This is a genomic window from Deinococcus detaillensis (assembly GCF_007280555.1).
GTDB classification, from domain to species: domain Bacteria; phylum Deinococcota; class Deinococci; order Deinococcales; family Deinococcaceae; genus Deinococcus; species Deinococcus detaillensis.
This window is the reverse complement of the sequence record NZ_VKDB01000001.1, coordinates 109329-166294: the sequence shown is the minus strand read 5'-3', so window position 1 is coordinate 166294 and position 56966 is coordinate 109329. Positions and strand designations below refer to the sequence as shown.

At 62.8% G+C, this 56966-nt stretch carries 51 protein-coding genes, 1 tRNA gene and 1 other RNA gene (2 of these 53 cut by a window edge); 21 read left to right on the top strand and 32 right to left on the bottom strand.

Annotation, left to right across the window (positions count from 1 at the left end; all coding sequences use genetic code 11):
• The 7 genes in view from FNU79_RS00850 to FNU79_RS00820 are tightly spaced (at most 50 nt apart) and all read left to right on the top strand, a layout consistent with a single transcriptional unit that may run on beyond the window.
• Positions 1-158: the 3' portion of a carbohydrate ABC transporter permease gene (locus FNU79_RS00850; RefSeq protein WP_143719041.1), read on the top strand. Its footprint begins 760 nt before the window's first position; only the last 158 of its 918 coding nucleotides appear in the window; the start codon falls outside the window, past its left edge; it ends in the stop codon at positions 156-158.
• Between the two features lie 4 nt (positions 159-162).
• Entirely contained in the window at positions 163-555 is a 393-nt protein-coding gene (locus tag FNU79_RS00845; RefSeq protein ID WP_143719040.1) for a hypothetical protein, read from the top strand.
• 19 nt (positions 556-574) lie between these two features.
• Positions 575-961, top strand: coding sequence for a hypothetical protein (locus FNU79_RS00840; protein WP_185974568.1), 387 nt, complete (start codon positions 575-577; stop codon positions 959-961).
• Positions 958-2373 carry an FAD-dependent oxidoreductase gene (locus tag FNU79_RS00835; protein WP_143719038.1) on the top strand — a complete coding sequence of 472 codons (1416 nt, stop codon included), beginning with the start codon at positions 958-960 and terminating at the stop codon, positions 2371-2373. The genes FNU79_RS00840 and FNU79_RS00835 overlap by 4 nt, the downstream gene beginning before the upstream one ends.
• A 50-nt stretch (positions 2374-2423) precedes the next feature.
• Positions 2424-3200 carry an alpha/beta hydrolase gene (locus FNU79_RS00830; protein ID WP_143719037.1) on the top strand — a complete coding sequence of 259 codons (777 nt, stop codon included), beginning with the start codon at positions 2424-2426 and terminating at the stop codon, positions 3198-3200.
• Positions 3197-4690 carry a DUF4127 family protein gene (locus FNU79_RS00825; protein WP_143719036.1) on the top strand — a complete coding sequence of 498 codons (1494 nt, stop codon included), beginning with the start codon at positions 3197-3199 and terminating at the stop codon, positions 4688-4690. Before FNU79_RS00830 ends, FNU79_RS00825 begins: the two co-directional genes overlap by 4 nt.
• Positions 4687-5241, top strand: a complete 555-nt coding sequence (locus FNU79_RS00820; protein ID WP_143719035.1) for a GNAT family N-acetyltransferase — start codon at positions 4687-4689, stop codon at positions 5239-5241. Before FNU79_RS00825 ends, FNU79_RS00820 begins: the two co-directional genes overlap by 4 nt.
• A gap of 91 nt (positions 5242-5332) precedes the next feature.
• Here the strand turns inward: FNU79_RS00820 and FNU79_RS00815 are convergent.
• The 4 genes from FNU79_RS00815 to FNU79_RS00800 form a co-directional block, all read right to left on the bottom strand.
• Positions 5333-5417, bottom strand: a tRNA-Leu gene (locus FNU79_RS00815).
• Positions 5418-5476: 59 nt separating this feature from the next.
• On the bottom strand, positions 5477-6778 hold the full coding sequence (locus tag FNU79_RS00810; protein ID WP_143719034.1) for a polysaccharide deacetylase family protein: 1302 nt from the start codon (positions 6776-6778) through the stop codon (positions 5477-5479).
• Complete coding sequence (locus FNU79_RS00805; protein ID WP_143719033.1) at positions 6779-7807, bottom strand: hypothetical protein; 1029 nt, start codon at positions 7805-7807, stop codon at positions 6779-6781.
• A gap of 233 nt (positions 7808-8040) precedes the next feature.
• Positions 8041-9240, bottom strand: a complete 1200-nt coding sequence (locus tag FNU79_RS00800) for a heparan-alpha-glucosaminide N-acetyltransferase domain-containing protein (protein ID WP_143719032.1) — start codon at positions 9238-9240, stop codon at positions 8041-8043.
• A 373-nt stretch (positions 9241-9613) separates the two neighbouring features.
• Between FNU79_RS00800 and FNU79_RS00795 the strand changes: the two genes are divergently transcribed.
• Entirely contained in the window at positions 9614-10504 is an 891-nt protein-coding gene (locus FNU79_RS00795; protein ID WP_143719031.1) for a DUF4394 domain-containing protein, read from the top strand.
• Positions 10505-10586: 82 nt separating this feature from the next.
• Here the strand turns inward: FNU79_RS00795 and FNU79_RS00790 are convergent, their stop codons facing one another.
• The gene (locus FNU79_RS00790) at positions 10587-11051 is read right to left on the bottom strand and encodes a CAP domain-containing protein (protein ID WP_143719030.1); all 465 of its coding nucleotides are present in this window, start codon (positions 11049-11051) and stop codon (positions 10587-10589) included.
• Between the two features lie 47 nt (positions 11052-11098).
• Here FNU79_RS00790 and FNU79_RS00785 point away from each other — a divergent pair, with 47 nt between their 5' ends.
• Positions 11099-12346, top strand: a complete 1248-nt coding sequence (locus FNU79_RS00785; RefSeq protein ID WP_225429792.1) for an MFS transporter — start codon at positions 11099-11101, stop codon at positions 12344-12346.
• A gap of 194 nt (positions 12347-12540) precedes the next feature.
• On the top strand, positions 12541-13941 hold the full coding sequence (locus tag FNU79_RS00780) for an RtcB family protein (protein ID WP_143719029.1): 1401 nt from the start codon (positions 12541-12543) through the stop codon (positions 13939-13941).
• A 51-nt stretch (positions 13942-13992) separates the two neighbouring features.
• Here FNU79_RS00780 and FNU79_RS00775 read toward each other — a convergent pair whose 3' ends face one another.
• The 6 genes from FNU79_RS00775 to FNU79_RS00750 all read right to left on the bottom strand — a co-directional run bounded on the left by FNU79_RS00775 (position 13993) and on the right by FNU79_RS00750 (position 20063).
• Complete coding sequence (locus tag FNU79_RS00775) at positions 13993-15639, bottom strand: HRDC domain-containing protein (protein ID WP_143719028.1); 1647 nt, start codon at positions 15637-15639, stop codon at positions 13993-13995.
• A 93-nt stretch (positions 15640-15732) separates the two neighbouring features.
• The gene (locus FNU79_RS00770; RefSeq protein ID WP_143719027.1) at positions 15733-16692 is read right to left on the bottom strand and encodes an acetyl-CoA carboxylase carboxyltransferase subunit alpha; all 960 of its coding nucleotides are present in this window, start codon (positions 16690-16692) and stop codon (positions 15733-15735) included.
• On the bottom strand, positions 16689-17564 hold the full coding sequence (gene accD / locus FNU79_RS00765) for an acetyl-CoA carboxylase, carboxyltransferase subunit beta (RefSeq protein WP_143719026.1): 876 nt from the start codon (positions 17562-17564) through the stop codon (positions 16689-16691). Before accD ends, FNU79_RS00770 begins: the two co-directional genes overlap by 4 nt.
• Positions 17565-17676: 112 nt before the next feature.
• A complete protein-coding gene (locus tag FNU79_RS00760; RefSeq protein ID WP_143719025.1) occupies positions 17677-18135 on the bottom strand; it encodes a LapA family protein in 459 nt (152 codons plus the stop codon).
• A 79-nt stretch (positions 18136-18214) separates the two neighbouring features.
• Positions 18215-18559 (bottom strand): hypothetical protein, encoded by a 345-nt coding sequence (locus tag FNU79_RS00755; protein ID WP_143719024.1) that lies wholly within the window; start codon positions 18557-18559, stop codon positions 18215-18217.
• Positions 18560-18761: 202 nt separating this feature from the next.
• Positions 18762-20063 carry a thymidine phosphorylase gene (locus tag FNU79_RS00750; RefSeq protein ID WP_143719023.1) on the bottom strand — a complete coding sequence of 434 codons (1302 nt, stop codon included), beginning with the start codon at positions 20061-20063 and terminating at the stop codon, positions 18762-18764.
• A gap of 117 nt (positions 20064-20180) precedes the next feature.
• Here FNU79_RS00750 and FNU79_RS00745 point away from each other — a divergent pair, with 117 nt between their 5' ends.
• The 3 genes from FNU79_RS00745 (at position 20181) to FNU79_RS00735 (ending at position 22523) form a co-directional block, all read left to right on the top strand.
• Positions 20181-20609: a low affinity iron permease family protein gene (locus FNU79_RS00745; protein WP_143719022.1), complete on the top strand. Its 429-nt coding sequence runs from the start codon at positions 20181-20183 to the stop codon at positions 20607-20609.
• 118 nt (positions 20610-20727) lie between these two features.
• A complete protein-coding gene (gene rimO, locus FNU79_RS00740) occupies positions 20728-22233 on the top strand; it encodes a 30S ribosomal protein S12 methylthiotransferase RimO (protein ID WP_143719021.1) in 1506 nt (501 codons plus the stop codon).
• Between the two features lie 74 nt (positions 22234-22307).
• Positions 22308-22523 carry a hypothetical protein gene (locus FNU79_RS00735; protein WP_143719020.1) on the top strand — a complete coding sequence of 72 codons (216 nt, stop codon included), beginning with the start codon at positions 22308-22310 and terminating at the stop codon, positions 22521-22523.
• A gap of 549 nt (positions 22524-23072) precedes the next feature.
• Here the strand turns inward: FNU79_RS00735 and FNU79_RS00730 are convergent.
• The 3 genes from FNU79_RS00730 to FNU79_RS00720 all read right to left on the bottom strand — a co-directional run bounded on the left by FNU79_RS00730 (position 23073) and on the right by FNU79_RS00720 (position 27237).
• Positions 23073-23873: a class I SAM-dependent methyltransferase gene (locus FNU79_RS00730; RefSeq protein ID WP_143719019.1), complete on the bottom strand. Its 801-nt coding sequence runs from the start codon at positions 23871-23873 to the stop codon at positions 23073-23075.
• Between the two features lie 209 nt (positions 23874-24082).
• Positions 24083-24433: a cupin domain-containing protein gene (locus FNU79_RS00725; RefSeq protein ID WP_143719018.1), complete on the bottom strand. Its 351-nt coding sequence runs from the start codon at positions 24431-24433 to the stop codon at positions 24083-24085.
• 512 nt (positions 24434-24945) lie between these two features.
• A complete protein-coding gene (locus FNU79_RS00720; RefSeq protein ID WP_143719017.1) occupies positions 24946-27237 on the bottom strand; it encodes an ATP-binding protein in 2292 nt (763 codons plus the stop codon).
• 385 nt (positions 27238-27622) lie between these two features.
• On the opposite strand from FNU79_RS00720, the gene FNU79_RS00715 reads away from it, so the two are divergent.
• Positions 27623-28381: an endonuclease III domain-containing protein gene (locus FNU79_RS00715; protein ID WP_143719016.1), complete on the top strand. Its 759-nt coding sequence runs from the start codon at positions 27623-27625 to the stop codon at positions 28379-28381.
• Between the two features lie 58 nt (positions 28382-28439).
• Positions 28440-29801, top strand: a complete 1362-nt coding sequence (locus FNU79_RS00710; RefSeq protein ID WP_225429791.1) for a D-alanyl-D-alanine carboxypeptidase/D-alanyl-D-alanine-endopeptidase — start codon at positions 28440-28442, stop codon at positions 29799-29801.
• 7 nt (positions 29802-29808) lie between these two features.
• On the opposite strand, the gene FNU79_RS00705 is transcribed toward FNU79_RS00710, so the two are convergent.
• From FNU79_RS00705 to FNU79_RS19005, 3 genes are all read right to left on the bottom strand, one after another.
• Positions 29809-33003, bottom strand: a complete 3195-nt coding sequence (locus FNU79_RS00705) for an AAA family ATPase (RefSeq protein ID WP_143719015.1) — start codon at positions 33001-33003, stop codon at positions 29809-29811.
• Positions 33000-34184, bottom strand: a complete 1185-nt coding sequence (locus FNU79_RS00700) for a metallophosphoesterase family protein (RefSeq protein WP_143719014.1) — start codon at positions 34182-34184, stop codon at positions 33000-33002. Before FNU79_RS00700 ends, FNU79_RS00705 begins: the two co-directional genes overlap by 4 nt.
• A 232-nt stretch (positions 34185-34416) precedes the next feature.
• The gene (locus tag FNU79_RS19005) at positions 34417-34587 is read right to left on the bottom strand and encodes a hypothetical protein (protein ID WP_185974567.1); all 171 of its coding nucleotides are present in this window, start codon (positions 34585-34587) and stop codon (positions 34417-34419) included.
• A gap of 111 nt (positions 34588-34698) precedes the next feature.
• Here FNU79_RS19005 and FNU79_RS00695 point away from each other — a divergent pair, with 111 nt between their 5' ends.
• The gene (locus tag FNU79_RS00695; protein ID WP_143719306.1) at positions 34699-35844 is read left to right on the top strand and encodes a glycosyltransferase family 1 protein; all 1146 of its coding nucleotides are present in this window, start codon (positions 34699-34701) and stop codon (positions 35842-35844) included.
• Positions 35837-36976, top strand: a complete 1140-nt coding sequence (gene glf, locus FNU79_RS00690) for a UDP-galactopyranose mutase (protein ID WP_185974566.1) — start codon at positions 35837-35839, stop codon at positions 36974-36976. Before FNU79_RS00695 ends, glf begins: the two co-directional genes overlap by 8 nt.
• A gap of 64 nt (positions 36977-37040) precedes the next feature.
• On the opposite strand, the gene cpdB is transcribed toward glf, so the two are convergent.
• The 7 genes from cpdB to FNU79_RS00655 form a co-directional block, all read right to left on the bottom strand.
• Positions 37041-38963 carry a 2',3'-cyclic-nucleotide 2'-phosphodiesterase gene (gene cpdB / locus FNU79_RS00685; protein ID WP_143719012.1) on the bottom strand — a complete coding sequence of 641 codons (1923 nt, stop codon included), beginning with the start codon at positions 38961-38963 and terminating at the stop codon, positions 37041-37043.
• A 119-nt stretch (positions 38964-39082) separates the two neighbouring features.
• Complete coding sequence (locus tag FNU79_RS00680) at positions 39083-40303, bottom strand: thiolase family protein (RefSeq protein WP_143719011.1); 1221 nt, start codon at positions 40301-40303, stop codon at positions 39083-39085.
• A complete protein-coding gene (locus FNU79_RS00675) occupies positions 40296-41519 on the bottom strand; it encodes an alpha/beta hydrolase (RefSeq protein WP_143719010.1) in 1224 nt (407 codons plus the stop codon). Before FNU79_RS00675 ends, FNU79_RS00680 begins: the two co-directional genes overlap by 8 nt.
• Before the next feature lie 46 nt (positions 41520-41565).
• Positions 41566-43860, bottom strand: a complete 2295-nt coding sequence (locus tag FNU79_RS00670; protein ID WP_143719305.1) for a 3-hydroxyacyl-CoA dehydrogenase/enoyl-CoA hydratase family protein — start codon at positions 43858-43860, stop codon at positions 41566-41568.
• Positions 43861-44007: 147 nt separating this feature from the next.
• Positions 44008-44349, bottom strand: a complete 342-nt coding sequence (locus FNU79_RS00665; protein ID WP_143719009.1) for a hypothetical protein — start codon at positions 44347-44349, stop codon at positions 44008-44010.
• A complete protein-coding gene (locus FNU79_RS00660; protein WP_225429789.1) occupies positions 44342-45748 on the bottom strand; it encodes an MFS transporter in 1407 nt (468 codons plus the stop codon). The genes FNU79_RS00665 and FNU79_RS00660 overlap by 8 nt, the downstream gene beginning before the upstream one ends.
• Positions 45745-46089: a hypothetical protein gene (locus FNU79_RS00655; protein ID WP_143719008.1), complete on the bottom strand. Its 345-nt coding sequence runs from the start codon at positions 46087-46089 to the stop codon at positions 45745-45747. Before FNU79_RS00655 ends, FNU79_RS00660 begins: the two co-directional genes overlap by 4 nt.
• A gap of 146 nt (positions 46090-46235) precedes the next feature.
• On the opposite strand from FNU79_RS00655, the gene FNU79_RS00650 reads away from it, so the two are divergent.
• On the top strand, positions 46236-46487 hold the full coding sequence (locus FNU79_RS00650) for a hypothetical protein (RefSeq protein ID WP_143719007.1): 252 nt from the start codon (positions 46236-46238) through the stop codon (positions 46485-46487).
• A complete protein-coding gene (locus FNU79_RS00645) occupies positions 46484-47281 on the top strand; it encodes a CDP-alcohol phosphatidyltransferase family protein (protein ID WP_143719006.1) in 798 nt (265 codons plus the stop codon). Before FNU79_RS00650 ends, FNU79_RS00645 begins: the two co-directional genes overlap by 4 nt.
• A 23-nt stretch (positions 47282-47304) precedes the next feature.
• On the opposite strand, the gene FNU79_RS00640 is transcribed toward FNU79_RS00645, so the two are convergent.
• On the bottom strand, positions 47305-47982 hold the full coding sequence (locus tag FNU79_RS00640) for an SDR family NAD(P)-dependent oxidoreductase (protein WP_143719005.1): 678 nt from the start codon (positions 47980-47982) through the stop codon (positions 47305-47307).
• 77 nt (positions 47983-48059) lie between these two features.
• On the bottom strand, positions 48060-48596 hold the full coding sequence (locus FNU79_RS00635) for a hypothetical protein (RefSeq protein WP_143719004.1): 537 nt from the start codon (positions 48594-48596) through the stop codon (positions 48060-48062).
• Positions 48597-48770: 174 nt separating this feature from the next.
• Here FNU79_RS00635 and FNU79_RS00630 point away from each other — a divergent pair, with 174 nt between their 5' ends.
• Positions 48771-49172, top strand: a complete 402-nt coding sequence (locus FNU79_RS00630) for a hypothetical protein (RefSeq protein WP_143719003.1) — start codon at positions 48771-48773, stop codon at positions 49170-49172.
• Between the two features lie 24 nt (positions 49173-49196).
• On the opposite strand, the gene tsaE is transcribed toward FNU79_RS00630, so the two are convergent.
• The 5 genes from tsaE to ssrA form a co-directional block, all read right to left on the bottom strand.
• Positions 49197-49616: a tRNA (adenosine(37)-N6)-threonylcarbamoyltransferase complex ATPase subunit type 1 TsaE gene (gene tsaE / locus FNU79_RS00625; RefSeq protein WP_143719303.1), complete on the bottom strand. Its 420-nt coding sequence runs from the start codon at positions 49614-49616 to the stop codon at positions 49197-49199.
• Between the two features lie 78 nt (positions 49617-49694).
• A complete protein-coding gene (locus FNU79_RS00620) occupies positions 49695-51671 on the bottom strand; it encodes a hypothetical protein (protein WP_143719002.1) in 1977 nt (658 codons plus the stop codon).
• A 50-nt stretch (positions 51672-51721) separates the two neighbouring features.
• A complete protein-coding gene (locus FNU79_RS00615) occupies positions 51722-53347 on the bottom strand; it encodes a hypothetical protein (protein WP_143719001.1) in 1626 nt (541 codons plus the stop codon).
• An 11-nt stretch (positions 53348-53358) separates the two neighbouring features.
• A complete protein-coding gene (locus FNU79_RS00610) occupies positions 53359-54378 on the bottom strand; it encodes a roadblock/LC7 domain-containing protein (protein WP_143719000.1) in 1020 nt (339 codons plus the stop codon).
• A 327-nt stretch (positions 54379-54705) separates the two neighbouring features.
• Positions 54706-55061: a transfer-messenger RNA gene (gene ssrA / locus FNU79_RS00605) on the bottom strand.
• 145 nt (positions 55062-55206) lie between these two features.
• Between ssrA and dprA the strand changes: the two genes are divergently transcribed.
• Positions 55207-56310, top strand: a complete 1104-nt coding sequence (dprA, locus tag FNU79_RS00600) for a DNA-processing protein DprA (RefSeq protein ID WP_143719302.1) — start codon at positions 55207-55209, stop codon at positions 56308-56310.
• Between the two features lie 28 nt (positions 56311-56338).
• Here dprA and FNU79_RS00595 read toward each other — a convergent pair whose 3' ends face one another.
• Positions 56339-56966 carry the 3' portion of an SDR family oxidoreductase gene (locus FNU79_RS00595; protein ID WP_143718999.1) on the bottom strand. The gene runs 119 nt beyond the window's last position, so the window shows 628 of its 747 coding nt (coding positions 120-747); its start codon lies off the right edge, out of view; it ends in the stop codon at positions 56339-56341.

Below are 56966 nucleotides of genomic sequence, written 5' to 3'. Positions count from 1 at the left end.
CACTCTCAGCAGGACTGCTGGAACTCTCCGGCACTTTTGCGACCAATAGCCGAGCGACGATGGCGGGCGCGGTGCTGGTCATCATCCCCATTCTGATCGTGTTCGCCTCACTGCAACGCTACTTTATGAAGGGGATTGAAGGCGCGGTGAAGGGGTAAACGTGTGAAAATTTGGCCTTCATTGGGATTAGTGGCGCTGGTATTGACGGGTTGTCAGAATAATGAAACTGAAGTTAAAACGTTCAATATGGATGTGAGCGGAGTTGTTTTTCCTGTTAGTGTCGGCAGCACAGAATCCCTTACCTTGAAAGTTAAGCTGGGCTCCAACTGCTCCGAACCTGTCTTGAAAGAATTCAAAGTAGAGCGCACAGCTAATACTCTGTCCCTTTTAGCCCAAAGAACAGTGATTGTGAGTAAAGAGCTACCACTCATTTGTCCACCCGTCTATTTCTACGCTATAAAAACCTATATCGATCCCGGCACACCCGCCCGCTCCAATCCTTTTGAAGTCTTCGTCAACGGCAAATCGTATGGCATGATCACAGTCAACCCGTAAGCCAGCAGGGAGGTCAACGGTGAATCTCAAGAGGATGTTTCTATTCATGACGCTCGGCCTGAGCGCCTGTCAAACCAAACCAAGCGAGGCGAGTAGTCCGCCGGTTGCGCTGGAAGTGCTTGACGTGAAGCTGCCCGACAGCGTGGGAGCCAGTGAAGCGCTCACGGTCACGGTCAGTGTGGCTGATGGCGGCTGCTATCACTTCACCAACTTTGAAGCCAAGCAGCGCAGCGCCAGCCGATTGGCCTTCTCGGTGCAGGGACGTCCACTGGCCGGAAGCGTCGGCTGCCCGCCCGTCACGGGCCGTGTGGCGGAGGTCTACACCGATCCCGGCACGCCCGCCCGAACCAATCCGTTTGAGGTCTTCGTCAACGGCAAGTCTTACGGTACGGTCAGCGTCAAGTGACCTTCCCGCTCAGCTTGCCCTACACCCACCTCCCCCGGCGCTGGGATGTGCTGATTGCGGGCGGCGGCACGGCGGGAGCCATTGCGGGTATCGCGGCAGCTCGTGAGGGCGCGAAAGTCTTGGTGCTGGAAGCGCAAGGCAGTCTGGGCGGCACCGGAACCAACGCTTGGGTCACGCCGCTGATGAAAAATGTCTCGGCGGGCGTCAACCTCAACCGGGGCCTGACCGATCAGCTCAAAGCCCGCCTGCTCTCACGCGGCGACGGCGCACACGACAAAGGCGGCAACGACAACTGGTTCAACCCCGAGGGCCTCAAGTACGTGCTGGAGCGGATGCTTATAGAGGCGGGCGGCGAAGTGCTGTATCACACCAACGTGGTCGCGCCTATTCTTGATGAACCTAGTCTTGATGAACACCGTCTGGACGCAGGGCGCATCACGTCGCTGGTCATTCATAACAAGGGCGGCTTGCAGGCCATCAGCGCGGACACCTTTATCGACGCCACCGGAGACGCGGACGTGGCGGCGGCGGCAGGTGTGCCCTTTCACGCCGGAGACGAAGACGGCCTGCACCAAGCCATGAGCCTGCGCTTTTCGCTGGCAGGGGTGGACTTAGAAAAGCTGTGCGCCTTCCTGACCCAACATGGCCAGTGGCAAGAATCGCCGCGCTTCATGCACTTCTGGATGGTCTGGAATAAGAAGAGCAGCTTGGAACCGCTGTTCCAGCAAGCCATTTCAGACGGCGTGCTGGAAGAACGCGACGGCGATTATTTTCAAGCCTTCAGCGTGCCGGGCCGGGCGGGTGAGCTGAGTTTCAATTGTCCGCGCATTCGGGCCGACCTCAACGACGGCGCGAATCCCTGGCATTTGTCAGCGGCGCAAACAGACGGACGGGAAAGCATTGAGCGGCTCATCAACTTTTGCCGTCTGTACTTGGCAGGCTGCGAGAACGCTTATCTAGGAACCTACGCCCCGATGGTCGGCGTGCGCGAAACGCGGCGCATCGTGGGCGACTACACGCTGACCCTCACCGACATTCTGGAATGCCGCAAATTTGAAGACAGCATCTGCAAAAACCACTACCCGGTGGACATTCACAGCGTCAAAGGCGGGGCCAAACTCCTCCACGAACGCGAAGGCACCGCGCCGTACTTTGCCGCCGACGCTTATCACGAGATTCCTTACCGCGCCATTGTGCCGCAGGGGATTTCAAATTTACTCGTGCCGGGCCGCTCGGCCAGCAGCAGCTTCGAGGCGCAGAGTTCGATTCGGGTGCAGCAAAACTGTCACAGCATGGGCGAAGCGGCGGGCGTGGCGGCGGCGTGGGCCGCGCGGGACTACGGCGGCGAAGTGCGGCGAGTTGGGGGCGCAGCTTTGCGGGAGCGGCTGCGCGAGTGGGGAGCCAACGTTTAAGCCAGATGCCCAGCTTTATGAGAGAATGCGGGTCAAATGGGGGAGAACCGATGACCGATGACCGCACTTTTTCAGTGGACGACCCGCACGCCGCGCCCAACATCGGCGGCGTGCCGTACAGCATCGAGCGGCGCACCTTTGCCCGTATTCCGTGTTTGGTGGAGCGGCCCAGCCTGCCGATCCGTGCCCTGCTGGTGGTCTATCACGGCGCGGGCGCGGCCAAGGAAGGCAAGCTCGGCGTCTACTCGCCGCTGACCGCTCAGGGCGTGGCCGTCATCATCCCCGACGCGCCGCTGCACGGTGAGCGGGCGCTCAACCAGACGGGCCTCAACCACCGCGAGTTCGTCTGGGAAAGTGCCCGCCGCAGCGTGGCCGAGGCCGAGGCGTTTTTCACGGTGCTGCAAGACGAATTCGGCAAACTGCCTTTACTCGTGGCGGGCAGCAGCATGGGCGGCTACGTGGCGCTGACCCTCGCCCGCAAAGAAAAACGCATCGGCGGCGCGGCGGCGCTAATCACTTCCGGCGTCTGGGAAGAACCCAGCGTCAACGCTCCCGGCGTCCGCGTTTTTCTGGAAGCCCAGCGCCCCAATACCCACACCGAGGGCTTTGCGCCCACGCCTCTGCTGCTGCTCAGCGGCGACAGTGACCCGACTTTTCCTTTCGAGCAGCACCACGCCCCCACCGCCGCTGCCCTCGCGCGGGCTTACGAAACGGCGGGCTGCCCCGAGAAATTCAGCGCCCGCGTGTATTCGGGGGTGGGCCATTACACCAGCCGCAAGATGCGCGACGACGTGGTGGCGTGGGTGACGGAGCTGCTCGGGGCGTGACGCGCCTACTGCTGATTCCGCCCGATACCCGCCCCGTGACCCTCAGCTTGCCGACTCTGCTGGCCCAGATGGTGGGCGCTGAAGTCGGCGTGCCGCCCCAAAAAGCCCTGCCATTTTTCTTCACGCCCGGCGATACCGGCAAATTGCGCCAGTGGCTGCTCAAGATGGCTCCCAGTTCGGACGTGCTGGTGGTCTGCTTGGAAACCCTGACCCTCGGTGGGATGATTCCGGCGCGGCGGGTCACGGACTCGCTAACGGAAGTGCTGGCACGATTAGAAGTACTGAACGAAATCAAGACGCTCAATCCGGTTCTCAAGATTTACGCTTTCGGGGTGGTGGTGCGCGTCGCCCACGACAATGATCCACACGAAGAAAAACCCTATTACGGCGAGTGGGGCCACTGGCTGCGGGCTTACGGCGTGGCCGCTGACCGCCTCGCCCGGCACGGCGAAGGTGAGCGTCCGGCGCTGGAGCAGGCCCGCGCCGCCCTGCCGCCCGACATTCTCAGCGATTGGCTGGGCACCCGGCAGCGCAACCACGCCCTGCACCTCGCCGCGCTGGACTTGGTGGAGGCGGGCGTCATCGAACACCTCTGCCTGACGCTGGACGACACCGCCGAGTACGGACTGGCCGCACTGGACCGCCGCGCCTTGGAGGGGCAAACTGACGCGTTGGACCTCTGGAGCCAGGTGGACATCTACCCCGGAGCCGACGAAGTGCCCTGCGCCCTGATCGCCCGCGCCCTGAGTCCTGAACCGCAACGCGCTTACGTGATTTACAGCGGCCTTAATGGTCAAAACGCCGAGATGATTTACGAAGACCGGCCCGCTGGCGAGCTGGTTCGCGCCCACCTGCGGGCGGCAGGCTGCCGGATGGCTGACACGCCCGCTGAGGCCGACTTCGTGCTGATGGTCAACACTCCCGGCAAGCGGCAAGCCAACCGTCAGCCGGATTTTGCCAGCGTGGACACTGCTGAGCGCCACCTCCCCGCCTTCGTTGACCGCCTGGCCGAGGAGCTGGCCGCCGGACGCCGCACCGTACTGGCTGACATCGCCTATCCCAACGGTGCCGAGCGGCGGCTGTGGGCCATGCTGCAAGGCTTGCCCCTTGCCAAGCTCGCCAGCTACTCGGCCTGGAATACAGCGGGCAACACACTGGGCAGCGCCGTGGCGTTCGGCAAACTTTCCGGCAACATCGTCAGCCGCGCCGCGCAAGTTCAGGCCCTCTTTTCGCAGATGGTGGACGACGCGCTGTATCAGGCGTTCGTGCGCTCCGAGGTGCGGAGCAAGCTGGACGCGCCGAGTCCTTACGATTTAGGGGGGCAGCGTGCGGAGGCCGAAGCGGAGTTGCAGTCAATTATCACGTCGCAGATTTGGGCGCTGTGGGAGCGGCATTTCGCAGGCAGCGGCCTGAAGCTGGACGTGGGAGCGGCGCATCTGGCGTGGCCGCGACTGTTTACCGGCGTGTTTCCGCTGACGGTGAGCGAGTGAGTCTCTTGTCTGGCCTGACTGTCCGCCCCCGCTTGCCCCAAGATTTGCCGACGCTCTACCGCTGGCTGTACGCCGAACCAAACCCCGAGTGGCAGCGCTGGGACGGGCCTTACTTTTCCAAACAGCGTTCCAAACTCAGCTTTGAAGCTTACGCCGAACGGGCCGACGTAAATCCTTGGAATGAAGATCAGCAGATCGTGGCGCTCGGCAGCGAGTGCATCGGCTTTCTCAGCCGCTTCGAGGAGGCTCCCTCAGGCGGCGGCTGGTACGAACTCGGCGTGGTGATTTTTGATCCGCAGCACTGGAGCAGCGGCCTCGGCACGCGGGCGCTGAGCCTCTGGACAGCCGCCACCTTTGCCGAGAAGCCCGCCCATCTCATCACCCTGAGCACCTGGAGCGGTAATGCCCGAATGATCCGCGCCGCCGAGCGGGTCGGCTACCGCGAGTGCGCCCGCATTCCCGAAGCCCGAAACTGGGACGGTCAGCGCTGGGACAGCGTCAAGCTGGGCATGCTGCGGCGGGAGTTTGAGAGCGCCCACTTGGCTCCTTAGCGCTCTATCCCAAGCCAAAAAAACGCCCGCCGAGTGAGGATTCTCGGCGGTTCAGGATTCAAAACAGAGTTAAGAGACCTAGCGTTTTGTTTGGTGCTGAGGATGGGACTTGAACCCACACAAGTTACCTTACACGCACCTCAAGCGTGCGCGTCTACCAATTCCGCCACCCCAGCAAAGCCAAGTACGGGAGATAAACTCCACAAACACTTGTACAGGACAAGCGAAATAGAGTTTAGTGGGCCTGCACCAGCTTGTCAATGTTTGGCACCTTCTTAGCGCCTTTTATTGGGCTCGCCGGCTTGATCAGCCCGGCGCTCTTGCCAGCGAGCATCTCGCTCACGGTGGTCAGGCTGACGCCGCGCCGCTTGGCATACTTGAGAAAATCACCGAAGACGTTCATGGTCTCTGCCGCATTGTCGTGGAGCAGCACGATGCCGCCGGGATGGAGCTTGCGGTCAAAGCGGCTTTTCAGCACCGCGTCGCCGGGGTTTTGAAAGTCGGCGGGGTCGTCTGTCCAGAACACGGTGGTCAGGCCCAGCGCCCGCGCCGCGTCCAGTGTTTGAGGAGTGTAATCGCCGCCGGGGGGCCGGAAGTACTTGATGGGCTGCCCGGTGAGGCGGCGCAGCGTTTGGTTGGTCAGGCTCATCTCGGTGATGGCGGTATTGAGGCTCAGCGGCGGCAACCGGACGTGGTGGTAGGTGTGGTTGCCGACTTCGTGGCCCTGCTGCACCATGTCGCGCACGAAATACGGGTAAGCGCGGGCGTTGCGGCCAATCACGAAGAAGGTGGCCTTGACCTGGCCGCGCCTCAGCAAATCCAGCAGCAGCGGCTCGTACATCGGGTGGGGAGCGTCGTCAAAGGTCAGGGCGGCAAGGGGCTTAAGGATATTGCCGCCGTAGAGCAGGCCATCTTGGATGCCGCCCTTGATCTGGCTGGCGCTGCGGGTACGGGCGTCGGCCAGCTTTTGATCCACGCTGCCGTAAAAGTTGATGGTCTGCTCGCGCACCTTGTCGGCGATTTTACCGGCGTCGCCACTTCCGGGCGTGACACTGCCCAGCGCTTCCCAGGCCCGGTCATAAGTGGCGCTGCCCGCCGCCCAGGCCGCGACCTCACTGATGCGGCCGCGCGGAGCGCTGAGCGTCAAGATCGGCAGCGGGCCGCCGAAGCCGCCGTACCCCACTTTGTTGTACACACTCACGTCCACTTCACTGAGGCTGGGCCGCGCCGCGAGAGTACGGGCCGCGACGCGAGCAGCCAATTGGCGGGCCTGCTCCACTTCGTTCGGTTGCAAAAGCAGCACCGCGCCCGCCGCTTCGATGTGACCGTTGCTGAGGTACTGGATTTTCAGAACCTGAGCCATCGGCGGGGTCAGGGTGATTTCGGGAATGGGCGCGGCGCGGCGGGTGCCGGGCGCAATCGGCTGCGTTTCACCGGGCAATTTGAGGGGCCTGGCCGGAATGGAAATGGGACTCTGGGCGTAAGCCAGCGTGAGCAGGGCCAGTGGCAGAGCGGCTAGAACATTGACCTTGCGCATTTAGTTGCTCTGCGCCCATTTGAGCGCGTCGGCGGGGCCAGCCGGAAGGTGACCCTGGGCCTGATACAGCTTGACGCCCGCCAAGATATTGGCCTTGGCCTGCGCGTTTTGGCCGAGTTTGCGCTGCACCAAACCCAGCACGTAGGTCGCCAGCGCGTTTTGGGAATCGTCGCTGATGGCCTGCTGCAAAAACTTGGCGCTCTGGGCCAGTCCAGTCTGGGTGCTTTTGCCGCCGTAGTTGCCGCCAGCGCCCATAAAGCCGCCGTCGGAGCGCTCGCCCCGGTAATAGTTGATTTGCGACTTGAGGTACGCCAGGTCGAGAGGCCGCGCCAAGGCCAGCGCCATGCTTTTCTGGGTGTCGGCCCGCTTAAAGCCAGTGATCTTTTCACCGTCGTAAACGGGATGGACAAAGCGGTAGGCGTCACCGTCGCGCATCAGCAGACCCTGGTGGGTCATAAACGGCTTGGGATCGCTGGCGTCGTCGAGCAGGGCCGCCTTACCGCTGGGCAGCCTCACCAGCGCCACGACGTGACCGAGGTTGCTCTCCTGCCCCTTGTCGTTTTGCCACACCATCACTGCGCCCGCGTCCAGCCCGGTTTGCTGAAGCAGCGCCGAGATCAGCAGGCTTTGCAGCAAGCACTGGCGCTGCCCGCTGCTGACGGCGTAGGCGAACTCGTAACCGCGCTCCAAACTGAAATTCGGCAGAATCTTTTTGATGAAGGTGTGCGCCCACTGCGCCGTGTCTTGGGCCAACTGATCGCGTTGGTCGCCGCTGGCCGCCGCAATGGCCGCTTTGCGGGCCGCCAAGCCTGCCATCAAGGTTTTGCCGCCGCTCAGCGGGAAATTGGCAGCGGCGTACTTGCCCTCCAGCCAAGTGCTGAAATCCGGCGTTTTGAGGGCGCGAACCGCGTAGGAATCCTGCGTCAGAGCATTGAAGGCGGGGCTGCCGTAAGCGTAGGCAGCGTCTTTAGGCGCGGGGGCCGGGGCCGCAGCATAGACCGCGCCGAGCAGCAGGGGAAGGGTCAGCAAGAGTTTAGCTTTGGAAACAGGGGATTGAAACACAAAAAACCTCGGTTGAGAGAAGCAAGAGACAAAGATCGGCAACTCTTTAAAGCTACTCCTGAACGGTCAAGCCGGTATGAAGCGCTGCTGAGAACATAGGTTTGAGTCCAGCGTTTTGTTGATTCGCAAATCTATTGCTTTGCATTCCCCAATTTCAAAAGAATGGTGCGGCTTCCTGCACTGTCAACTCGGGACTGTCCTTAAAGTTTCCAGATGAAATTGCGCCGCGCCAGCACCCACAGCGCCAGCCAAACCGCGCCCACGTAGCCCAAGGTGTACAGCCAGCCGCCGCCCTGAACACCAAACTGCCGTTGTGCGAGGGTCAGCAGCGAGGCCAAGATGCTGCGTTGCTGACCCGTCCAATTGACTTGCCAAATGTTGAGAATCCACAGCTTGAGCAAAATCGGAAAGACGTAAGCCCACAAAGAGTTTCGTCCCGCGACTGTGAAAGGGCTGAGCAGCCAAGCAAATTGGCCCCGGCGGGTATCGCCAATCAAATAAAAGGCCAGCATCCCCAGCGTGCCGAGTCCGGCGGAATACAGGATGTAGGAGGGCGTCCAGACCGCTTTGTTGAAGCCCAGCGAATCTGCTGTCAGCCAGCCTGCCGCCGTCAGCGCGACGCCGAGCGCCAGCAGCAGCGGCACTTCGCGTTTCTTGTCGCGCAGGGGCTGAGCCGCCACGCTGCCGAGCAGAACCAGGGCAGTGGCCGGAATCACCGAAGTCAGACCGCGCAGACCAATACCACTCAGAAACAAGTCATTGAGCTGCTGCACGGCATTTTCGGTTTCGCTAAACGGAGCGCTGAGCAGGAAAAATCGGTAGACGAGCAGCAGCCCCAGCGCCACCCCCAGCCGCCACAGTGACGGAAAACGGGCGAACAGTCCGGCGCACAGCGAAGCCAGCGCGATGAGTTGCAGCACGCCCAGTCCCCAGATCAGGCTTTTATTTTCCACGCTGGTCAGCAGCGCTCCCACCAAGTACAGCGGAATGGCCCGCTGAAACAGCTTGATGATGGTGTCTTGGTTGGGCCACCAGCGGCTCTCGGTGCGCCTGCCCAGCGAGAACGGAATAGACGCGCCCGCGCAGAAGAGAAACCACGGAAACACCAAATCGGTCAGCGTCAGGCCCCCGTCCCAAGAAGCGTGGACGAGCTGGGCGGGGGTGTACTGGCCCAGCGACACGTTGTTGACCAGCAACATCAGCAAAATGGTCATGCCGCGCCAAGCGTCTAGCGCCACCAAGCGGCGCTTAACGGTGGGCGCGGCGGCTTGCCCGAATTCCAGTTCCTGGGGTGGCGACGGGGCCGTGAGTTCTGGACTGGTGGCCGGCTCAGGCGCAGTGTCGGGGAACCGCTCGCCGCTGCCCGTAAGTTCAGCTTGCTCAGAAGTGGGCGCACTCATGAGCGCAGTCTGCTCCCTTTGCCCTGCGCTGAAGATGAAGCGGTCAGCGCTGCTGTGGGGAAATTCACCCTTCACGCTCAGCTCAACGCTTCACCATCTATTTCATCTTGTGTTTATCTAAGCGTGCTTCCACATTCAACCCCCTTAGAGTTGGATACCTCTAAACGAACCCCCATCCGCAAGCTGGAGTCGGCGGTTTTGGTCTAGAGCATCTGTGCGAATAGATGGCTGAGCAAAAAGCACGCTCAGCCATCCATCCTCCCAAATGCTCTCTCTATTCCACTCCCGTTAGTCGGTCAAAAAAGAAGTTCTTTTTTGACAAATGCTCTAAGTACCGAGGCTTCCTCATTTTGCCCTATCCGTAAGGAGAACCATGAACAAAATTATTCTTCCGTCTGCTGCCCTTTTCGCCGCGCTGAGTTTGGCCGCTTGTACTTCTTTACCCGTGCCCAAGCCTGATCCCAAGCCCAACGTGCCCGCCGCGCCGCAGGGCCGCTTGGTCTACGGCCTGACCAGCAGCGGGCAGCTTGCCAAGTTCGGCGCAGACAACGCTAGCGCCAGCTTGACCACCACCAGCATCACCGGACTCGGCAGCGGCGAAACCCTGGCCGACATCGACTTCAACACCAATGGCGGCCTTCTCACCGGCCTGACCACCAACGGCAAGCTGTACACCATCAACACCGACAGCGGCGCGGCGACGTTTACCGTATCGGCGGCGGCTCCCGGCGTAGGAACGCCGCAAGTGATCGACTTCAACCCGGCGGCCCAGCGCCTGCGGGTTCTCTCGGCGGGCGACATCAACTACCGCCTGACCCCGGCCACCACCGCTGCCACGTCGGGCACAGTCACGGCTGACGGTACCCTCACCTTCCTGTCCACCGACGCCAACACCGGCAAAAACCCCAACTTGGTCGCCGCCGCCTACACCAACAGCTTCAAGGACTTCAAACCCGACGGCACGACCTCAACCACCACCCTCTACAGCGTGGACGCCGACCTCGATATCTTGGTCAAGCACACCAGCGCAGCGGACGCAGCAGGCACGTTCAGCATCCTGAACACGATAGGCGCGCTGGGCGTGGACGCCACTGCCAACACCGGCTTTGACATCTACGGCCTAGACGAAGCCTACCTGAGCGTCAGCGCCGGCACCTCCACCACGCTCTACAGCCTCAATTTGGCGACGGGCGCGGCCACTCTCAAGACGATCATCCCCAGCCTGACCCTGCGGAGCGTCGCGGTGGTGCTGCCCACCAAGTAAGCCAAGGTTTAGTTGTCAAAAGAGGGGCGAGGGAATTTAGATTTCCTCGCCCCGTTCTTTGGTGCTCTCCTCACGCCTCAGCTCAGTTGCTCAGCACCATCACATAGGCTGTGCCGCGCCCGGCCCGCACGATGCTCATACCCGCTTTGGTGTAGGCCGGATTGGTCAGGGCGTAGCAGTGAACCGGCGAGTTGCGCCACCAGTTCACGGCTTGAGAAGCGTTCAGACCCACATTCAGATAAATGATTTCGCTCATGTTGGGGCCGCGCACACCGGTCGAAGCGGCCCGTACACGCGGCGAAGTGCCGCCGGCTCCGGTGTGGCTGACGCGCCCGGTCTGGGCCATGTAGCTGGCCTGTAAACGGGCCGCGCTGCTGTTGGTGGCTGTCCAGGTCAGCGGGGCGCTGCGGGGGCGAGAGACTCCCGCGCAGGAAATGCCCTGGGCACGCAGGGCATTGATGCCGCTCAGCAGCGCCGATTCTGAACCGGCAGCGTGGCTTTGACTCAGCGGGAGGAGCGCCAGTAACGCCAGCAAATGCAACTTCATAGCGTTTACCTTAAAGACGCTGAGATGAAGAAGATGAAGACCGTGATGTGAAGCTGGCCAACGCGCTAAGTTGGAGCGTGCTTTGGACTCGGCCCAGCTTGCCCCTACGTTTGATCGCCCTGCTGATGGTCAGCGAGTTCGTGCGGGCGGGTTTGATCGTGGCGTTCTTGCCGCTGATGGCCGCTCAGTACGGCCTCAGCACTGCTCAGGTCGGCAGCATCGTGGGCATTCATTACCTGATGGACGCGCTCGCCAAAGGGCCGGTGGGCCTAGTGACGCAGCGCCTCGGCCTCGGCGGAGCGCTGATTGGCAGCAGCGTGCTGGGCCTCGGCGTGATTCTGGCGGTGCTCGGTGGCGCGGGCTTTTGGCCTCTGCTGATGCTGGCCGCCGTTTGGGGCGTCTTTTACGCGGCGCTGTGGCCCAGCGTGATGGCGGTGTCGCAGCAGTACGCCGTCACCGGACGTGAAGCGCGGGCGCTGTCGCTGACCAACCTCAGCGTCGCGCCCGGAATCGCGCTGGGCACGCTGGGCATCGGCCAATTGATGCTGCGCTCGCCCGCCGGAGTGCCCACCTTGCTGCTGGCCGCCCAGGCGGTGGTGACGGTGCTGGCACTGAGCTTGGCAGCCTTGCGCCTGAGCAGTGGTGAGAAGGGCAGTGGTGAAACGGGCGGCAATGAGACGCGAAGCCAAAGCTTTGAGCACTGGAAGGCCCAGTGGCAAAAAGTCGCCGCCCTCCTGCCCGCCGCCTTTGCCCAGATGCTCGCGCCGGGCTTATTGGTAACTTTGTTTTATCCGCTGCTGAGACGCTTAAACCTCAGCCTCACCGATCTGCTGGGGCCAGCCGTGCTGGGCGGAGCGTGCTTGCTGGCGGCGCTGCTGCTGGCGGGCCGCCTGGCCGACCAACTCAGCCCCCGCGCCGTGCTGGGGCCGGGACTGTTGCTGCTGGCGTTTACTTTTGGGCTGGGCGGTTACTCCGCCGAGCTACTGACGCGCTCGTTGTGGCTGATCGCCGCGCTGATCGGCCTCGGCTACGGCACCTTCATGGCCGGCTGGAATGGGCTGGTGGGCCAGACACTCCCGCCGCAAAACCGCGCCGCTGCTTGGGGAGTGGTGATGGCCACCGAAGCGCTGGGCTACTCGCTGGGCCCGGTTCTGGGCGGAGCACTGTGGCAAAGCGGCGGCGTGCGGGTGTTCTGGCTGGGCGCGGGCGTATTTTTGCTGGCGCAGCTGTACTACTGGGGCCTCGGACGCCGCTTGGGGCAGGAGAGAAGCTCGGTGCGGGCTTCAGAAGACTGAGCAAGGCTGTTCACAAGGCTTAGCCAACTTGCGGCGGTGGTGAGCCATTTGGCGCAGGCAAAAGCCGGCGCGGCGCGGCAGACTGTGCCGTAAGCCAACACCGAGGAGGGCCAGCCATGAGGCAAAGTTCAGATTCAGACCCCGTACCGGGCAGCCCACGCTCCACTTCACTTCATCCAATTTAGGAACGAACCATGAACGGCAAATACATCACCAAACTGGGATTTACCAACAAAAGCATTGGACTGGCTCTGGCCGCCGCGCAGCTTCGGGAAGCGGCTGGCCTGGAGCGCAGCGCCATTCTGGATGAACTTTCAAAGGTCAAGGCCGATCCGGCTGGCTTTCAAAGTGGCATTTACACCGACTTGGTGCGCGAATTGCTGACTCAGCAGGCCTACACCGACCTGCACGCCGCCGACGCCCTGCGCTCCACCGCCTTGCCGTATGCCCAATTTGGCGCGGCCCTGATCGATCAGGGCGCACGCGATCAAATGAACGTGGCGATGCGTCTGCCAATCACCCGCGCCGGAGCGCTGATGCCCGACGCCCACGTCGGCTACGGCCTACCGATTGGCGGCGTGCTGGCCGCTGAAAACGCGGTGATTCCTTACGGTGTGGGGGTGGACATTGGCTGCTCGATGCGCCTCTCCGTCTTTGCTGTACCCGCCGATACCCTCAAAACCCCTGAAGCACTGGCCCTTCTGCAAAAGCACACCCGCTTCGGTGCTGGCGTCGGCTTCGAGCGCCGCGAGCGAATGAGCCACGACGTCTTGGACGAAGCGGCTTGGGATGACCAGCCGATCTTGCGCCGGTTGCATGACAAAGCCGCCGACCAGATCGGCTCCTCGGGCAGCGGCAACCATTTCGCCGAGTTCGGCAGCTTTACGCTGAGTCAATCGGAACTGGGTTTAGACACCGGAACGTACCTCGCCCTGCTTACCCACAGCGGCTCACGCGGCTTTGGGGCGCAGGTGGCGGGTCACTTCACCAAGCTGGCCGAGAACTTACACCCGACCCTGCACCCCAGCGCCAAGAAGCTGGCTTGGCTCAGCTTGGAAAGTGAAGAAGGCCAAGCGTATTGGCAGGCCATGAACCTGGCGGGCCGTTACGCGCTGGCCAACCACGAGCAGATTCACGCCCGAATTGCCAAAGCGCTGGGCCAAACGCCCGCATTAAGCGCCCACAACAGCCACAACCTGGCCTGGAAAGAGCAGGTCGGCGGCTCGGAACTCATCGTTCACCGCAAGGGAGCCACCCCTGCCGCCGCCGGACAACTCGGCCTGATTCCCGGCAGCATGGCCGATCCGGGGTACTTGGTGCGCGGCAAGGGGCACGCTCCCGCGCTGGCCAGCGCTTCGCACGGCGCGGGCCGCCAACTCGGGCGCAAAGCCGCTCAGAACGCACTGAGCAAGTCGGAAGTCAGCGCTTACCTGAAAGACAAAGGCGTGACCCTGCTCGGCGGCGGCATCGACGAAGCGCCGCAGGCTTACAAGCGCATTCAGGACGTGATCGCTGCCCAGAGCGAATTGGTGGACGTGTTGGGCGAGTTCCGGCCCAAAGTGGTCAGAATGGACAGCGGCAGCGAAGACATCTGACACACAAGAAAGTGGGACGCCTCTGTAGTAGGGGCGTCCCGCTTGGCGTGCTCAGTCTGCCTGCACCGTGCCCAAAATCGCCTCGCCGTACTTGCGAACCCGTTCCGGCCCCATACCGCGCACCTTGCGGAGTTCGGTTTCGTCTCTCGGAGCGCTTCTGGCGATTTCGGCCAGCGTCGCGTTGCTGGCAATAATGAAGCGGCTGATCTCCTGACGCTTGGCCTCGGCGTTGCGCCAGTCACGCAACCGAGCGAACACAGCCCGCTGCTCGTCGCTGAGGCCCTCGGTGGGATCTTTGCTCTCGGCAGGCGGCAGGTCGGGGGTCAGCACGATTTCGGGTTGAGGCGACTCGCTGGGCAGAGCGGGCGGCTCAGGAACAAGCTCGGCAGCCGGTTGACTTTCAGCCGAGCCGGCGGCGTCTTCTTCTGTTGAAGCTGTGTCCTGAATATGGCCTTGGGCTTGCTCCGCTTCGGGTTCAGGTTGACCGGACTGAGCCGAGCGGTTCCAATCTTCTGAACGCTGCTCTTGCCGCCGCCCCGACTTGGGCCAGCGCTGCGGCCTGCGGCCCGTGTCAGGCAAGTCGGCTGGCGCGCCTGAACTGACAGACTCGGCCTCCGAATCCGCGTCTGTCAGTTCAGGCGCGTGTTCCTCAACTTCCTCACGCCTACGCTCCGGCTCGGGATGCGGCGCACTGTCAGAAAAAACGATCTCCGGCACATAGGACAGCGGCTCGGGAGCGGGTGCAAGCGGGCGGGCGGTTTGGGCAGCAGGTTGAGCAGCAGTGGAAGCAGGCAAGCTGGTTTCGCTTGGCCTGGTTTCACTCAGCGCTGCGCCGGTTGCGCCCGCTTCGTTCTTGTCGTCCCTGCTCACAGCTGAAGAAGCGGATGGGGCTTGGTTGGTTTGACTTTGCTCGTCCCAGACTTGGGTTTCGCCGCGCAGCAGAGCCAACACCGCGTCTAGCCCTTGCACGCCCGGCGTGATCAGTGTGCCTGCGCCCACGTTACGCGACGCCGCCAGCACGCCGCCGAGGGGCGCGTGACTGTCGGGTGCGCTGTCAGGCGCGAGCAGCAGCGCGGTTGGTCCGACTTCCTGCGCCGCGCCCGCGAAGCGCTCCATCAACGAGACGGTGGTGCGGGCGGCGCGGGCCAGTCTGAGCGGCAAGGTCGCCAGATCGCGCAAGATCATGGCCATGCCCAGGTCGCTGGGCGCGGGAGCGCGGCGCGGCGGAGCGCTGCCCGCGCCGAAGAGGGCCGAGGCCGTCACGTCACCGAAGCCGCTGATGGTCGCAGCGTCGCGGTAAACGATCAGCGTCGCCTCACGGCCCAGCCAGCCGCCGCCGGGGGCCAGCGTGGCGTCTACCAGCACCGGCACGCCCGCCCGCTTGGCCCGCTTGAGGGCGCGTTCGTCGGGTTCGAGCAGCCACACCGCCACCGCGCCGCGCCAGTCGGCGTCGATGGTGGCCACCGCCAGCCCAGCAGAAGCGAACACCTCGCGGCTGACCCCCAGGCGGGCGTCGACCCGCAGCGTACCGGGGCCGAATTGCGCGAAGAGTTGGCGGGCCAGCGCGGCTTGATCGGCCAAGAATAAGCCCCAGTCGGCTCCTTCGAGGTCGGCCAGAGCGCGGCTCAAACGGGTGTGCGGATCGCCCGCTTCGGCGTGGAGGCCGGGCAAGCGGACATCAGGAGAAACGGCAGTCATAGCCTTTATTGTGACGGATTGAGGCGGGCAAGAGGAAGAAAGGCCTGTGGGGGGAGAAAAAGACGGCCGGGCTGGTCAAACCCGCTCCGGCTCTCAGTCTTCCCGGTAAGCGCCCAACCGCCGAAACCGCGCCGCCCGTCCACTGACCCACTGCTCCGGCGTTTGCTGGGCGAGTTCGTCGAGGTGACGGCTGACCGCTTCGCCCAGTGCTTCGGCGGCGGTGTCCACATCGAGGTGCGCTCCACCCACCGGTTCGGGAATGACTTCTTCCACGATGCCGAGTTCCAGCAGATCCGGCGCAGTGAGCTTGAGGGCTTCCGCCGCTTCGGGGGCTTTGGCGCTGTCTTTCCAGATGATGCTGGCCGCACCTTCAGGCGAAATTACTGAGTACCAGGCGTTTTCCATAATCAGCACTCGGTTGCCGATCCCGATGGCCAGCGCCCCGCCGCTGCCGCCCTCACCGATCACGGCGCAGACGGCGGGCACTCTCAGGCGACTCATCCGCTGGATGCTCTCGGCAATCGCCCAGCCCTGGCCGCGCTCCTCGGCTTCCAGGCCCGGATACGCGCCCTGCGTGTCGATCAGGGCCACCACTGGGAGGCCGAACTTGTCGGCCAAATCCATCAAGCGAACGGCCTTGCGGTAACCCTCAGGGTTGGAGCTTCCAAAGCGCCGCTTGATCTTGTCTTTGGTGTCGCGGCCCTTTTGCTGCATGATCAGCATCACGCGCCGACCTTGCCAGCGGGCCGGGCCACCGATCAGGGCCTGGTCGTCGCCGTAGGTTCTGTCGCCATGCAACTCCACGAACTCGGAGGTCAGGCGCTCGACGTAATCAAGCGCGGTGGGCCGTCCGGCGATGCGGGCAAGCTGCACCCGTTCCCAGCGGGTCATGCTGACTTGCCCGCGCAGGTAAGCGAGCTGAGCACGCAGCGGCGTCAGGGCGGTGTCCAGATTTTGCCCGGTGCTTTTGGCGGTGCCCTCGAGGTCGCGGATACGGGCTCCGAGTTCGCGCAGCGTCTCGGCGGTGGGCTTGACGGGTTTGCCCTCGCTCACGACGCCTGCTCCCGCTGGGGCACGGACGCTTGGGGCAGCAGCAGCCGCAGGAGCTTGGCCAGCTCACCGCGCTGCTCGCGCCTATCGACGATCATGTCCACCATGCCGTGTTCCAAGAGAAATTCGGCCCGCTGAAAACCTTCCGGCAAGTTCTGACGAATGGTCTGCTGAATGACCCTCGGCCCCGCGAAGCCGATCAGGGCTCCCGGCTCGGCCACGATCACGTCGGCGATGGTGGCAAAGCTGGCGGTCACGCCGCCGGTGGTGGGGTCGGTCAGAATGCTGATGTACGGCAGCCCCCGGCTGGAGAGCGCTTCCAGCGCCACCGTCGTTTTGGCCATCTGCATCAGTGACAAGGCGCTTTCCTGCATTCTGGCTCCGCCGGAAGCCGCCACCAGAACCAGTGGCAAGCCCTCTTCACCGGCCCGCTCAGCGGCGCGGGCAATTTCTTCGCCCACCACGCTGCCCATGCTGCCGCCGGAAAACTCGAAGTCCATGATGGCGGCGGCCACGCTCACGCCTTCGATCTGGCCGCGTCCGGTCAAGATGGCGTCGGGGCGGCCCGTTTTGATTTGCGCCCGCTTGAGACGCTGCGGATAACTTTCGGTGTCTTGAAAATTCAGCGCGTCCACCGGATAGATGCTGCCCGACCACTGCATCAGCGGCGCGTCGAACAAGACTTCCATGCGCTTGGACGCGCCGAGGCGGTGGTGAAAACCGCAGTGCGGACAGACGTAAGCGCCCAGCGCCAGATCACGCAGATACACATTTTCTTTACACTGCGGGCATTTGCCCCACAGATCAGGGGTATCCGCTTCGCTGGGCGGGCTGACCTGCGGGCGACGCCTGCGGAAAAATTTGTCGAGGGCCAAGGGGAACGCTCCTTTATCACGGCATTCTAGCGGGAGGGCCAGCGCTGCGCCCACCGAGAGCAGCCGAGCTGGACTGAGTACAAATTCTTGTGAAAAGACTTTTCAGCCGAACTCAATCGCCCAGTTTACGGCGCAAAAAGGCGCTGAGTGCGCCCAAGTCCTGCTTGAGTTGGCCGTTGCTCACGCCGTCATCTTTGGTCAGCAGCGTAGACGCGGGCGGCAGGGCGCGGCTCTGGGTCAGCTGGGTATCTAATCCCGCGAAGCGCTTGTCAAGCGCGGCCTGAAGCTGGGCAAAGCGGCTGGCTTCCTGGCTGTCGAGGCTCTGACGCACCGAATCGAGGTCGCGCAGCAGCTTGGCAGTATCGGCCTCGCGGCGCAGACTGCTGAAACTGGCGGCCACGTAAGCCAGCACGGCGACCAGGGCGCTGGTGATCAGCAAAATCAGGCCCAGCGGCCCAGTGTAGACGGCAAAGCCCATGTTGATGTCATGCGTGAACATCAGCGAGTTGATGTTGAGCAAGCCAAACACCAAATGCAGCACCAACACGACGATCAGCAAAAGGAGACGCATGGAGTAAGGGTAACAGAAATGCTTGTGGACTTGCCGTGAGTGGAAGAGTCAACGGTATGAATTTTTCATCCAGCTGTATTTACTGGAGCGGAAGAAGAAAAGTGTAGCCCTCTTTGCTCCGTAGCTTGGAAGTCGAGTAGACGGCCCCGTTACTCTTGTTTTCCGGATTATTTCTGAGATAAATATCTATACCGTCTATCTCGCAGATATCTCTACGTCCTGGGATATTACAGATAACGGTACGGGTCTGTCCATTCAAAGACACGACTTTTCCAACACTTAGGAGTGAGCCTTCAAAAAGATTCGCCCGTACCAAACGCTCCAAAGCGTCCCGGTCAATCTTCCCACCCATCCAGCTCAGAATTTCAGACGTGATTTCGTCGTCGCCTGCATTGGGATGGAGAAAAATAATCGGGCCTTTCACGTCTCTCAATACATATCTGGCTGTCTTGCAATACAAGTCCTCACGGCCCTTGGCACAGAGTCTGATCCATTCTCTGGCGTCGCTTGGACTGCGTAAGTCCAAACCTGGGTCCCAGACATAACTGGCCAGAAGACCGAGTGGCACGAGAAAGATCAGGCCAGCCACCACCGCCAAAACAGCCCGGCTAGACACCGCTTTTCACTTACTCCACCCGCCCCAAAATCAGCTCCGGCACCTCCAGCTGAGTCTGGCCCACGCTGAGGCCGCCGCGCAGCAACTCCAGCGCGGTGTCCAGGCCGCGTCCGTCTCGGTGATAAATCCGGGCCAGCACCTCGCCCACTTTGATCGTCTCACCGGGTTTCTTGACCAGCTCTACCCCGACGCCGTGATCGATCTGCTCGCCTTTGCGCTCGCGCCCACCGCCCAGCACCAAGACCGCCTGACCTACCGCCAAGGCGTCCACCGCTTGCAAATAACCGCTCGCCTCGGCCAGCACTTCGGCGCGTCCGGGGGCTACGTCCAGCTTGTCGGGGTGGTCGACGTAAGTGGGGTCGCCACCCTGCGCTGCCACGAAGGCACGGAACTTGGCGAGGGCCGAGCCGTCTTGGAGAGTCTGGCGGGCGCGTGCCTCAGCTTGCTGCGGGTCTTGACCGTAAGCGGCCAGCGCTTCTACCGCTAGGGCCACGCACAACTCGGTCAGGTCGTGCGGGCCGTGTCCGTTTAGGGTCGAAATGGCTTCCTGCACTTCCAGACTGTTGCCCGCCAGGTGTCCCAGCGGCGCGTCCATGTCAGTCAGCACCGCCCGCACCTTGCGCCCCGCGTGGCTGCCGATGTCCACCATCGCGCGGGCCAGTTCGCGCCCGTCTTCCAGGGTTTTCATGAACGCGCCCGCGCCGACTTTCACGTCCAGCACGATGGTCTGCGCTCCGCTGGCGAGCTTCTTGGACATGATGCTGCTGGCGATCAGCGGCAAGCAGGCGACGGTGGCCGTCACGTCGCGCAGGGCGTACAGCAGGCCATCGGCGGGCGCGAGGTCTTTGCTCTGACCCACCAGCGCCAGCCCGATAGCGCGGGCCTGTGCCAGAAATGCCTCGTCCGATAAAGTGCCGTCCCAGCCGGGAATGCTCTCCAGTTTGTCGATGGTGCCGCCGGTATGGGCCAGCCCGCGCCCGCTCATCTTGGCGACAGTCAGGCCCAGCGCCGCGAGCATCGGCGTCAGAATTAAGCTGGTCTTGTCGCCCACACCGCCGGTGGAATGCTTGTCCACCGTGTTACTGAGGCTGCTCAAGTCAAATTGGTCGCCGCTTGCCGCCATCACTAAAGTCAAATCGGCCACTTCGCGGGGCGTCATGCCACGCAGATAAATCGCCATCAGCCAGGCGCTGACCTGGTAATCTGGCACCTCGCCGCGTGTATAGCCCAGCACCAGGGTTTCCAGCTCGGCGCGGCTGTGTTCTTGGCCGTCGCGCTTTTTGGCAATCAAATCGGGGATGTGGGAAGTCATGTCAGTAGGGTACAGAGTTTTGGGTCTCCACTGGCTTAAAAGTCGGCTGGCTTCAAGTCAGGCTTAACCGCCCGGCGCAGACTCCTTGAGGCCCTGTTGCCGCCAGGAGGTGTTCCCATGCCGCGTACCGACGTTTTGCCCCACACTCCGCCTATAAATATTGCGCCGATCAAGCGCCGTACCATCAGCCTAGAAGCCCGATTTCAGCGTCTCTCCAGACGCATCGCCGACTTTTCCGGTACGGCCACCGCTTTCACCCTGGCGCTGACGAGCTTGGTGGTGTGGGTCGTCACCGGGCCGCTGTTCCGCTTTTCAGACGGCTGGCAACTGGTCATCAATACCGGCACCACCATCGTCACCTTTTTGATGGTGTTCCTGATTCAAAACGCCCAGAATGAAGACACCCGCGAGCTGCACGCCAAGCTTGACGCCGTGCTGCAAGAACTCCGCGCCGAACGCAACATGATCCACGACGCCGACTTGCTGCAGCTCACTCCCGACGAGATCATGGAGGAAGTGCGGCTGGGCGAGTTGGGCGAAGACTGAAGGCCAGCACAGCCCGACAGCAGAACTCACCTTTGCCGCAAAGCCGCTCCGCTATACTGGGCGGCTGATATGCGGCGTCCTCACTCAGGGCCAGGCCGCCTTGAGGAGCAAAGACAGCATGACCGTTCTTGATTTTACCGATCAATTTGTAAGCAAGCCCCAGCACAAAAACAAAGTGGGTTTCATCAGCCTGGGTTGCCCCAAAGCGCTGGTGGATTCCGAGCGAATTTTGACGCAGCTCCGGGTGGAAGGCTACCAGATTGCCGACAACTACGGTGACGCCGATACCGTGATCGTCAACACCTGCGGCTTTATCACGCCCGCCGTGGAGGAGAGCCTGGCGGCGATTGGCGAGGCGCTGGACGCCACCGGCAAGGTCATCGTGACTGGCTGCCTCGGCGAGCGGCCCGAAAAGATTCTGGAGCGCCATCCCAAAGTGGCGGCCATTACCGGCAGCGAAGCGGTGGACGACGTGATGCGCCACGTGCGCGAGCTGCTGCCGATGGAGCAAAATCCCTTTACCGATTTGCTGCCGACTGCCGCACCGGGTGCCCGCAACGGCGTGAGTGCGCCCGTGCGCGAGGCCACCTCGCATGGCGACGTGTTCGCGCCCAGCGTCAAGCTCACCCCGCGTCACTTTGCTTATCTCAAGATCGCTGAGGGCTGCAACCACACCTGCTCGTTTTGCATCATTCCCAAGCTGCGCGGCAAGCAGGTCAGCCGCGACGCCGCCGCCGTGCTGTACGAGGCTTACCGCCTTGTGGCGGGCGGCACCAAGGAACTGGTCGTCATCTCGCAGGACACCAGCGCTTACGGTGTGGACATCCGTTACCGCGAGAGCGAATTTCAGGAGCAGCCTGTCCGCGCTCACCTGACTGACCTGGCCGCCAAGCTGGGCGAAATGGGAGCCTGGGTCAGAATGCATTACGTTTACCCGTACCCACACGTAGAAAAAGTGGTGGAACTGATGGCGGCGGGCAAGATCTTGCCTTATCTGGACGTGCCGCTCCAGCACGCCAGCCCAAAAATTCTGCGGGCCATGCGCCGACCCGGAGCGGGCAAGCAGCTCGACACCATCCGGCGCTGGCGCGAGATCTGCCCCGAACTGGTGATCCGCTCGACCTTCATCGTGGGCTTTCCCGGCGAAACCGAGAGCGACTTTCAGGAGCTGCTGACCTTCCTGGAAGACGCCCGCCTAGACCGCGTGGGCGCGTTTCCCTACAGCGACGTGGAAGAAGCCGACGCCAACGCGCTAGGCAACCCCGTGCCGGAGGACATCAAGCAGGAGCGGTTGGCCCGCTTTATGGAAGTGGCCCAACGGATCAGCGCCGAGAAGCTGGCCGAAAAAGTGGGCCGGGTCATGCCGATCATCATCGACGAGTTCAACGATGATGAAGACGACGCTGCCGGAACCCGCTTGATTGGCCGCACCAAGGGTGACGCGCCGGGCATCGACGGGCAGGTTTATCTGTACGCGGGCGAGTTCGCCGGACAGATCAAGATCGGGGACATCGTGGAAGCCCGCATCGAGGAGAGCGACGAGTACGACCTCTTCGGCGAAGTGGTGGCCCGCCCCGCCTGGTTGCCGAATGTGCCGCAGATGGGACATTTCGGAGGGCACTGAGCAGGCAGCATCCCACAAGCTCTCTTCACTCTGCCTTGAACTTATCAGCCTCGCTTGTGGAGCATCATTCGGTCATGACCGATCCCAAGATCAGCAGCGACCCTGCCGACACCTCGCCCGCCGAAGGCCAGAGCCATCCGATTCCCGCCGAGGACAAAGGCAAAGGCACTGGCGGCATAGATACCGCTGACCGTGCTGACCCCGCCGAGGGGGGACGCGACGAAACACCCGGCAAGGGCGCAGATTTGAGCAGCGCTGCCGACAACGCCGAGGCGAGCGGACGCAAGTAACGCGCTCTTCAAACACATCGCCGTACTTACTTGCTGAAATCGTAATTCGCCAAATCGTCGGCTTTCAGTAATGTTTTACCCGGTTTGATTCCATTGCGCTGTAAAATGTAGGCGGTCGAGCTAAGGTACTTCTCCGGTTTAAGGCTTCCCAGCGCCGCTGGGAGTCTACTAAGTACGGCCAGATGGGAGTGGAGGGATGGAGCGTTTTTGGCGGAATCCCAAAACGGTAATCTGGCTGTACTTTTCTACCTTCTCGCTTTGCTCGGTTTATCTAAAGATAAACGTTGTTCTACTTAATGGACAGCATGAAGTGAAAATTGTCCAAAGTAAATTTCGACCACTTTTCGAGAAAAGCAGCGCCCGTAATTCGAGGGTCAGTGTCGTTGCTGAGCGGCGGTGAAGAGGTGGCCAGCGAATATGGACAGGGCTGCCGAAAGTGTTAGGGACGAGAACAGGGGATTTCTCAACATGACGGCCTGTACAGACGGGGTGAAACGCTTTGAAGGGTCGGGCGAATAGGCGGTGTCGTTTTCTTCTGCTCAAGCTTGGTTAGGCCCGCGCTGTCAGACAGCGGAAGCTGGCTCCGATGGTGTAGCTGCCGTCCGTCTGGCGGTACGGCTCCAGCGCCCGGTGGTAGGCCACCTTGACCGCCTCCTCCCCGGAGTGGGCGATAGCACGGGCCGAGACCCCGGATGAGAGCTGCGCGAGCAGGGCCGTGGTGAGATCTGCGTAATGCCACGTTAAGGGCACGTCGAAGACTTCCTGCGGCTCCAAGCCTGCGCCAGTCGCAAACGCCCGCAGAGCCACCTCATCCGAGAGGGCAAATGGGCCGGGTGCACCGGGCGGCGGCAGCGGCAGCAGCGGCCCGAGCGCCCGGACCAGGGAGGCTGCCTCCATCCCTTCCGGGTCGCCCCAAGTCATGATCAGCACCTGGCCGCCTGGTCTGGCGACCCGCTTCGCCTCGCCCAACGCGACGCCTGGATTTCCGGCGTATTGGAACGAGTTGAATCCGGTCACCAGATCGAAACGGTCATCCGCGTAGGGCAGGGCTTCAAGGTCGCCCTCCAGGAAATCGGCGGTCGGCACCCGTTCCTGAGCAATCGCCAGCATGTTGGGTGAGGCGTCGAGACCCCGAACCGACGCGCCCCGTTCGGCGGAGAGCTGCGCGGCCAACCCGGCACCGCATCCCACGTCAAGGTGATCGCACCCTGCTGACAGGCCGAGGCGCTCGTAAGCGGCCAGATACATGGGTCGGCACAGGCTTTCCTGAAGGTCGGCCCAGTCCCGTGCCCGGCTGCCCCAGAGCGGGGCGTTGAAGGCGGCGGTGCGCGGTCTCGGTTCACTGGTCATACATTCCTCCACTTTCTGGCGAGCGTGTGCTTCTTGCAGCTGCGTACGGCCCTCAGACGTACGGCGGCGTGGGTGCTTGGCGGCGGCATATCGGCAGGGGAGACCAAAAGCTCAGGCCTCTCCTGCCGATATGCCCTCTGAACCCAGATCAAGGAGGCACCTCACCGCTGACTGCCGTCTCTACAGCGGCCCGTCTTGCCGGGAGCCGCTCATTCGTCCGGCGTGGTCGGCGCGGCTCCGTTAGGCAGTAGGAGCACCGCTGTGTAGGACGCGGGCAGCGTGGTCATGTTGCAGAAGTTGTGGACGTCTCCTGCCGGGTAGACGTAGGCCTCACCCGCCTTGTAGGTCTTGCTGCTGGCCGGGGTGGTGGCTGTGGCTCTGGTTTCCACTATGACCTCGCCAGTCAGCACAGTCTCGATTCCTGAACCGCCGTGGTGATGAAAGCCGGTGCAGATTCCTGCTGGAAGATCGAGCACGTCCTGCTCCACCTGCACTGTGGCCGGGAGTGGCGGAGGAATGAAAGCGTGCGCCGAGACAACCTTGAACTCGGGCTTCGGCACAGCTGGAGTCTGGGCCTGAGCCGCTCCCAACAGCAAGCTCCCGGTGCAGACGATGGCGCACAGATGCGTAAATGCTCCCCTCATAATTTCCCCCTTGCAAGGCGTGCTTGCCCTGCGACCTGAAACAGCTCTCTTCCAGTCGCCCTCTGAATCGTGCTGCCACCCTCCGAAGCGGCCACCACTAAACGGACGGATCCGAATCTGAATCAGTCCTCAGTGATGCCTTACGGTAGGCGCTGGGAGGGCACTTTCACATCAGCAATACTCGGTAGTCGGCCCTGGTAGCAGGATTCGGTACACCGCCGCAAATTTGAAGAAATTCGGCGCGGTTCTCCACTCATACCAATCACCAAAAATTTGGCTTCCAAAAAGCCAAATTTTTCGAGCGGAGCGAGTCGTGAACAATACCAATCACGGAAATGGAGGCGGCGCTCTCGGCGTTTTCCTGAGAGTGCATTCGGAATTTTGGTGATTGGTATCAGTTACCGAACAATATCGGTTCTGCTCTGCTGTTACGGGCGCAGAACCTTTCCCTGTTCGATGGCCCAGCGGGCCAGTTCTACACGGTTACGCAGCCCCAGTTTACTGAGCAGATTGCTGACGTGCTTGCTCGCCGTGCCCGGACTGATATTCAGCAGGCGGGCAATCCGGCGATCCGGGTGGCCCTGAGCGACGAGTGCCAGCACCTCCCACTCGCGGGGGGTCAGGTCTGGACGGACGCCTGAGCGCTGCGTGGGGATGGACAGGTGCTGCACCAGCCGCTCAGCCAGCGCCACCGCGTCCGGCAACAGCAAGCGTGTTCCCGCTATCCAGGCCTCCTGAAACCCGGCTTCCCCCAGTACCTGACGAGCCTGGTCCAGATCACACCGCAACTGGAGGTCGGAAACGCTCTGCGAAGTTTCCCAGCCGGGACCATTCACGAACGCCGTGAACTGCACCAGGGTGTTCCAGTCCTGCACGTCCGCCGCCGCCAGGGTCAGGCTCCATCCCAGGACAGCGTTGGTGACGCCCCTGAAGCCCTGTGCAACTGATTTGTGGAGGCAGGCAAGCAGCAGCGTGACGGCCTCAGCCCGCCGGTTCAGGTGCAGCAGCAGTTGGCCAATCAGGTTCTCGGTGACAAGTTCAAACACTTGGTTACTGACCTCCCGGTAATACTGGCGGGCCAGCACGGCGTAGTCCAGGGCCTCTTCGTGGCGGCCCAGTTCCAGCAAGCAGCGGGCGGCTGCCAGACGCGAAATGGGCCGGTTCATCCGCCCCCTGGGAGTCTGGAAACTGCCGAGCATCCGTTCAGGTTCCTCACGCAGCACCTGCTCCACCCGGTCCCAGGCCTGATCGGCACGGCCCATTGCCAGCTGCACTTCGGCGAGGGCGAGGCTGGTCATGGCGGCGGCGTCGCGGTCGCCCAGTTCCTGGCAGATCGTCAACATCTCTCGCAGACGCACTTCTGCGGCCTGGAACTGCCCAGTGTCATTCAGGCCATAGGTGCTGACTTCCAGTGCCCGCAGCAGCATCTCCCGGTCCTCGGGGGGCGGGAGGGCCAGCACCTGATTCGTCAGCGGCACTTCCCGAGCAGACAGACCGAAGGACATCCAGAAAAATCCGATCTTACAGAGGTAACGGTAGGCGAGGTCGGCTTGGCCCTGCTCCGTGACCCAGACCATCCCAGCCCGGATATTGGGATAGTGTGGCAGGTAACTTGCCCGGTCGTCGGTGCCGCCCCGTTCCCACTTCCCGATATGCTCCTCGATCATGTTCAGAAAGTAGAGGGCATGCCGGTCACGCCAGCTGCGGGCCAGTGGGTGGTGGGCAACCTGCTCGGCGGCCAGTTCACGCAGAGGTTGCAACATCTTCCAGCGCGTTTCCGGTGTTTCCAGGCGCTGCACGAAGCTCTGGTCCAGCAGCACTTCGGTTCGCTCGAGTGCGTCTGCTGATCCCCAGACCGCCGTCAGCGCCGCCGGGGTGAAGTTGCCCTCAAAGAGTGAGCAGCACTCGAAAATGTCACGGTCGTTCCCGCTCAGCAGATCGTAGCTCCACTGCACAGCGGCCCGCAGCGAACGCAGCCGTTCGGGCCGGTCCTGAAAGTCCGCTTTCAGATTCCCCAGTGGTCCGCGCAGTTGCGCCAGCAGGTCAGGCAGCGCGTAGTTTCGCAGACGGGCGGCAGCGAGTTCCAGGGCCAGCGGCACCCCCTCCAGAATTTCGCACAACCGGATCACATCAGGCGTGTTGTGGACAGTGAGGCGAAAGGAAGGCCGCGAAGCCTGAACACGCCTCACAAAGAGTTGCACGGCGGGACTGGACGCGGCCTGAACAGCGCTTCCCGGCAGGGCCAGCGGCTCCACTGGATGCTCGTATTCGTCATGCAGGTGCAGGGCGGCGCGGCTGGTGACCACGATTTGAAGGGTGCCCTCGCCAGAATTGAGATCACCCAGGTGCAGCGCTGCCGGGAGGAGGTGTTCGAAGTTGTCGAGAATCAGAAGCGTCCGCTGCTGTGCGGCAAATTCACGGATGAGTCGCCCAGGATCGCCTCCGTGTGCAGGTAGAGGGAGCGCCAGAGCGATAACGCTGAGCACCTCGCCCGGGTCGCGCAGAGTAGACAGGTCCACGAACTGAACGTGGTCGTACATCATCTGGACCCAGTGCGCCAGGTGCAACGCGAGCGCCGTTTTGCCGATGCCGCCAGGACCGCGCAGCGTGATGAGCCAGCAGCCACTGTGCAAAAGCTCCATCAGGCGGCTCAGATCACGCTCCCGCCCCAGCAGGAGGCCTGGCCCTGCCGGAAGCGGTGCCTCGAGCTGATTGTTCATGACCCAGTGTACAGAGAGTGTTATGAGATACAAAGTAGGAATTGGAGTTCCTGGACTTTTAGCTCAAGTGAGTGCAAAAGACGGCAGCGGTATGGCCGGTTTTTATGTGCCAGAAACCACCAGCCCGTTATCCTTTTGAACGCAAATGTCCGATTGGCGTGACCAATACTGGACTCGGTTCAGAGGAGTCGCTAGATATCCGGCGACGCTGAGAAGCGGGGCGGGTCAATAAGCTGCTGGAAGCGGGCAAGCTCACGAAGATTGTGTTGCAGCCGTAGCTTTGATCTAGAGCATTTGAACGCTCTCTCTTCCACACTGTAAAAGCCAACGATTACAAAACCTCCCGCCCACACAACCCACCCGCCCAAGTCCTAGCGTGAAGCTTATGCCTGAGCTGCCGCTGTTCGAGTTGCCTGACACCGACACAAATCACGATCTCAACGTTAACCAGTCACCTGAAGCACGGGCCGCTTTACTGCTCACTGTGTATGAGCGCTTCCGGGCCGAGTACGGCGAGGTGCCGCTCGTGCCCCGGCGTGAGGCCATGCACGAACTCATCAGCACCATCTTGTCTCAGCGCACCACCGCTGCCAACGAGGACGCCGCTTATCAGGAGTTGCGCGAATTGGGTGACTGGGACGCCATCGTAGACGCCCCGACCGAAGCGGTGGCCCACGCTATACGCCTGAGCAATTACCCCGACCAGAAAGCCCCACGCATTCAGGCCACCTTGAAGGCCGTCAAAGCCGAGCGCGGCAATTACGACTTAGACTTTTTGAACGAGCTGACACCTGAAGCGGGCCTCAAATGGCTGACCGCTCTGCCGGGCGTGGGCGTCAAAACCGCTTCGCTGGTGCTGCTGTTCAACTACGCCAAACCAGTTTTCCCGGTGGATACCCACGTTCACCGCATCACCACCCGCATCGGGGCGATTCCCAAAATAGGCGAGCAGACAGCACACAAGGCGCTCTTGGCTCTGTTGCCGCCCCAGCCGCCGCTGCTCTATGAGCTGCACATCAATTTGCTGCGGCACGGGCAACGGGTGTGCAGTTTCAGCTCCCCGAAGTGCAGCAAGTGCGTGCTGCAAGACGTGTGCGACGCTTATCAGATTTACGGCGGCAAGGTGCCTACATTCAAGAGTTAGCGCCCAGCACCTTCGCTGATTTGTTCGCTTTTTCACCCGCGTCTGTTACCCTGTGTCGGTGCGTTCTCTGCTTACTGTGCCGCTCCTGATTGCGCCGCTGCTGGCCGCCTCACTCGCTGGCGCGGCGGAGGTGACGCTGCGCCCGGTGCTGAGTCCGGCGGTTTCAGCGCTTCTTCAGCGCCCGCCCAGCCCCGCCCACACCGGCCTGCTGGTGCGCGACCTCACGACTGGCAAGGTGGTGGAAGCCTCCCGCCCCGACGAGCTGTTTACTCCAGCGTCTACCCTAAAAATCGTCAGTATGGCCGCCCGCCTCAGCCAATCTGGGCCGCTGGCGTGGTACAGCGCCGATGTAACGGCCAGCGCCGCAGAAGTCAACGGCAAAGCCTCAGCGCTCAGCTCCGTTACCCTGCGCGGCGGCGGCGATCCCAGCTTCAGCATTCAAGGCCGCTATTCTCTGGCCGCGCTCGCCAAGCAGCTCTCAGCCAGAGGCATCAAAAGTGTTGGCGAGGTGCGCCTAGCGCCCACAGTCGACAGCAGCACCTGGCCTGCTTTGCCGCTGGGCACTCCTGTGGTGGCGGTGCGGCTGAGTGAATATCCGGGTTGGAACGATACGCCGGAACGCTACGCCGAGCGCGTCATCAGCGCTTTTGAAGGCCAGTTGCGGGCGGCGGGCATTCAGGTGGGCGGCGGGCAGAGTAGCTCGCTGGGTCATGTGGTCGGGCAAGCGGCGGTGCAGCAGTTCGGCAGCGTGATTCCGGGCGCTTCGCCGCCGTTGCCCGCGCCCCCTGCCGAACTCGGCCTGGCCACCGTTCGCAGCCAACCGCTGATCGAGCTGGCCAAACAGACCCTCAAGCCCAGCGACAATGTCTGGGCCGAGCAGATTGCCGCCGAACTCGGCAGCAAGGTGGCCGGCAACGGAGCCGTGACGCACGCGGGCATGGTCGCCGGACTCCGCGCCTTCCTGATCAAAGTCGGTGTCAATGCCGCGCCAATGAGCCTCAACGACGCCTCAGGGTTGTCGGGCGGCAACCGCCTAACCCCCCGCAGCCTGGTGACGGTGCTGAGCCGGATGTACGACTTGCCGATCACCGCTTCAAAGACCCCAATTACACCCGCCGACGCCTTTGCCCAGCGCAAAAACCTGTTTATCGAAGCGCTGCCGCGTGGCGCAACCGGCGAGGCCAGCGCCGAAGCCCGCGCCCTCGGCGGCACGCTGGCTGGGCGCTTCGTCGGCAGCGGGCTGGACGTGCGGGCCAAAACCGGCACGCTGCCGGGCGTCTCCAGCTTGGCCGGGTATGTGCGTGGCAAATCGGGGCACGTGCTGGCCTTCGCCCTGATGATGGATCAGGCTCCCGGCAACACCCTCGATTTGCGGGCTTATCAAGACCGAATGGTGAAAGTCATCGCGCAAAATCACTAATGGGACGCTAGCTGTCAATCCGCTGCACGCTGCTTCCGGCCACGCTTTTGCTGATCAGCAGGCGACTGGGGAGCCGCTCCGACAAGCTCTCCACATGAGTAATCACGCCGACCATCCGGCCCTGCGTCCGCAGATTTTCCAGCGCTCCGGCCACCGAGTCGAGCGCCTGCGGGTCGAGCGTGCCGAAGCCCTCATCCAAAAACAGTGCGCCCAGAATGCGGTTCCCGGCGAGGTAATCGCTGAGGGCAATCGCCAGCGAGAGGCTTGCCAGAAAGGTTTCGCCGCCCGACAGGGTCTTGACGCCCCGCGTCTCACCCGCGTTCCAGAGGTCTTGCACCATGTAGTCTCCGCCGTCCAGAGCCAGACGGTAGCGCCCATCGCTGATTTCAAACAGCAGTTCGCCCGCGCCGGCCAGCAAGCGGCTCTCGACTTCTTGGAGGAGGTACTGCTGAAACTCATTGGCCCGCAGCGAGTTGCTCAGCGTCGTCCACAGATCGAGGGTGCTGGCCAGTTGACCAGCCTTACCCGACAGTTCAGATTTGCGCTCTAGACGCTCGGCTCCGGCCCGCAGCGACTCGGCCAGCTCGCCGATGCGCCCGCGTGCCGCGCCGAGGGCCGCTTCCGCCGCGTACAAATCGCGCTGCGCCTGTGACAAACGGGCCGGATCAAATGTTACGCCGCCGAGTTTGGTTTCTAGGGCGCTCAGAGCCGCTAAGACTTGCTCACGCTCGGCGAGGTGACTGCGCAGGGCCGCTTCGAGAGCGCGGATCTCGGCTTCGGGCAAAGCGGACGCCTGCACCTCTTCAGCACTGAGGCAGAGACTATCCAGCACCGCTTGCAAGGCAGCCTCGGCACGAATAGCGTCGGCCCCGCGCTGATCGGCATTGGTTCGTGCGGCTTCAAAAGTAGCGGCGGCGGCAGCTTGGCGGGCCTGCGCGTCGGCCAGCGTGCGCCGGGCGCTTTCGAGTGCGCCCGCCAACGCTTTGAGCTGCTGCTGGGCGGCGCGGCGCTCCTCCGCCGGATCGGGCGCGGCCTGCACCTGCTCGGCAGACAAGCTCAGGCTCAGTAAAACTGCTTGCAGCGCAGCCCCGGCCTGCCCAGCTTCGGCGCGGCGCTCAGCGAGGGCGGCCTGAGCTGCTTGCAGGGTGGCAGCGGCGGCGGCTTGGCTGGCTCCAGCTTTGGCTTGGGCAGCTCTGGCACTGTCCAGCGCCGCCTTGAGGCTGCCGATTTCGTTCAATACCTTTTGCCGCTCTCCCGCCGGATCGCGGCCCGCCAGTTGCACCCGCGCTGCCAAGCCCGCCAGCAAGCGCTTGGCCTGTTCAGGTTCCTCGCCGCTGTACTTGGCTGCGCCAGTTCGCAGATCGCTCTCGCGGTCATGCAGGGCGGCTTCCCAGTCGCTGAGTTCACGGGCTTTGTCCTCGAGCTGACCTGAGCGCACCGTGCTGGAGGCCCGCAAATTTTTGAACCGGTCACGCCGCTCGTCTAAGCGCCGCTGAACGGCTTCTTTGATGGCCCTCAGCTCCTCCACGTCGGCGATGGGGCCGCTCGGTAAGATGCGGACTTCTTGCTCACACAGCGGGCACGGCTGCCCCAAGTGCAAGTGGGCGCGGTGAGCACTCAGCCCAGCTTGCTTGACGGCGGCCTCCAAAGCCGCTTCGGCTCGCTCGAAGTCGGCCTTGAGCAGCCGCCCATCTTGCTCGATCTGCTCCATCTCGCTTTTTTCCTGGCGCTGCAACTGCTCGTCGAGCGCGTAGCGGGCGCGTCCGGCGCTGAGTCCAGCTTTTTCAGCTTCCAGTTTGACCTTTTCAGCTTTTAAATGCTCCAGCTTCTGGGCGGCTTCATGGGCGGCAAAGTGAGCGTCTTCGTCCCAGGGCAGCGGCTGAGGATGGGTGGTTTGGAGGTTGCCCCCAGCACGTTTGAGTCGGGCCAGATCGCTCTGGGCATTCTTGAGCAGCTCGGCGCGGGCCTCCAAGTCGGGAATGTGCTCGGCTTGCTGCTGGGCGCTGGCTTCAGCTTGGGCCAGGCTGGCTTGCTGGCGCTCGGCGGCGGCCAATGCGGCCTGAGAGACCTGCTCGGCGGCGCTGGCCCGCTCGGCGGCTTGCTCAGCCTGAGCGGCGCTCCGCAGCAGCGGCAGAGCTTCGGCCACTCGCTCAGACCGCTCTAGGCGCTGGTTGGCTTGCTGGCTGCCGCTGTCCTGTGCACTCAGGGCGGCCTGCTCGCCTCCCGCCGCTTGGTTCAGGGCCGTTTGCGCCGCGCCAAGAGCCGTTTGGGTTTGGTGGGCAGTTCGCTCGGCCCCGGCAGCCGCCGCCCGCGCTTGCTGAGCGGTGTCCAAGAGTGGGAGCGCCCCCGCCACCGTTCTGGCCCGCTCGGCCCGCGCCGCGCCTTCCCTTGCTGCCGTCGCCTGCGCGTCGAGGTCGCTGAGCTTGCGCCCTTGCGCTTCCCACTCCTGATGCAAGCTTTCCTGCGCCCGCAAGCGGGTCAGCTCGGCTTGCAGGGCGTCGCGGTCATCGATCAGGGTCTGCGCCTCGGTCTCCACTCGGCTGCGCTCGGCTTTCAAATCGTCGAGTACCGCCCTAGACACGCCCGCGTACTCGCCCTCAAGCAGGTGATGCACGCCCGCCAGCTCGAATTTGAGGGTCTTGCTGCGCTCGGCGGCGTGCGAGTGCATCTCGGCGACGTGGCCGATGTTGGTCAGCTCGCCCAGCAGCTTTTGGCGCTCAGCTTTGGAGCCGCGCAGCAGAGCGTCGAACTTGCCCTGCGGCAGCATCACGGCGCGGGTAAAGCTCTTGAAATCCAGCCCCAGCACCTTACTGATACGGCTCTGGGTGGCGCGGGTGGTGTTCTCCGAGAGGTTGAGCCACTTGACCTTGCCCGCCGCGTCTAAGCTGTGCTGCTCGATCCGGACCTGATTCTCGGCGGCTTTGCGCCCCTTGTTGCGAACCACCCGGTAGGTTTGCCCGCCGCTCTCGAAGGTCAGGCTGACGGTGAACGACTTCTCGCCAGTGGAAATCAGCGCGTCCAGCCCAGTCTGGCCGAGGCGGTCGGTTTCGCCGTAGAGGGCGTAGGTGATGGCGTCGAGCAGACTGCTTTTGCCGCTGCCGGTGGCTCCCTGAATGGCGAAGAGTTGCAGGTCGGTGAAGTCGACTTCCACCTGATCGCGGAACGGCATGAAGCCCTGCACGCTGAGTTGGAGGGGTTTCATATTCCGTCCCCTGCTGCTTCGCGCACCGCCATATCCGTTTCTTTGAAGACCCGCCGCAGGGCGTCCGGCAACTCGCCTCGCCGCTCCTGGTGGTAGCGCTCGTAAAGCTGCTCAATGCTCAGTCCCTCACGGCTCGCCGCCTGCACCGTCGCCTCATCCTTGACGGCTTCCAACTCCACGCCCAGCGCGTTAGGAAATTGCCGCAGCACCCGGTCCTTGAGACCCGGCAAGGCGGTTCCGGCGGGCGCACGCACCACCACCTTCAGCAGGCCGTCAAAGCCTTTCACGGCGCTGAGGCGGGCATCCAGTGTTTCCAGATCGGCCCGAATGGTTCTCAGTTCCTTGCCGCTGACGAGCGGAATGGCGTGGACTTTGGCAGGCCGCCCCGCTTCGACTTCCACCAAGTTGACCTGTTTTTTCTCGCCGCCCTCACCGAAATCGAGCTGGATAATGCTGCCCGAGTAGCAGGCCAGCGGGGACGCGCCGAGTTCCTGCGGCTTGTGGACGTGGCCCAGCGCCACATACTGCGCCGCCGCCGGAAGTTGCAGCGGCGAGACGGTGTAGGCGTTGGTCAAATCGAACTGCATTCCCCTATCCGAGCCGCTGGCCACCGCGCCGTCGAGGGTGGCGTGCAGCATCAACATATTGACTGCTCCCGCTTCAAAACCCGCCGCCAACTGACCCAGAAAAAACTTCATCCCCTCGCGGTATTTTTGCCGCCACAACCCAACTTCGGCCCCCATCACGTCGGCGGCTTTGACCAATCGGCGCTCGGAGAGGTAGGGAAGTGCGCCCACCACCAATTTCTCGCCGCTCTTGGTCTCCACCGTGCGGATCATCTGGCGCGGATCGTGGCTCGGCTGGGCCACCACCTGCACACCCACCCAGCCGAGCAGCCCGCTGAGGCCTGCTAAGCGCGAGGCGCTGTCGTGGTTTCCGGCGATCACGATGCTGGGAATGCCCGCGTCGCGCAGCGCCAGAAAAAAAGCGAAGATGGCCGCTTCGGCGTCGGCAGGCGGATTGACCGTGTCGAAGAGGTCGCCCGCCACCAGCACGGCGTCAACCTTCTCACTGCGGGCCAGGCCCACGATTTCATTCAGGGCGTCGCGGATTTCGGGGGTGCGGTCGTAGCCGCGCAAAGTGCGCCCAGCGTGGAAGTCGGCGGTGTGAAGTACGCGCATACCGAAAAAGCTAGCACGGCAGACCTTAACAAAAGGAAACAAGAGTGCGAGTGGCAGCGCTTACGCGGCGTGTAGGCACAAAGGAACCGAGCAAAAGTTCAGGAGCCAATGGGGAGAGAGAAACTGACCCGCTCTTTGCCCAATCCATTCCAAATTGAGCTTGGGTGAAGTGGCCTGAAGTCTTAAGCAAGAGATGAAGCGTTTTCGGGCCAAGATTGACCTCCGCTAAACATCAAATGAAGCCCTCTGAGGCAAATCGCTCTATTTGTGCCTCACTTCTGCGGCTAAACTCGGCAAGTCTAGAAAGGCTCAGCAATTTGGACAACACCGCTTCCTTGTCTTCATCAACAGTCAATTTTTGGTTGATGGAAACCCAATGTGGACTGAATCGCACTTCGGTCATTTTTACACAGGTTTTCACAAGTGAATTGAGATTTATAAATCAATTTGGGGACTTGCCAGCTTCGTTCGGCGAGTGATTGGGAGAAGAACTGTGGAAGAAAACGCGGCAAAAATGGCACGGCAGGGCGACTTGATTTGTTTGGCCCACCTCAGATGGGATTTCGTCTTTCAGCGTCCGCAGCATTTGATGAGTCAGGCGGCGCGTGATCGGCGGGTGTATTACGTGGAGCCGCCCATCTTCGGGGAGTGGGACAGCTCACTGGACATCCGCTCTACCGAATACGGGGTCACGGTCGTCGTGCCGCGCCTGCCGGAAGGCCTAGACCCCGCTACCTCGCAGGCCCGCACGGCGGCCATGCTCAATGAACTGGCCTTCAGCGAAGCGTGGCACGATTACACCTTATGGGTTTACACCCCGATGGAAATGCCGATGGTCACCGCGCTTGATCCCAGCTTGGTGATTTACGACTGCATGGACGAGCTGGCCAATTTCCGCTTCGCGCCGCCGGAGTTGCGCCCCCGCGAGCAGCAGCTCTTGGCGCGGGCCGATCTGGTCTTTACCGGCGGCCACCGTTTGTGGGAAGCCAAAAGCGAGCAGCACCCACACGCTTACCCGTTTCCCTCCAGCGTGGACAAGGCCCACTTTGCCCAGGCCCGCAGCCAAATGCCCGATCCCGCCGATCAAGCCGACTTGAAGCGCCCCCGCTTGGGCTTTTACGGCGTGATCGACGAGCGCTTCGACACCGCCCTGCTCGCCGAGTTGGCCGAGCGCCGCCCCGAGTGGCAATTCGTGTTGCTGGGGCCAGTTGTCAAGATTCAGGAAAGCGATTTGCCCCGCGCCGCCAACCTGCACTACTTGGGCATGAAAAACTACGCCGAGTTGCCTCAGTATCTGGCGCACTGGGACGTGGCGCTGCTGCTGTTTGCCCGCAACGCGTCCACCGAGTTCATCTCGCCGACCAAGACGCCGGAATACCTGGCGGCGGGCGTGCCGGTGGTGTCGACCGAAATCCGCGACGTGGTGCGCCCCTACGGTGAGCAAGATCTAGTGCGAATTGCCAACCGCGCCGATGACTTTGAGGCCGCCTGTGAAGCCGCTCTTGCCGAACGCCACCAACCCGAAGGCCGGGAGCGGCAAGCCCGCGCCGACGCTTACCTGGCCGGGCTGTCTTGGTCACAAACCTGGGCCGAGATGGAGACACGGATGAATGAAGCGAGAGGCCGTAAGGCTACAAAAACTGAGGCCGCAGATGACTGAGCTGCCCTTAATGTCCAGCGGCTTCGATTACCTGATCGTGGGCGCGGGCTTTGCCGGGTCGGTGCTGGCCGAGCGGCTGGCTTCAGAGGGCAAGTCGGTGCTGATCGTCGACAAGAGAGCGCACATCGGCGGCAACGCTTACGACCGCTACGACGACGCGGGCGTGCTGATTCACCCCTACGGCCCGCACATCTTCCACACCAACAGCCGTGAGGTCTTTGATTATCTCTCGCGCTTCACCGAGTGGCGGCCCTACCAGCACCGGGTCAAGGCCAGCGTGGACGGGCAACTGCTCCCCATTCCGATCAATCTGGACACGGTCAATCAGCTGTACGGCCTGAATCTGACCGCCTTTCAGGTCGAAGAATTCTTCGCCTCAGTGGCCGAACCCGCCGAGAAGATTCGCACCAGCGAGGACGTGGTGGTCAGCAAGGTCGGGCGCGATCTCTACAACAAGTTCTTCCGGGGCTACACCCGCAAGCAGTGGGGCCTGGACCCCAGCGAACTCGACGCCTCGGTGACGGCCCGCGTGCCGACCCGCACCAACCGCGATGACCGCTACTTCGCCGACACCTATCAGGTGATGCCGCTGCACGGCTATACCCGGATGTTCGAGCGGATGCTGGCCCACCCCAACATCAAGGTGATGACCAACACCGATTACCGCGAGATTGCCGACTTCGTGCCGTTTGACCAGATGATCTACACCGGCCCAGTGGACGCCTATTTTGACTACCGTTTCGGCAAGTTGCCTTACCGCAGCCTGGAATTTGTTCACGAGACGCACCCGCAGGCGCAGATGCTGCCGGTGGGCACGGTGAATTATCCCAACGACTACGCCTACACCCGCGTCAGCGAGTTCAAGCACATCACCGGGCAGACACACGCCCAGACCAGCGTGGTCTACGAGCTGCCACGCGCCGAGGGCGATCCGTACTACCCGGTGCCGAGGCCCGAGAATGCCCTGCTGTACAAGAAATACGAGGCGCTGGCTCAGGCGACGCCGAACGTGATGTTCGTGGGGCGGCTGGCGACGTACAAGTACTACAACATGGATCAGGTGGTCGCTCAGGCGCTGACGGCGCACCGCAAACTCAGCGGAGTGAAGGTACTGGAAGAAACGCTGGCTTAACAGCAACGTAAAAAACCGGCCACTCCCAGATCAGGGGTGGCCGATTTTTTACGTGTTCAGAGATCTAGAATTTGATCACGTACTGAGCGAAGCCGTCGTCCTGCATTTTTTGCAAGGTGGCGTTGGCGGGCAGGAATTTCTGGGCGTTGGGGCCGGTGGCGTAGAGCAGGCTCACGCCCGGCAGCGGCGTCAGCTTCCAGTTGTTGTCAGCGGTGGGGTTGACGGTCTTTTGCGCCTGGAAGTACTGGACGAGGGCTTCACGGGTTTCGTCGGGAGCCTGCAAGATGATGTTTTTGCCGTCGAGGCCGGGGAAATTGCCACCGCCGGACGCGCGGTAGTTGTTGGTGGCGACCACGAACTGCGCGGCGGGGTCAATTGGCTTACCTCCGAACATCAGCTCCTTGATGCGGTGAGCACCGGGATTGGCCAGCTTGCCGCCCACGTCGTAGCGGCTGGGCTGGCTGACGTCGATCTGGTAGGTCACGCCGTCGATGACATCGAAGTTGTAGGTGGGAAAGCTGGTCTCGACGAGGTCTTGCGGGGCCACGTTCTTGGGATCGATCTGCTTGAACTGGGCCGCTGAGCGCTCCAGCCACTCCTGCACCTGTGCTCCCGTGACCAGCACGGCCTGCACCGTGTTGGGATAAACATACAGATCGGCCACGTTCTTGATCGCCAGCGTGCCCGCCGGAATATCGGTGTAGTAGCTCGCTCCGGCGCGTCCGCCTGCTTTGAAGGGAGCCGCCGCCGACAGCACTGGTAAGTCGGCGTACTTGCCGCCCGCCAAGGCTGCCTTGACGTAGGCGATCTGGGCACTGGCGACGAGTTGCACGCTGGGATCATCTTGCACCAGCGCCCAATACGAGTTGATGGGGGCAGAGAGGTCGGCCACATTGCCGCGCACATAAGCCAGCGTGCCCGCGTTGGCCGCCTCGACGGCTAGAGCGATGCGCGGGTCGGGTTTGACCAGATTGACCTTGGCCACCTTGTCCCAGATCGGGCGCAGCATCGACGCCGTGTCCTGCACCTTCCAAGTCTCTCCGACCTTTTTCAACTTGAGGTCGATGACGCCCAAATCGTTGCCCCAGAATCCGGCCATCACGACGGCTTTGCCGTTGATGGTGCCTTTGGTGATGTCCGCGCCGGGAATGCTCTTGTAGACCGGCCCTGGAAATTCCTGGTGGCTGTGGCCGCTGAGCACCACGTCGATACCGTCAATCTTGGTGAGTTCGGTGGAGGCATTTTCCTGCCCCGGCACGTAATCGGCGTTGATGCCGCTGTGGGCAATGGCGATGATGATGTCGGCACCCTGCGCCTTCATCATCGGCACGAATTTTTTGGCCGTCTCCACGATGTCGCGTGTCTTGACCTTGCCTTCCAGGTTGGTCTTGTCCCACTGCATGATCTGCGGCGGCAGGAAGCCGATGACGCCCACGTTGAGCACCTGCGGGCGGCCCTGAGCGTCATAAACGATTTTGCGCTGAATCAGGTAGGGCGTGAAGGCGTTCTTGTCGTTGTCGGGGTTGTTGTCGCCGTCATCGATGTAGACGTTGGCATTAACCATCGGCATGGGAGCCGCCGCCATCACTTGCTGCAAAAAGGGCAGGCCGTAATTGAATTCGTGGTTGCCGAGGTTGCCCGCGTCGTAGCCGAGCAGCTTCATGGCCGCGTGCATTGGGTGCATCTCACCGGGCTTGAGCGGGTTGACGCGGGCCACGTAATCGCCCAGCGGATTGCCCTGAATCAAATCACCGTTGTCGTAGAGCAGCGTGTTGCGCTTTTCTTTCTTGGCATTTTCGATCAGCGTGGCGGTGTACTCGAAGCCGAACTCGCCGGTGGGCTTGTCCTGGTAGTAGTCGTAACCGAGCGCGGAGGTGTGCAGATCGGTGGTTTCCAGAATCCGCAACTCGACAGTGGGCGTGGGATCGACGTTCTGGGCGCTGGCAAGGCTGCCCAGGGCCAGGGTAAGAAGAACTAAGGGTTTCATCCCCTCTTTATACTCCCGTAATGGTCAGCTTGGCGTAAGATGCTTGGTCTGCTAAGCAAAAAAACACGCCCCCAGCTTTCACCGGGGGACACATGCTTACTGAATTTTGAAACTGGCGCTCAGTCCGCCGCCTGCCCTTCCGCCGGATACACCTCGATGATCCCCGCCGCGCCCATGCCGCCGCCGATGCACATGGTGATCAGCGCCTTGCCGCCGCCGCGCCGCCGCAGTTCGTGAATGGCGGTGGTGGTCAGCTTGGCTCCCGAGCAGCCCAGCGGGTGGCCCAACGCAATCGCCCCGCCGTTGACGTTGGTGATCTCCTCGTCGATGCCCAGCGTGCGGATGACGGCCAGACTCTGGGCCGCGAACGCCTCGTTGAGTTCGATCAAGTCCATGTCGGCTAAGGTCAGCCCGTTTTGCTTCAAGACCTTCGGCACGGCCTCCACCGGCCCGATGCCCATGACTTCCGGCCCCACGCCCGCCACCGTAAAGCCGATGAACTTAGCCAGCGGCTTCAGGCCCAGCTCGTCGGCCTTCTCACGGCTCATCAGCAGCAGCGCCGAGGCTCCATCCGAGAAAGGCGAAGCGTTGCCCGCCGTCACCGAGCCGCCCATTTTGAAGGCGGGTCTCAGCTTGGCAAGGCCTTCTAGGGTAGTGTCGCGGCGAATCAGTTCATCGTCGGCGTACATCACCGTTTCGGAGGTGATTTTGGTTCCCTTGACCTTGTCCACGCGCACCGGCACCGGCACGATCTCGTCTTTGAACTTGCCCGCGTCCTGCGCGGCGGCGGCCCGCTGGTGACTCCGCACCGCGAAGGCGTCCTGATCTTCCTTGCTGACGCCGTACTGGGCGGCCACATTCTCGGCGGTCAGGCCCATGTTGATGTAGGCTTCCGGACGCTTGTCGACGAGGGACAGGTTGGGGCTGGGGTTGTGGCCGCTCATCGGCACCATGCTCATGCTCTCCACGCCGCCCGCCAAGATCACGTCGAAGTGTCCGGCCTGAATAGCCGCCGCCGCCATCGCTACCGTTTGCAGGCCCGACGAGCAGAAGCGGTTGACAGTCACGCCGCCCACCGAGTCGGGAAATCCGGCTTGCAGTGCGGCCAGGCGGGCAATGTTGAGGCCCTGCTCGGCCTCGGGAATGGCACAGCCAAAGATCACGTCCTCCACGATGGCCGGGTCGACGCCCACACGGGCCAGCGCTTCTTTCATGACCAGCGCGGCAAGATCGTCGGGGCGGGTGTTGGCGAGGGTGCCTTTGACGCCGCGCCCAACGGCGGTACGGACGGCGGAAACGATCACGGCTTCACGCGCAGGATTGGCAGTGGGGTTAGACATTGGGATTCTCCTTTTGAGAAGGGGTATTTATTTCAGAGTGTTGAGCTTCAAGCGGCCCCAGCATCCGGCTGAGGTACTGGCGCAGGCGGCGCTCGTAATTCTCTATATCCATATTCCAGTTTCGGAGGTGTTCTGCGCCTTCCACCCGCACGTACTCGATCAAATCGGGCCGGGCCTCGAACAAGCGGTCGAGCTGCGAAACGGGCACGGTGTCGTCGGCGCTGCCGTGAAAGATCAGCATGTGGCGGTCATAGACGTGGGCGTGGCTGAGGTGATCGACCGCGTCGAAATCCTGGCCGCTCTTGAGGGTGGTCAGCTTCTCCACGATGGGCGCGAGAAACACCGGCAACCGCAGTCGCACGGCAAAATGCTTGATCAGTTCGCGCCACTCTAGGGCGGGCGAATCGAGCACCACCGCGTTGACATACTGGGCCAGTTTGCTGCGCCGCATAAAGGCCAGCGTGATGCTGCCGCCCATGCTCAGGCCCATCAGCACGATCCGCCTCGCTCCGTGATCGCGGGCGTACTGCACCGCCACTTCCAAGTCTTCCCACTCCTCGGCGCTGAGCCGGTAAACGCCCTGCGGCGTGCGGCCCGCGCCGTGGGCATTGCGGTAAGTGACCACCAAGCTGCTGAGGCCAAAGTCGTGATAGGTCGGCAAAAACCGCAGGGCGTCTTGCCGCAGGCCCTGGTAGCCGTGCATGATGATGACCCAGTCTTGCTGGGGGTCGGCTCCGATTGCGCCTTCCTTGCCCGGCACGAACCAGGCCGGAAGCGGGCCGTGCTCGCCGCTGAGCACCAGATTGTCGAAGATCAGCCCGCGCCCCGCCGGATTGCCGAGCCCCACCGAACTGGGGCGCACCGCCAGCCCCGGCCTGAGGTACTGTCCGCCGCGCAGCAGGGGCCGCTTGACCCACTTGGAGCCGCCCTCCACCACTGGCCCCAGCAATGAGCCACCGTCTTCAGCGTCCCAGTCGAGCGTGACGGCCCCGGCGCGGGCGGTGGCGTAGTTGCGGGTGAGCTGAATCATCGTTTCGTGGTTCTCGTGCGACACCGCCAGCACGCGGGTCTTGTAAACGGGCCGCTTGACAGGCCGCGCATGCACCAGTCCATCGGCAAAATACCAGCCGGTGCCGAGTGTGGCCGCCACGCCGAGGCCCACGCCCAGCAGCACGCGGGCGAAGACGGGGAAGGAAGATTTAGGGGTGGGGGTCATGGGAAAAGTATCTCCGAAGTGGACAGAGGTGTGAACCGACGCCGTTTTAGTTCCGCAGCGGCTTGCCCGTCTTGAGCATGTGCGCGATCCGGTCTTGCGTGCCCTTCTTCCCGGCCAGCGTCAAAAAGGCTTCGCGTTCCAGGTCAAGGAGTTGCTGCTCCGTGACGCGGGCTTGGCGGTTGTTGGTCGCGCCGCCTGCCAAAATGTTCGCCAGTTGCAGCAAGACTTCGCGGTCGTATTTGCTGGCATAGCCGCCTTCCACCAGACCGTAGAGGGCGCTCTTGATCGCGCCAATCGCCGCCTCGCCCATCACCGGAATGTCCATTCGCATAGCGGGCTGCACATAGCCGGGCGCGAGTTCCAGCACTTTGCGTTTGGCCTCGGCCAGCAGATTGTCGCGGTTCATCACCGTTTCGTCGCTCTTTCTCAGGAAGCTGAGTTTGCGGGCGTCCTGAGCGCTGGTGCTGACTTTGGCGGTACCGATCAGCTCAAAGGCGCGTTGCACGGCGGGGAGAAGCGGCTGACCCGGCAAGGTTTGATCCGTAAAGCGCAGCAGCATTTCCTTGGTGCCGCCGCCGCCGGGAATCAAGCCCACGCCGACTTCGACCAGGCCCATGTACGTCTCAGCGCTGGCGGTCACGGCGTCGGCGTGCAGGGCCATCTCGGTGCCGCCACCCAGCGTCAGGTTGAAGGGAGCCACTACAACGGGGTGCGGGCTGAAGCGCAGGCTGGTGGTGGCCTGCTGAAACAGTTTGATGGCCGCGTCCAGCTCGTCCCATTCCTCGTCCTGGGCCTGCGACAGGATCAGTGGCAGGTTCGCGCCCGCGCTGAAGTTGTCGCCCTGATTACCGACGACCAGTCCGGCATAGCCCAGCTCCTGCACGGTTTTGTGGGCTGTGCCGATCATCCGAATAGCGTCCTCGCCCAGCGCGTTCATCTTGGAGTGGAATTCGAGCAGCAGCACGCCGTCGCCCAGGTCAACCAAGCTCGCGCCGCTGGTCTTCTTGACGACCTTGCTGGCATCTTTTTTGAGGTCGCTCAGAATCAGGTACGGCGCGGCGTAGGGCTGCATCTCACCCTTGGCATCTACAATTTCGCCGCCGTTGTAAAACTTGTCGCGGCTCTCGTCCTTCATTTTCTGGAGCAGCGGCGGCAGGGTGCGGCCTTCTTTCTCCAGACTGCCGATCACGGTTTTCACGCCCAGCGCGTCCATCGTCTCGAACGGCCCCTGCTCCCAGCCGAAGCCCCATTTCAGCGCGTTGTCGATGTCCTGAAGCTGACCTGATACCGTTCCGGCCATCTTGGCGGCGTACCAGAAACTGTCGTTCATCACGCCGCGCATGAAGTCGCCTTCCTTGCCTTCCACTTCGTACAGGCCCTTGACGCGCTCCGCCAGCGGCTTACCTTTCAGCGCGTCCAGCACCGCAACCTTGACCGGCGCCTGGTCTTCGTATTCCAGGTTGTCCAGATTCAGGGTCAGAATCTTGGTCTTGCCGCGCTCGTCCTTAGTTTTCTTGTAGAACCCACTGCCGGTCTTATCGCCCAGCCACTTTTTCTCTTCCACCAGTTGCTTGAAAGTATTGGTGAGGGTAAAGTCCTCGTCGTCGCCCGTCACCTTGCCGATGTCGTTGGCAACGTGGTAGATGATATCCAGGCCCGACAGATCGGCAGTGCGGAAAGTGGCGCTCTTGGGGCGGCCAATCGCCGGGCCGGTGAGCTGATCGACCACCGCAGGCGTCAGGCCGTTTTCTTCCATGCGTTTCATGGCCCGCACCATGCCGTAGACGCCGATGCGGTTGCCCACAAACCCCGGCACGTCGTTGGCGACGACCACACCTTTACCCAACGTATGATCGGCGAATTCGCTGAAGGCACGAACCACTTCAGGGCTGGTCTGATCGGTGGGAATGACTTCTAAGAGGTGCAGGTAGCGCGGCGGATTGAAAAAGTGCGCCCCCACGAAACGGCTCTTGAAGTCCTCCGAGCGGCCCTCGACTTGCAGGTGCATCGGGATGCCGCTGGAGTTGCTGGAAATGATGGCCGTTTTCTTGGCGACCTTCTCCACTTTCTCCCAGAGGTCGTGCTTGGCGTCCAGCTTCTCGATGATCGCCTCGATGATCCAGTCGGCGTCTTTAATCTTGGCGAGGTCGTCTTCCAAATTGCCCACCGTGATCAGCTTGGCGTTCTCGGGGGCCATGAAAGCGGCGGGGCTGGCTTTCAGCGCCCGTTCGATGCCCGCTTTGGCCAGAAAGTTGCGGTCAGGCTTGTCGGGCAACACGATATCGAGCAGCACCACCGGAATGCCCGCGTTGGTCAATTGGGCAGCAATTGCCGCGCCCATCACGCCCGCACCGATCACGGCGGCTTTCTGAATGGGAGAAGGCTGGGGTTGATGCTGGGCAGTCGGTGGGGTTTGAGTGGCAGTCACGGAAAGTACCTCCTGAGGCGAGAACGGGACAAATAGATAATTTTATACTCAGTTCAAAGTTTAGGGCACGGGACAGTGCTTGTCCAGATGTGCAGGCACAATCGGGAGCCTTTCACTGGGCAGAAGATGGTTGGGGTGGTTTTCGCTCTCAAACCATTCTGTGACGAAGTTATTTACTGTTCCGGTGTAGCCTAGGCGCTCCAAATAGGGCGGCAGAACATCGAGCAGATCTGCTTCACCTCGGCTGGCCGTCATAAACGGGCCGCAAAAAAACTCGGTGGCCACCTCAGGATGACTTCTCAGCAGTCGCGCACCGAACATCTCCGGCGGCGTGACCAACACCCCGTCCACGTCCAGCAGCAAAACGCGGTTCTGCGGCGCAGACTGAAGTGATTCAGTCATGGGCAAGGTCACCCTCAGAAGTTGCTGTGCCTGCTCCGCTTCGTCCGCGCAGCCGCCCCGCCACCACGGCGGTGAAGAAAGCCAGTCCGAAGGTCAAGCCGAGTTGCCAGGGCACGCCGCCCGCCGCGCCGAGGGCCGCCACCAGCGCTCCGCCGAGGCCCGCGCCCAGAGCGCTGCCGAGCATGTCGGCGAGTTGCAGCGTGCCGCTGACTTCGCCTTGTTGCCCGCTGGGCGCGTGCTGCATGACCACCAAAACATGTGCCGGAAAGGCCAGACCCATGCCGAACGCCGCCAAAATCCAGAAAAAGACCCCCAGCGCAATCGGCAAAGCGGAAAAGACCAGCGCGGCGAGCAGGCCCAACAGGCCAGTGCCGATTGCCAGCGAGCCGAGCCGCACCACCGAGGAGCGCCGCTGGCCCTGCGTGCGCTCGTCAAAGCGTGAATGAATCAAACTGGTGGCCGACCAAATCAGCGCTCCACCCGTCAAAAACAGGCCAGCTTGCAGCAAAGTCAGGCCGCGAAGCTCCGCCAAGCCCAGCGGCAAAATCGACTCGCTGCCGAAAAAAGCGAAGGCCAGCAAAAACCGCACCGCGTACCCCGCGCTCAGCGGCGTGCCGAGGGCCAGCATGCGGGCCGGAAAGAGGCGACCCAGCGCCGGCAAAGCCAGCCCCAGCCCCGGCAGCAGCAGCAAACCGCCCAGCCATTTGCCCTGCCCCAATTCAGTGATGCCTGCCAGCCCCAGCGTGACGCCAATCGCGGCCAGCACCACCGCCCACAGGCGAGTGCGGCTCAGCGGCGTGCCCGCGCCCCTCAAGGTGCGTAGGGTGGGCAGCAGCAATCCGGCAGCCAAGATAACCAGCGGCAGCAACCCCAAGAACACCCCACGCCACGACCAGCGCCCTGTCACGTAGCTCGCCAGGGCCGGGCCGAGCAGCGCGGGCAGCACCCAAGCACTACTCAGCAGCGCCAGCATTCTGGCCCGCATGGCGTCGGGGTAAGCGGTGTTGATGACCAAATAAGCCACCGACACGATGGCTCCGCCGCCCAGACCCTGCAAGATGCGGCCGCCGATCAGCACCGCCATGTTGGGGGAGAGTCCCGCCACACCGAGGCCAGCGGCAAACAGCAGCAGCGCGATCACCACCGGCACAAACGGCCCGTCGCGGTCAGCCAGCGCACCCAGCCCCACCGTGCCGACCATAAAGCCCATAAAAAAGGCGCTCAGCGGCCAGCCGTAGAGCTTCAGGCCGTGAAGTTCACGGGCCACTTCCGGCAGTGCGGTGGCCACCGCCAGCGACTCGAAGGCAATCAGCAGCACGCCCAGCAGCAGCCCGATACTCAGCGAGCGACGCGCCGGAGCAAACGGATTGAGCGAAGCGGACAAGTCGGCAGCGCTCACAGCTGCTCAGTCGTGGGCTGGTCAGTTCTAGGCTGCTCGTTTATAGATTGATCAGTCGTCAGCAACCCGAGCAGCGCTTCTTCGATACCGCGCCCGCGCCAGCCGCTTTCGAGTTCCAGGCCGCGCTGCGGCTGACCCTCCGCGCCCGGCCAGCTCAGCGCCGCGCCGATGACTTTGCCTCCGGCCACCGCCACCGCGCCCGCCATGAGCTGTGAAAGGGGCAAACCGGGCTGAGCCGCAAAGAGGGTTTTAAGCCGCAACTGCACGGCTGGAGCGGGCGGCAACGGCAAGCGCGACACGCGCACGCGGGCGGGCAAACTGGGCGGGGAAGAGTCAAGCATATCCTGAGTGTAAAACAGGGCAGGCCCGCCAAATGGCGGCGACCTTGCGCGGCCATACACTTTTTCACCGCGTTCCAACCTCACGTCGCTAGAATGCCCGCCATGATTGCCGAGCAAACCCGTCCGTGAAAGCGCTCACGCTCCTTTTGAAAGTTCTGCTGTGGATGCTGGCCGCCGTGCTGGGGGCTTTGGCGTTGGGCGCGTTTGCCAGCCTCAATCCCGCCGCTCCCACCTGGATGCGGGCGCTCAGCGCGGTAGAAGGCGTCCTGCTAAGCCACTTTTTGACAGCTTACCCACGCGGCATTCTAGAAGCGCTGGGCGCGGCTCTAGCGGTGTATCTGGCCGCGTTGCCCACCGCCACCAACTCCACCACCAAAGTCGCCTCCAAGCCCGCATGACCCCCGGCCTCGCCCAGACCCGCAAGGCCCGCCCCGCCGACGAGTGGGCCGCCGAGCGGGTCTTCCGGCCGCTGGCGCAACTATTGGTGGCTCCCGCCGCCCGCACCAAGTTGAGGCCCACCCAGGTGGTGCTGTTTCACACCGGCCTGACGCTGGTGGCTGCCGCTGGGCTGCGGCGCGGCGCTTGGCTGGCTCCGGCACTGCTGCTGCAACTCAAAACCGTTCTCGACAACCTCGACGGCCAACTCGCCCGCGCCACCGATCAGACCACCCTCAGCGGGCGCTACCTCGACAGCGAAATGGACGTGCTGGGCAATTTTGCCTTACTCACGGCTCTGCACGGCCCCCTGATCGGCCCCAGTGCCACGCTGCTGCTGAGCCTGATTCTGAGCACCGATTACCTGTGGGAGCGCGATTACCGTGCCGCCAGAGGCGAAACCTTCCGCGCTCCGGCAGCGCAGCAAGGCGACAATCTGGTGGTGCTGGCGGCGCTAGAGAAATTCTATGCGCTGTACTTCGTGCCGCAGGAGCAGGTGCTCAGCCGCTTGTTTGAAGCTCGGTTGCGCTCGGTGGCCGGCCGTCAGCCCAGCCCGCAAGACCGCCAAGCTTATACGCCGCTCGCTGCCCTGACTCTCAGCGCCAACTTAGGGCTGAGCAGCCAACTGCTGCTGCTGGGCGCGTTGACCCTGCTCAAACGCCCGCACTGGTACGCGCCGTCGCTGGCAGTGCAGGCCGCCGCGCTGCTGGCCGCTCAGGTCTGGCGCGAACGGCAAGTGGCCCTGAGCCGGCAATAAGCGCTTCTTTTTTGACGAACGGTTTAGAGTTCTGGATACACCTTGAGTTCGGTCATGTGCGCCCGCGCCGGGCGGGTGATGGCGTGGGCGAGGGTTTGCGCCAACGCACGCGGATCGATGGTGGCTTCCCAGGTCAGACCCGACTCGCGGTTGGAGGAGGTGTCGATTGCCCCCATCGGATAAAGGGTCAGGGTGGTCACACCTTTGGCTTTGAGTTCGTCGTGGAGGCTGAGCAGGTAAGCCGCCACTGCCGCTTTGCTGGCGGTATACAGCGCCGCGCCGGGGCCGCTCATCTTGGCCGCTTGCCCCGCTGAGACCCCCAAAATCATGCCTTCTTTTTGCTTGATCATGTGCGGCAAGACGCCCTGTGCCGCGTGAAACAGCGACTGCATATTGGCTCCGAACATCGCTTGATAATCTTTTTCGCTGGCTTTATGGGCGTCCTGAGCGCTGAATGCGCCGATGGTGTGAATCAGCACGTCGGCCCGCTGCTTTTTGAGGATGTCCACGCAGTCGGGGTCGGTTAAATCGAGATCGAGGGTTTTTTTGGCGGGAAAGCGGTCTTCGGCGCGTTTAAGCGCTTCACCGCGCCCCACCAAAATAAGTTCTGCGCCCGCGTCAATGAGTTCTTGGGCGATAGCAGTCGCCAGTGCGCCGCCCGCTCCGGTGAGCATTACAGTGGTTCCGCTGAGCTTAGCCATGCGTACAGCCTAGCGCCTTTGAGCGTGGTGCGTTCTTTGGAACTCGTCCATCATTGGCGGGAATTGCAGCCCTGCGGTTACTGCCCGCCGCTGACCACCGCTTTGCTGTCGCGCAGCTTGTAAGTTTTGCCCGCCGCGTCTTGGAACATCAGCACGACCTGCACGGCGTCGCTGCTAGACAAGTTGGCGCTGCCGCGCCCCACTGCTTGCAAGCAGTTGGCCGCGCCCGAGCAGTGGCGGCGGTCTTGCGAATCCACCCCGGAGCGCCACACCCCGCCCTCGGTAATCACGTACACGCCCGTGACTTTAAAAGTATTGAGCGGGCCGGCGCTGGAGCGCAGCGTGACTGGCACCACGAAGTTGCCAGCACAGGGCCGGCCCACGCACGGCAGCGCGCTCAGGTACGGCGTGGCCTCGGCGCTGATCTTCATTCCGCCGATGGCCAGCTTGGTCGGCGCAGCCAGCAGTTCTCCGGCGCTGATCGGCGGCACACTCGCCGCGTTTTGCAGAGCGGAGCCGCCACTGAGACCGGCGCTGCTCAGGCCCGGCCCAGCCGCCGTGCCGCACGCCCAGAGGAGCGGCACAAACAAGAGGGGCCAGACTAAGCCTTTCATAGTGTGAGTTTAGCTCTTTCTAACTGACTTCCAGCTTACCTTGCTCACTTTTTTAACATTTCATTTCCCCTGGCAGGGTCAGAAGTTGACATGCCGCCGGAGTTAACCTAGACTCGGCATCAGTTGACTTACCGGTAGGTAAGCAGAAATTGCAACACCTCAAGGAGACACAGCATGGATGAATTCGTCGTAAAGCCCCTCGTTCACAACGCTGTCGGCGGTTTGGTGGTGCTGGCCGCTCTCGCCGCCCTCGTCATCAACTGGCGCGGCGCGTACGTCCTCAAGAATTTTGGCCCGCTGCAACGCGCCTCGCTGATCGTGCTGCAAATCGCGCTGATGGTTCAGGCGCTGATCGGCATCAAACTGCTCGACCAGGGGCTAGGCATCGTGCAAAAGTATGTGCACTATCTTGGCGGTCTGGGCGCACTGGGCCTGCTGATGCTGCTCTACTGGCTGCCGCAGCGCAGCGCCCAAAAAACTTCAAAGAATGCTCTTGGTCTGACTGCCGCGTCGTTGACGTTCGTGCTGCTGACCTTCGTGGTGGGCGGCCTCTATGCCAGAGGCGGACTGAGCTGAGCGAACGACAGAGGAAAAGCTGCCTCAGCCTAGCCGCGTGATCCGCCGCCCCTGTTCATCGTGCTCTAGTTTCAGCAGCCAGGCCCCCGGAAAGTCGCCGTAAAAAAGTTGGCCCCATTCGATGATGCTCAGGCGGGCTTCTTCACTGAGGCGCTCCAAGTCCATTTCGTAGAGTTCTTGGGCATGCTGCACACGGTAAGCGTCCACGTGCAGCGCCGCGCCCTGCGGCGTGGGGTAGAGCTGCATCAGGGCGTAGGTGGGACTGCTGACCAGACCTTCGAAACCCAGCGCGGCGATCAGGCCCTGCGTCAAGGTGGTTTTGCCCGCGCCGAGTTCGCCCTCCAAGAACAGGACGGCGTGCGGAGCGAGGTGCGCCAAGAGCGAGGCCCCAAAGGCCCGCTGAGCGCTTTCGTCTTCTATCAAAAGGGTATCGCCCGGCTGCATGGAGAGCATGATAGCGGCTCCTATTCTCAGAAAATCAAGCGCTGCTCATTCAACACCCTACTCGCCCTTCCCACCCCCTTACTCTGGAAAGTCGCTCATTCTCGCTCTGGCCTCTTCAATGTCCCTACCCTGCGCCGCCCTGTGGCCGCCCAAATGCGGCAGCAGCAACCAGACGCCCTGCGGCGTGTCGAGGCGCACTTCGGCGTCGCCAATCGGCAGCGGCAACTCGGCGAGTTGAGCACTCAGGCGGGCCAGCGACCACGCCTGAGGATCGGGCGCTCCACGCATGACCGTGCCGCCGCGCAGTTCCCAGAGGCCCTGAGGCAGCGGCGGCAGCGTCACGAGTTCTTGTTCCGGTTCTTCGTCGAGGCCCAGCGCGTCGAGCAGGCCCGTCAGGGCTTCTTCGCCAAACTGGGCGGTGAGGTCACGGGCCACTTGAAACTCGGCGCGGGCCTCGCTCAGCAGCGCTTCGGCGTCGCCCAAAACCTGCATGTAGTGGGCGCGGCCATCGGCAGACAGCTTGCCGAGCTTGAGATGTGAGCGCAAGGTATCGGCCAAGCGGCCCAAATGCGAAATGGTGTCGCCGGCGAGGTGGCGGTAGCGGCCATATTCGTCCAGCACCTGCCGCGTTCTGAGGTCGAGCGCCTCGCGTTCCTGCGCCGCTACGCCTTTGCGCTGATCAATCACGGCCCACAGCGCCGAGAGGTCGGCCATTTCGCCGCGCTCCAGGGCTTGGGCGGCCTGTGACAAATCACCTTGCAGGCCCTCGATTACCGGCAAATCGCGGGCGGCTTGCTCGATTTCCAGCAGCTCCCGCTGGTTTTCTAAGGCGTCCTCGGCGCTCGCGTCACCGCTCTCAAGCAGCGGCAAGCTGCGCGAAAGCAGCCGCAGTTCGTCGGTGGCTAGGCTGCCCGACGACAGCAGGCCGCGTGCCACTGCCGCGCCGAGTTGGGCCTGCTCTACAGGACGCAGAGCCGAGTCGAGCTGAGAGAGCCGCGTTTCAAAGTCGCTGAGTTCGGTTTGCTGCTGTGCCAGTTGGGCGAGTTGGGCGGCTTCCAAATCACTTCTGAGCCGTACGAAACGCTCTTCGCCGAGGAGATGACCGCCGTCTAAGCGCTCTTTAGCTGCCTGAATTTCGAGGTTGAGGCCTTCCTCGACGCGCAGGAGCGGCGCAAACTCGCGGCTGAGGTCAGACAGCGCCCGGACTTCGTGGGCACGGTCGAGTTCGCGGACTTGCTGCACCACGTCGTCGCTGGCCTGCGGAGCCGCGCCGCCCGTGGGCAAACCCACCACCGATGACGCCACCAACTTACGCAGATCCAGCGTCAGGTTGCGGGCACGCTCGACTTCGGAAGGCAGCAGCGCTCCAGTTTTTTGGGCGTCCTCGATGCTTTGCAGCAGGCCGCTGAGCCGCCGCACTTTGGGGCCGCCCACGCCCTCGACGCGGCCAAATCCGGCCCGCAGTTCGGCGAGGTCACTTTCCTGCATCACCAGCGCTTCGGCAAGGCGGCGCGAGAGCGTTTCTTGCAGGTCTAAGCCCTCGGCCACCAACTTGTCGGGCAGCGGCTTACCCGCGCCGAGTTCGCCGTGCAGCACCGCGCTGAGCGCCCGCAACCGCTTGACTTCCGGCCAATCGAAATACAGCGAGTAAGCCTTGAGGCTTTCTTCCAATGAGGCGACGTGAACTTGATTCTGGGCTTGAGCGGCGCTCGGTTGAGGAGCACTCTGCTGAGGCTCGGGAACTTGAGCAGCGCCGCTCTGTTGGCTTTGTGGCGGCGGCTCAATTCTTGTTACGGCGCTGGGAGGTGCTGGACTCACCACCGCGCTGAGCTTAAGGTTGGCCAGCACTTCCTCAATGCGGCGCTTGGCCAGCGAGGCGGGCACGGTCAGTTGCAAGCGGCGAAACACGTCGCGCTTGAGAATGTCAGCCAATTGAGCGCTGGAGAGTTCTTCGGGCCGCATGGAGCGGTCTTGGGCGGCGCTTTCGATCAAGCGCTCCAGTGCCCGCGCCGAAATGAGATCACCCAACTGAGCGACGGCTTGTCGGTAAGGCATTTAGCACTTCTCCCTTAGGCGGCGCACGACGCACGGCGCAGAGCGGGCCATCAGATTTCCTCGTCCCATTCGAGGCTGCTCTGGGTTTCGGTTTGCATCGGCTTGGCGCTGCCCAGCAGCCCGAACTGAATGCACAGGCCCCTAAAGCCGTAGGTCAGCGCCGTCAGTGCCAGCACCAAGCTCAGCGCCCACACCGGGCCGCCCCAGGCGTTTTGGGTCAGGGTTAAGTTGGTCAGGCTGCGGAGTGCTCCGAAGCCCGCCAAATCGCCCAGCCAGCCCAGCAAGCCGAACAGGCCTTCAAGCAGCAGCGGCAGCAGCAGCAGCATGAGGCCGCCCAGCACCGAGCGCCAGTACGGGTTGCGGCTGCCGAAAGCCAGATTGAGCAAGTACAGCGGATACAGCGAGATCAGCGCCAGCACGAAGAACAGCACCGCCCGGATACCGCCGCCGACGCCCCGTGAGACGCTGGCCGCCGACGCGTTCAGCACGCTGCCGGTTTGGCCCTTCACCTCGGCTTCCACGTTGGCGAGGTCGCCGATGGCCGACTGCACGTCGCTGGGGCGCAGGCCGCTGCGGGCCTTGAGGGTGCTCAGATCGGTGGCCAGCGCGGCGGAACTGGCGCTGCGGCCAAGCGTGGGCGACTGGTTCAGGGCTTGCTGGGCGTCTTCGAGAGCGCTGCGGGCGGTGGCTTGATCAGCCACCGAAGCGGCGCTCAGGGCGCGTCCGAGGGCGGCGTAGATGCGGTCGGCTCCGCCTGAGCTGCCAGACGGACTGGGACGAGAACTGGCCGCCGGAGTAGTCGCCGAAGCAGTCGCGGGCGCACTCGGCGGCGTGCTTGCCTGAGCCGGAGTTGGTTTGGGCAGCGTCGGAACGGTATTGACTGCTGTGCTGGGCGCTGCGCCGCTGGCCGCCTGCACAAAGCTGGCCGAGCTGCTGCGCAGGGTTTGGAGGGCGGTGCTGGCCGCCGCCACGTCGCCGCCGGTGACGGCGTTCAGGGCGCTGGCGAACTGATCAACTTGCAAGGCACCAGCTCCCGGCGCACTCTGCACCGCCGTAAACCAACTGGCCGCCCGCGTGAGGTTGAGATAGGCAGCGGTCTTGTCGGCCAGATTCACCGCGCCGAGGTAGCCCTGCACTTTGCGGGCGGCGGCCTGCTCGATCAGCCGCTGGGCCTGCGCCGTCTTGCCACTGGCCAGCGAGGTCAGAAACTGGCTGCTGGCCGCGCCGCTAAGGCCAAATTCCTCGGTCAGCAAGCGGGCTTGGTTTGGTTGCTGGGCAGTTGGCAGAGCGGTGAGGGTCTGGGTGTACAGCACCGCCCGCATCAGGCCCCGCGCCTGGGTGACTTGGGCTTCCAGCTCGGCGGGACTGCGGGCCAGCGAAGCGCGGGAAGCCGACAGGGCGTCCGTCAAGCCCTGCGACAGAATTTTGTCTTGGATGGTGGGCTGCAAGCTGTCGAGCGCTTGCTGGGCCTTTTGGAGGTCGCTGAGGCTGCGGCCTTTGCTGAAAGCCCGGTCTTGCACCGCTTGATTCAGGGCCGTTTTGAGGCTGCGGTAAGCGTCCAGATTTTGCGCCCCGGCCTGACCGAGTGCGCCGCTGGCCAGGACGCTGAGCGCCAAGAGAGCGGCGCGGTTGGAGGTGTTGGAGTTGGCAGTGCCAGAAGTGACAGAGTGGGGCAAGCAAGAAGCCTTCATGCGCTAACCTCGATTTGCTGGAGTTCAGTGAGCAGCCGCCCGACGTTGACGTTGCCGCGTGCCAAAAGAGCCACGCAGTAGTTTCCCACCACCCGCATACACACGGTGGCGTTGCCCAAGTCGGCGCTGAGCAGCTTGAGTTCGCGCTGGCGAAAAAGCATGGCGGTGGCGGCCACCACGCTGCCGAGCTGCGGCGCACCCTGCGGCGCACGCACGCTCAGCACTCGGCCTTCGGTGCTGCACAGCACCACGGTCTGCACCCCGGGGTGGCGGGCAAGTTCGTAGAGCAGTGCGTCTTGGCCCTGGGCCGTCAGCAGTTCGTAGCGCTTGACCGCCGCCTGAAGGTGCACATAATCGGGGTCGCTGAACTCGAAATCATCGGCGCTGAAATTGTCACCAATCGCAGCTTCGGGCGGGTTGTGGAGTGTGGGGTCAGTCGGTGCATCGGCGCTCAAATCGTTCACGATCTCCTCATTTTGGCCCGTGAAGGATAACGCTTGGGCCGGTGATTGGGTGGTTGGTCTCGGCGGAGCTGGTGCGCGGGACGTGGGAAAGCTGGAAGAAGTGGAAATGGGAGGGTTTGAGTCAGAACTGCTTGGGCCGGGGCTGCTTGAGCTGGCCGGGCGCTGATGACTCGGCTCGTCTGTGCTGTGGATGGGGCTGTGGGCGGGAGCACCGAGCAGACGCTCCTCGTCACTCCACTGGGTATCGGTGTCCTCCTGATCCCAGATCACGGTGCGGGCACCCTGGTCAAACAAATCCGAGGCCCTCAAATCGAGGCGCTCAAGTCGCTGGGAAAGGGCTTGTAATTTATCAAATGCCGCCGTACCGGGAAGGGCCTGTGAGAGGCGGCGCTCGAGCGGGCCGGAGAGAACGCGCTGCATGTCCCTTGCCGTCACCGTTTCTGGCGACAACTTGAGATCACGCAGCGAAGCGCTCAGCATCGTCTCGGCAGCGCGGCCCGACACCACTTTGGAAAGTGAGCGTGCAGTGAGTCGGAAGACAGGATTCGGCATAAGTTGCCACAAGTATAGTTAAACCCGCTTACACCTTTCTCTCAGCCCTCCACTGCGTGTGGCCTTGATCTGCGCTGGGCCGCGAATTTCAGGCGCTTGACCTCAGATCAGTTTTGTGACTTTTAGAACCGCACCCAGATGACAGGTGAGGTTCGCCAGCGCTCCCGCTAAATTTTCGGTAGTGTCCACGTTCCAGTCGGCGTGGGTCAGTGCTCGGTAAGCGGCTTGCGTGCGGGATTGCAGAACTATCCACCGTCGGTGATTTGACCGCTGCCAAAGCCACAAAAATCCGCCGCCTTCCTGTGAGGAAAAGCGGCGGATTTTGGGTGGTGGAGGCGGAGAGAGTCGAACTCTCGTCCGGAAACCCATTCAGCGTGACTCTACGTGTGTAGCCTGCAGATTGAATTGTCGGGGCGGGACTGGCCTACAGGCGGGCGTTCCTTTCCTTAACTCTGTTTTAGTTCGCGCCCGGCACCAGAGTAAAACCGGAGCTAGCCATTGTTTAAATCAGCTCGCGCAGCGCCAATGGCGAGGCTCTACGGTTGCTGGGCTGGGGTTTAGGCAGCCATTGCAAAGCTGTTATTGTTGCCAGTTAAAGGCTTTGCCGCTTTTTAACGAGGCCAACGGCCACCTCGACACGCACCACATCCTTCAGTAATCCCCGTCGAAACCGGATCGCCCCCAGATGAACGGAGTATAGAACATCTCACGCCCATTTCGCCTTGAGCAAATGGCTTAGGCTGTCTCACTTCGGCGTCAGGCGGCTATAACGGGCGGGTGTCGGGAATATGTCAGGCCCGGCCATTTAGCATCGGAACCATGAGCTTGATGGACGCTGCCTCCGACCTGAACCTTCCCGAAGACACAGACGCCGAGTTACTGGCGCTGCTGACCCTGCGCTTCACGCCCGCTTTGGGGCCGCGCCGCATTGAGAACCTGCGGCGGCATTTCGGCTCGGCGCAGGCGGTGCTGGGCGCTTCTCTGACCCAGTTGCGCGAAGTGCCGGGCCTTGATACCAAATCGCTGAGCGCTGTCGGCGCGGCGGGGGTGGGCGTCCGGGCGCAGCAAGAACTCAGCCGCGCCCGCGAGGCCGGGGTGCAGGTGCTGGGGCGCGGGCTGGAAGGCTATCCCGCCGCGCTCGAAGCCCTGCAAGACCCGCCCGCTGCGCTGTGGGTGCGCGGCGCTGATTTGCCGCAGGAGGTGGTGCCGCGTGCGGTGGGCATCGTCGGTACCCGCGCCGCCAGCGACCACGCCCTCAAACTCACCCGCCAGTTGTCGGGCGATTTGGCCCGCGCCGGAGTCAACGTGGTCAGCGGCCTGGCACGCGGCATCGACAGCGCCGCCCACCAAGCTGCTTTGGATGCGGGTGGGGTCAGCACGGCGCTCTTGGGCTGCGGAGTAGATGTGATTTACCCCGCTGAAAATGCCCGCCTCGCCGCCCGCTTGACTTTGGTCAGCGAGTACCCGATGGGCACGCGGCCCGCCACCCACCATTTTCCACAGCGAAACCGCTTGATCGCCGCTCTGAGCGCCGGTTCGGTGGTCATCGAGGGTGATTTGAAAAGCGGCGCGATGATTACCGCCACGCACGCACTCGAATGCGGGCGCAGCGTCTTCGCGGTGCCGGGCCGGGCGGGTGATCCCTTAGCGGCTGGCCCCCACCGCTTGCTGCGCGAGGGCGCGGTGCTGACCGAAAACGTGAGCGACGTGCTGCACGAACTCGGCTGGGGTGAAGCGCCTGCGCCCGTCCACCTAGACCTGAGCCCCGAGCAGGCGCTGGTGTACGCCGCCCTGCCCGAAACCGGCGCGGTTTTGCTAGACGACGTGGTGTCGCGCAGCGGGCTGAACATCAGCGAGGCGCAACTGGCCCTGACCATGCTGGGGTTGTGCGGCCTCGTGGACGAACGGGGCGGGCGGTATCTGCGGCGCTGATTGGTTGAGGCGCTGAGTGAGTTCGGTGCTAGAGGTTCCAGCCGCCCGAGACTTCCAGCACCTGGCCGGTGAGGTAAGCGCTGCCTTCCACGAAGGTCATCACGGCCCGCGCCACTTCGTCCACTGTGCCGAGCCGCCCCGCCGGAATCTCGGTGAGCGGCTGGCTGACTGAGGTTTCGATGACGCCCGGCGACACCACGTTGGCGCTGATGCCGTACTGGGCCTCAGTGCGGGCAATGGCTTTGGTCAGCGCAATGACGCCCGCTTTGGCCGCCGCGTAAGGCACCACGCCGGGCCGGGCCAGCAAGTTCTGTGCGCCCGCATAACCGAAGTTGACGACCCGCCCGAAGCTGCTTGCGTCCGGGTGATTGCCTCTCATCAGCGGCACGGCCACCCGGCAGGTGTAGAAGGTGGCGCTGAGGTTGCTGCCCAGCATGTCATTCCACTCGTCGGGGGTGGTCTGATCCCAGCGGCGGTGGACGTAGTTGCCCACCACGTTCACCAGCACGCCCAGCGGCGATTGAATCAGCGGCGTTTCAAAGCGGCGGTGCGCCCACTCCACCACAGCGGCGGCTTGATCAGGGTCGGTCAACTCGGCCTGGAAGGTGTCGGCCTCTACGCCCAGCTCACGGCACAACTGGGCCGTTTCGGCGGCG

Bases quoted from the DNA above. Each gene is read 5' to 3' on its own strand.
- glf (WP_185974566.1), top strand. From the start codon at position 35,837: ATGACTGAGCTGCCCTTAATGTCCAGCGGCTTCGATTACCTGATCGTG.
- FNU79_RS00665 (WP_143719009.1), bottom strand. From the start codon at position 44,349: ATGACTGAATCACTTCAGTCTGCGCCGCAGAACCGCGTTTTGCTGCTG.
- FNU79_RS00640 (WP_143719005.1), bottom strand. From the start codon at position 47,982: ATGGCTAAGCTCAGCGGAACCACTGTAATGCTCACCGGAGCGGGCGGC.
- FNU79_RS00645 (WP_143719006.1), top strand. From the start codon at position 46,484: ATGACCCCCGGCCTCGCCCAGACCCGCAAGGCCCGCCCCGCCGACGAG.
- FNU79_RS00715 (WP_143719016.1), top strand. From the start codon at position 27,623: ATGCCTGAGCTGCCGCTGTTCGAGTTGCCTGACACCGACACAAATCAC.
- rimO (WP_143719021.1), top strand. From the start codon at position 20,728: ATGACCGTTCTTGATTTTACCGATCAATTTGTAAGCAAGCCCCAGCAC.
- FNU79_RS00760 (WP_143719025.1), bottom strand. From the start codon at position 18,135: ATGCGTCTCCTTTTGCTGATCGTCGTGTTGGTGCTGCATTTGGTGTTT.
- FNU79_RS00775 (WP_143719028.1), bottom strand. From the start codon at position 15,639: ATGACTGCCGTTTCTCCTGATGTCCGCTTGCCCGGCCTCCACGCCGAA.
- FNU79_RS19005 (WP_185974567.1), bottom strand. From the start codon at position 34,587: ATGACCGAAGTGCGATTCAGTCCACATTGGGTTTCCATCAACCAAAAA.
- FNU79_RS00635 (WP_143719004.1), bottom strand. From the start codon at position 48,596: ATGAAAGGCTTAGTCTGGCCCCTCTTGTTTGTGCCGCTCCTCTGGGCG.
- FNU79_RS00800 (WP_143719032.1), bottom strand. From the start codon at position 9,240: ATGAGTGCGCCCACTTCTGAGCAAGCTGAACTTACGGGCAGCGGCGAG.
- FNU79_RS00675 (WP_143719010.1), bottom strand. From the start codon at position 41,519: ATGACCCCCACCCCTAAATCTTCCTTCCCCGTCTTCGCCCGCGTGCTG.
- FNU79_RS00680 (WP_143719011.1), bottom strand. From the start codon at position 40,303: ATGTCTAACCCCACTGCCAATCCTGCGCGTGAAGCCGTGATCGTTTCC.
- FNU79_RS00630 (WP_143719003.1), top strand. From the start codon at position 48,771: ATGGATGAATTCGTCGTAAAGCCCCTCGTTCACAACGCTGTCGGCGGT.
- FNU79_RS00700 (WP_143719014.1), bottom strand. From the start codon at position 34,184: ATGCGCGTACTTCACACCGCCGACTTCCACGCTGGGCGCACTTTGCGC.
- FNU79_RS00810 (WP_143719034.1), bottom strand. From the start codon at position 6,778: ATGCGCAAGGTCAATGTTCTAGCCGCTCTGCCACTGGCCCTGCTCACG.
- FNU79_RS00695 (WP_143719306.1), top strand. From the start codon at position 34,699: ATGGCACGGCAGGGCGACTTGATTTGTTTGGCCCACCTCAGATGGGAT.
- FNU79_RS00735 (WP_143719020.1), top strand. From the start codon at position 22,308: ATGACCGATCCCAAGATCAGCAGCGACCCTGCCGACACCTCGCCCGCC.
- cpdB (WP_143719012.1), bottom strand. From the start codon at position 38,963: ATGAAACCCTTAGTTCTTCTTACCCTGGCCCTGGGCAGCCTTGCCAGC.
- tsaE (WP_143719303.1), bottom strand. From the start codon at position 49,616: ATGCAGCCGGGCGATACCCTTTTGATAGAAGACGAAAGCGCTCAGCGG.
- FNU79_RS00790 (WP_143719030.1), bottom strand. From the start codon at position 11,051: ATGAAGTTGCATTTGCTGGCGTTACTGGCGCTCCTCCCGCTGAGTCAA.
- FNU79_RS00745 (WP_143719022.1), top strand. From the start codon at position 20,181: ATGCCGCGTACCGACGTTTTGCCCCACACTCCGCCTATAAATATTGCG.
- FNU79_RS00780 (WP_143719029.1), top strand. From the start codon at position 12,541: ATGAACGGCAAATACATCACCAAACTGGGATTTACCAACAAAAGCATT.
- FNU79_RS00610 (WP_143719000.1), bottom strand. From the start codon at position 54,378: ATGCCGAATCCTGTCTTCCGACTCACTGCACGCTCACTTTCCAAAGTG.
- FNU79_RS00670 (WP_143719305.1), bottom strand. From the start codon at position 43,860: ATGGGCGCGGCAATTGCTGCCCAATTGACCAACGCGGGCATTCCGGTG.
- FNU79_RS00730 (WP_143719019.1), bottom strand. From the start codon at position 23,873: ATGACCAGTGAACCGAGACCGCGCACCGCCGCCTTCAACGCCCCGCTC.
- FNU79_RS00750 (WP_143719023.1), bottom strand. From the start codon at position 20,063: ATGACTTCCCACATCCCCGATTTGATTGCCAAAAAGCGCGACGGCCAA.
- FNU79_RS00830 (WP_143719037.1), top strand. From the start codon at position 2,424: ATGACCGATGACCGCACTTTTTCAGTGGACGACCCGCACGCCGCGCCC.
- FNU79_RS00720 (WP_143719017.1), bottom strand. From the start codon at position 27,237: ATGAACAATCAGCTCGAGGCACCGCTTCCGGCAGGGCCAGGCCTCCTG.
- dprA (WP_143719302.1), top strand. From the start codon at position 55,207: ATGGACGCTGCCTCCGACCTGAACCTTCCCGAAGACACAGACGCCGAG.
- FNU79_RS00620 (WP_143719002.1), bottom strand. From the start codon at position 51,671: ATGCCTTACCGACAAGCCGTCGCTCAGTTGGGTGATCTCATTTCGGCG.
- FNU79_RS00795 (WP_143719031.1), top strand. From the start codon at position 9,614: ATGAACAAAATTATTCTTCCGTCTGCTGCCCTTTTCGCCGCGCTGAGT.
- FNU79_RS00705 (WP_143719015.1), bottom strand. From the start codon at position 33,003: ATGAAACCCCTCCAACTCAGCGTGCAGGGCTTCATGCCGTTCCGCGAT.
- FNU79_RS00655 (WP_143719008.1), bottom strand. From the start codon at position 46,089: ATGCTTGACTCTTCCCCGCCCAGTTTGCCCGCCCGCGTGCGCGTGTCG.